Annotated in this window: 63 protein-coding genes (1 of these 63 running past the window's edge); 36 read left to right on the top strand and 27 right to left on the bottom strand. The window is 62.9% G+C overall.

Translation table 11 applies throughout. The annotated features are described in order from the left end of the window. From ACGYLA_RS12325 to ACGYLA_RS12310, 4 genes are all read right to left on the bottom strand, one after another. Positions 1-712, bottom strand: partial view of a glycosyltransferase family 2 protein gene (locus tag ACGYLA_RS12325; protein WP_394432774.1) — the 5' portion only. Its footprint begins 221 nt before the window's first position; 712 of the gene's 933 nt are visible here — the first part of the coding sequence; it begins with the start codon at positions 710-712; its stop codon lies off the left edge, out of view. Further along, positions 709-1,764: a glycosyltransferase family 2 protein gene (locus ACGYLA_RS12320; RefSeq protein ID WP_394432772.1), complete on the bottom strand. Its 1,056-nt coding sequence runs from the start codon at positions 1,762-1,764 to the stop codon at positions 709-711. Before ACGYLA_RS12320 ends, ACGYLA_RS12325 begins: the two co-directional genes overlap by 4 nt. 80 nt (positions 1,765-1,844) lie before the next feature. Continuing rightward, the gene (locus tag ACGYLA_RS12315) at positions 1,845-2,870 is read right to left on the bottom strand and encodes a diguanylate cyclase domain-containing protein (RefSeq protein WP_394432770.1); all 1,026 of its coding nucleotides are present in this window, start codon (positions 2,868-2,870) and stop codon (positions 1,845-1,847) included. Beyond that, positions 2,867-3,451, bottom strand: coding sequence for a heme NO-binding domain-containing protein (locus ACGYLA_RS12310; RefSeq protein WP_394432767.1), 585 nt, complete (start codon positions 3,449-3,451; stop codon positions 2,867-2,869). Before ACGYLA_RS12310 ends, ACGYLA_RS12315 begins: the two co-directional genes overlap by 4 nt. Before the next feature lie 192 nt (positions 3,452-3,643). Here ACGYLA_RS12310 and ACGYLA_RS12305 point away from each other — a divergent pair, with 192 nt between their 5' ends. From ACGYLA_RS12305 to ACGYLA_RS12295, 3 genes are all read left to right on the top strand, one after another. Further along, positions 3,644-3,790, top strand: coding sequence for a hypothetical protein (locus ACGYLA_RS12305; RefSeq protein ID WP_156505607.1), 147 nt, complete (start codon positions 3,644-3,646; stop codon positions 3,788-3,790). A gap of 66 nt (positions 3,791-3,856) precedes the next feature. Continuing rightward, entirely contained in the window at positions 3,857-4,513 is a 657-nt protein-coding gene (locus ACGYLA_RS12300; protein WP_394432765.1) for a DUF998 domain-containing protein, read from the top strand. Next, entirely contained in the window at positions 4,503-5,024 is a 522-nt protein-coding gene (locus ACGYLA_RS12295; RefSeq protein WP_271687850.1) for a DUF421 domain-containing protein, read from the top strand. Before ACGYLA_RS12300 ends, ACGYLA_RS12295 begins: the two co-directional genes overlap by 11 nt. 7 nt (positions 5,025-5,031) lie before the next feature. Here ACGYLA_RS12295 and ACGYLA_RS12290 read toward each other — a convergent pair whose 3' ends face one another. After that, positions 5,032-5,727: an HAD family hydrolase gene (locus ACGYLA_RS12290; RefSeq protein ID WP_394432763.1), complete on the bottom strand. Its 696-nt coding sequence runs from the start codon at positions 5,725-5,727 to the stop codon at positions 5,032-5,034. Further along, positions 5,718-6,002: a DUF3572 domain-containing protein gene (locus tag ACGYLA_RS12285; protein WP_271687853.1), complete on the bottom strand. Its 285-nt coding sequence runs from the start codon at positions 6,000-6,002 to the stop codon at positions 5,718-5,720. The genes ACGYLA_RS12290 and ACGYLA_RS12285 overlap by 10 nt, the downstream gene beginning before the upstream one ends. A 98-nt stretch (positions 6,003-6,100) precedes the next feature. On the opposite strand from ACGYLA_RS12285, the gene ACGYLA_RS12280 reads away from it, so the two are divergent. Together ACGYLA_RS12280 and ACGYLA_RS12275 are read left to right on the top strand one after the other, a co-directional pair. After that, the gene (locus tag ACGYLA_RS12280; RefSeq protein ID WP_394432761.1) at positions 6,101-7,495 is read left to right on the top strand and encodes a diguanylate cyclase; all 1,395 of its coding nucleotides are present in this window, start codon (positions 6,101-6,103) and stop codon (positions 7,493-7,495) included. 223 nt (positions 7,496-7,718) lie between these two features. After that, a complete protein-coding gene (locus ACGYLA_RS12275) occupies positions 7,719-8,645 on the top strand; it encodes a DMT family transporter (protein ID WP_394432759.1) in 927 nt (308 codons plus the stop codon). Here the strand turns inward: ACGYLA_RS12275 and ACGYLA_RS12270 are convergent. Continuing rightward, a complete protein-coding gene (locus ACGYLA_RS12270) occupies positions 8,581-9,276 on the bottom strand; it encodes a thiamine diphosphokinase (protein WP_394432757.1) in 696 nt (231 codons plus the stop codon). The two genes, ACGYLA_RS12275 and ACGYLA_RS12270, sit on opposite strands and share 65 nt — an antisense overlap. A gap of 53 nt (positions 9,277-9,329) precedes the next feature. Here ACGYLA_RS12270 and ACGYLA_RS12265 point away from each other — a divergent pair, with 53 nt between their 5' ends. Beyond that, positions 9,330-11,459, top strand: a complete 2,130-nt coding sequence (locus ACGYLA_RS12265; protein WP_394432755.1) for a hypothetical protein — start codon at positions 9,330-9,332, stop codon at positions 11,457-11,459. A gap of 58 nt (positions 11,460-11,517) precedes the next feature. Here the strand turns inward: ACGYLA_RS12265 and ACGYLA_RS12260 are convergent, their stop codons facing one another. From ACGYLA_RS12260 to nthA, 5 genes are all read right to left on the bottom strand, one after another. Beyond that, entirely contained in the window at positions 11,518-11,745 is a 228-nt protein-coding gene (locus ACGYLA_RS12260; protein ID WP_067262328.1) for a DUF2842 domain-containing protein, read from the bottom strand. A gap of 4 nt (positions 11,746-11,749) precedes the next feature. Next, complete coding sequence (locus ACGYLA_RS12255; protein ID WP_394432753.1) at positions 11,750-13,045, bottom strand: adenylosuccinate synthase; 1,296 nt, start codon at positions 13,043-13,045, stop codon at positions 11,750-11,752. A gap of 80 nt (positions 13,046-13,125) precedes the next feature. Then, entirely contained in the window at positions 13,126-13,452 is a 327-nt protein-coding gene (locus ACGYLA_RS12250) for a nitrile hydratase accessory protein (RefSeq protein WP_271687861.1), read from the bottom strand. After that, complete coding sequence (gene nthB, locus ACGYLA_RS12245) at positions 13,449-14,123, bottom strand: nitrile hydratase subunit beta (RefSeq protein WP_394432751.1); 675 nt, start codon at positions 14,121-14,123, stop codon at positions 13,449-13,451. The genes ACGYLA_RS12250 and nthB overlap by 4 nt, the downstream gene beginning before the upstream one ends. Further along, positions 14,120-14,737: a nitrile hydratase subunit alpha gene (nthA, locus tag ACGYLA_RS12240; protein WP_394432749.1), complete on the bottom strand. Its 618-nt coding sequence runs from the start codon at positions 14,735-14,737 to the stop codon at positions 14,120-14,122. The genes nthB and nthA overlap by 4 nt, the downstream gene beginning before the upstream one ends. A 341-nt stretch (positions 14,738-15,078) precedes the next feature. Between nthA and secG the strand changes: the two genes are divergently transcribed. The 15 genes from secG to ACGYLA_RS12165 all read left to right on the top strand — a co-directional run bounded on the left by secG (position 15,079) and on the right by ACGYLA_RS12165 (position 29,289). Continuing rightward, positions 15,079-15,444, top strand: coding sequence for a preprotein translocase subunit SecG (secG, locus tag ACGYLA_RS12235; RefSeq protein WP_067262351.1), 366 nt, complete (start codon positions 15,079-15,081; stop codon positions 15,442-15,444). A 179-nt stretch (positions 15,445-15,623) separates the two neighbouring features. Continuing rightward, positions 15,624-17,267 (top strand): CTP synthase, encoded by a 1,644-nt coding sequence (locus ACGYLA_RS12230; RefSeq protein WP_394432747.1) that lies wholly within the window; start codon positions 15,624-15,626, stop codon positions 17,265-17,267. 318 nt (positions 17,268-17,585) lie between these two features. Then, a complete protein-coding gene (locus tag ACGYLA_RS12225; protein ID WP_394432745.1) occupies positions 17,586-18,377 on the top strand; it encodes a 23S rRNA (adenine(2030)-N(6))-methyltransferase RlmJ in 792 nt (263 codons plus the stop codon). Between the two features lie 3 nt (positions 18,378-18,380). Next, positions 18,381-18,674 carry a DUF1330 domain-containing protein gene (locus ACGYLA_RS12220; protein WP_067261008.1) on the top strand — a complete coding sequence of 98 codons (294 nt, stop codon included), beginning with the start codon at positions 18,381-18,383 and terminating at the stop codon, positions 18,672-18,674. Between the two features lie 85 nt (positions 18,675-18,759). Further along, positions 18,760-19,197 (top strand): TerB family tellurite resistance protein, encoded by a 438-nt coding sequence (locus ACGYLA_RS12215; protein ID WP_209219000.1) that lies wholly within the window; start codon positions 18,760-18,762, stop codon positions 19,195-19,197. Between the two features lie 36 nt (positions 19,198-19,233). Further along, positions 19,234-19,674: a TerB family tellurite resistance protein gene (locus ACGYLA_RS12210; RefSeq protein ID WP_394432743.1), complete on the top strand. Its 441-nt coding sequence runs from the start codon at positions 19,234-19,236 to the stop codon at positions 19,672-19,674. Between the two features lie 111 nt (positions 19,675-19,785). Beyond that, positions 19,786-20,562: an ABC transporter ATP-binding protein gene (locus ACGYLA_RS12205; RefSeq protein WP_209219002.1), complete on the top strand. Its 777-nt coding sequence runs from the start codon at positions 19,786-19,788 to the stop codon at positions 20,560-20,562. Between the two features lie 24 nt (positions 20,563-20,586). Continuing rightward, positions 20,587-21,324, top strand: a complete 738-nt coding sequence (locus tag ACGYLA_RS12200) for a transporter substrate-binding domain-containing protein (RefSeq protein WP_209219003.1) — start codon at positions 20,587-20,589, stop codon at positions 21,322-21,324. 79 nt (positions 21,325-21,403) lie between these two features. Next, a complete protein-coding gene (locus ACGYLA_RS12195; protein ID WP_394432740.1) occupies positions 21,404-22,288 on the top strand; it encodes an ABC transporter permease in 885 nt (294 codons plus the stop codon). Next, positions 22,285-23,091, top strand: a complete 807-nt coding sequence (locus tag ACGYLA_RS12190) for an ABC transporter permease (protein WP_394432738.1) — start codon at positions 22,285-22,287, stop codon at positions 23,089-23,091. Before ACGYLA_RS12195 ends, ACGYLA_RS12190 begins: the two co-directional genes overlap by 4 nt. 100 nt (positions 23,092-23,191) lie before the next feature. Next, positions 23,192-24,526: a glutamine synthetase family protein gene (locus tag ACGYLA_RS12185; RefSeq protein ID WP_067260995.1), complete on the top strand. Its 1,335-nt coding sequence runs from the start codon at positions 23,192-23,194 to the stop codon at positions 24,524-24,526. A gap of 10 nt (positions 24,527-24,536) precedes the next feature. Further along, positions 24,537-25,226, top strand: a complete 690-nt coding sequence (locus tag ACGYLA_RS12180) for a type 1 glutamine amidotransferase (protein ID WP_394432736.1) — start codon at positions 24,537-24,539, stop codon at positions 25,224-25,226. Beyond that, positions 25,226-26,587, top strand: a complete 1,362-nt coding sequence (locus ACGYLA_RS12175) for a glutamine synthetase family protein (RefSeq protein WP_394432734.1) — start codon at positions 25,226-25,228, stop codon at positions 26,585-26,587. Before ACGYLA_RS12180 ends, ACGYLA_RS12175 begins: the two co-directional genes overlap by 1 nt. Positions 26,588-26,601: 14 nt before the next feature. Next, a complete protein-coding gene (locus tag ACGYLA_RS12170) occupies positions 26,602-27,906 on the top strand; it encodes an NAD(P)/FAD-dependent oxidoreductase (RefSeq protein WP_394432732.1) in 1,305 nt (434 codons plus the stop codon). Between the two features lie 204 nt (positions 27,907-28,110). Then, entirely contained in the window at positions 28,111-29,289 is a 1,179-nt protein-coding gene (locus tag ACGYLA_RS12165; RefSeq protein ID WP_394432730.1) for a DegT/DnrJ/EryC1/StrS family aminotransferase, read from the top strand. 31 nt (positions 29,290-29,320) lie between these two features. Here the strand turns inward: ACGYLA_RS12165 and phaR are convergent, their stop codons facing one another. The 3 genes from phaR to ACGYLA_RS12150 form a co-directional block, all read right to left on the bottom strand. Next, positions 29,321-29,869, bottom strand: coding sequence for a polyhydroxyalkanoate synthesis repressor PhaR (phaR, locus tag ACGYLA_RS12160; protein WP_271687875.1), 549 nt, complete (start codon positions 29,867-29,869; stop codon positions 29,321-29,323). A 143-nt stretch (positions 29,870-30,012) separates the two neighbouring features. Continuing rightward, on the bottom strand, positions 30,013-30,456 hold the full coding sequence (locus tag ACGYLA_RS12155) for a phasin family protein (protein ID WP_067260985.1): 444 nt from the start codon (positions 30,454-30,456) through the stop codon (positions 30,013-30,015). Between the two features lie 151 nt (positions 30,457-30,607). Beyond that, a complete protein-coding gene (locus tag ACGYLA_RS12150; RefSeq protein ID WP_394432728.1) occupies positions 30,608-32,413 on the bottom strand; it encodes a PHA/PHB synthase family protein in 1,806 nt (601 codons plus the stop codon). A gap of 50 nt (positions 32,414-32,463) precedes the next feature. Here ACGYLA_RS12150 and phaZ point away from each other — a divergent pair, with 50 nt between their 5' ends. After that, positions 32,464-33,795 (top strand): polyhydroxyalkanoate depolymerase, encoded by a 1,332-nt coding sequence (phaZ, locus tag ACGYLA_RS12145; RefSeq protein WP_394432726.1) that lies wholly within the window; start codon positions 32,464-32,466, stop codon positions 33,793-33,795. 9 nt (positions 33,796-33,804) lie between these two features. Here the strand turns inward: phaZ and ACGYLA_RS12140 are convergent, their stop codons facing one another. From ACGYLA_RS12140 to ACGYLA_RS12130, 3 genes are all read right to left on the bottom strand, one after another. Continuing rightward, positions 33,805-34,515 (bottom strand): alpha/beta fold hydrolase, encoded by a 711-nt coding sequence (locus ACGYLA_RS12140; RefSeq protein WP_394432724.1) that lies wholly within the window; start codon positions 34,513-34,515, stop codon positions 33,805-33,807. Positions 34,516-34,656: 141 nt separating this feature from the next. Continuing rightward, entirely contained in the window at positions 34,657-35,409 is a 753-nt protein-coding gene (locus ACGYLA_RS12135) for an alpha/beta fold hydrolase (RefSeq protein ID WP_394432722.1), read from the bottom strand. Between the two features lie 51 nt (positions 35,410-35,460). Next, entirely contained in the window at positions 35,461-36,747 is a 1,287-nt protein-coding gene (locus ACGYLA_RS12130; RefSeq protein ID WP_394432720.1) for an MFS transporter, read from the bottom strand. A 172-nt stretch (positions 36,748-36,919) separates the two neighbouring features. Here ACGYLA_RS12130 and thrS point away from each other — a divergent pair, with 172 nt between their 5' ends. The 5 genes from thrS to ACGYLA_RS12105 all read left to right on the top strand — a co-directional run bounded on the left by thrS (position 36,920) and on the right by ACGYLA_RS12105 (position 41,584). After that, positions 36,920-38,866 carry a threonine--tRNA ligase gene (gene thrS / locus ACGYLA_RS12125; protein WP_394432718.1) on the top strand — a complete coding sequence of 649 codons (1,947 nt, stop codon included), beginning with the start codon at positions 36,920-36,922 and terminating at the stop codon, positions 38,864-38,866. Between the two features lie 225 nt (positions 38,867-39,091). Next, a complete protein-coding gene (locus ACGYLA_RS12120; protein WP_067260973.1) occupies positions 39,092-39,394 on the top strand; it encodes a DUF2282 domain-containing protein in 303 nt (100 codons plus the stop codon). Positions 39,395-39,453: 59 nt separating this feature from the next. Then, positions 39,454-40,299 (top strand): DUF692 family multinuclear iron-containing protein, encoded by an 846-nt coding sequence (locus tag ACGYLA_RS12115; protein ID WP_394432716.1) that lies wholly within the window; start codon positions 39,454-39,456, stop codon positions 40,297-40,299. Further along, positions 40,296-41,054, top strand: a complete 759-nt coding sequence (locus tag ACGYLA_RS12110) for a putative DNA-binding domain-containing protein (protein ID WP_394432714.1) — start codon at positions 40,296-40,298, stop codon at positions 41,052-41,054. Before ACGYLA_RS12115 ends, ACGYLA_RS12110 begins: the two co-directional genes overlap by 4 nt. After that, a complete protein-coding gene (locus tag ACGYLA_RS12105) occupies positions 41,051-41,584 on the top strand; it encodes a DoxX family protein (RefSeq protein ID WP_394432712.1) in 534 nt (177 codons plus the stop codon). Before ACGYLA_RS12110 ends, ACGYLA_RS12105 begins: the two co-directional genes overlap by 4 nt. Here ACGYLA_RS12105 and ACGYLA_RS12100 read toward each other — a convergent pair. Continuing rightward, positions 41,581-41,901 (bottom strand): arsenate reductase family protein, encoded by a 321-nt coding sequence (locus tag ACGYLA_RS12100; protein ID WP_394432710.1) that lies wholly within the window; start codon positions 41,899-41,901, stop codon positions 41,581-41,583. The two genes, ACGYLA_RS12105 and ACGYLA_RS12100, sit on opposite strands and share 4 nt — an antisense overlap. Before the next feature lie 168 nt (positions 41,902-42,069). Here ACGYLA_RS12100 and ACGYLA_RS12095 point away from each other — a divergent pair, with 168 nt between their 5' ends. Beyond that, complete coding sequence (locus tag ACGYLA_RS12095; protein WP_067262111.1) at positions 42,070-42,276, top strand: cold-shock protein; 207 nt, start codon at positions 42,070-42,072, stop codon at positions 42,274-42,276. 54 nt (positions 42,277-42,330) lie between these two features. Here ACGYLA_RS12095 and ACGYLA_RS12090 read toward each other — a convergent pair whose 3' ends face one another. The 4 genes from ACGYLA_RS12090 to ACGYLA_RS12075 all read right to left on the bottom strand — a co-directional run bounded on the left by ACGYLA_RS12090 (position 42,331) and on the right by ACGYLA_RS12075 (position 45,248). Next, entirely contained in the window at positions 42,331-42,615 is a 285-nt protein-coding gene (locus tag ACGYLA_RS12090) for a hypothetical protein (protein ID WP_394432708.1), read from the bottom strand. Between the two features lie 92 nt (positions 42,616-42,707). Continuing rightward, positions 42,708-43,892 (bottom strand): cytochrome P450, encoded by a 1,185-nt coding sequence (locus ACGYLA_RS12085; RefSeq protein ID WP_394432706.1) that lies wholly within the window; start codon positions 43,890-43,892, stop codon positions 42,708-42,710. 43 nt (positions 43,893-43,935) lie between these two features. After that, positions 43,936-44,415, bottom strand: a complete 480-nt coding sequence (locus ACGYLA_RS12080) for a dihydrofolate reductase (RefSeq protein ID WP_394432704.1) — start codon at positions 44,413-44,415, stop codon at positions 43,936-43,938. After that, positions 44,415-45,248, bottom strand: a complete 834-nt coding sequence (locus ACGYLA_RS12075; protein ID WP_394432702.1) for a thymidylate synthase — start codon at positions 45,246-45,248, stop codon at positions 44,415-44,417. The genes ACGYLA_RS12080 and ACGYLA_RS12075 overlap by 1 nt, the downstream gene beginning before the upstream one ends. 234 nt (positions 45,249-45,482) lie before the next feature. On the opposite strand from ACGYLA_RS12075, the gene ACGYLA_RS12070 reads away from it, so the two are divergent. Both ACGYLA_RS12070 and ACGYLA_RS12065 read left to right on the top strand, forming a co-directional pair. Beyond that, positions 45,483-45,917: a VOC family protein gene (locus ACGYLA_RS12070; RefSeq protein ID WP_067262125.1), complete on the top strand. Its 435-nt coding sequence runs from the start codon at positions 45,483-45,485 to the stop codon at positions 45,915-45,917. A gap of 106 nt (positions 45,918-46,023) precedes the next feature. Then, positions 46,024-46,767 carry a DUF1194 domain-containing protein gene (locus tag ACGYLA_RS12065; RefSeq protein WP_394432700.1) on the top strand — a complete coding sequence of 248 codons (744 nt, stop codon included), beginning with the start codon at positions 46,024-46,026 and terminating at the stop codon, positions 46,765-46,767. Here ACGYLA_RS12065 and ACGYLA_RS12060 read toward each other — a convergent pair. The 3 genes from ACGYLA_RS12060 to ACGYLA_RS12050 form a co-directional block, all read right to left on the bottom strand. After that, on the bottom strand, positions 46,761-47,261 hold the full coding sequence (locus ACGYLA_RS12060; RefSeq protein ID WP_394432698.1) for a MarR family winged helix-turn-helix transcriptional regulator: 501 nt from the start codon (positions 47,259-47,261) through the stop codon (positions 46,761-46,763). The genes ACGYLA_RS12065 and ACGYLA_RS12060 overlap by 7 nt on opposite strands. 84 nt (positions 47,262-47,345) lie before the next feature. After that, a complete protein-coding gene (locus ACGYLA_RS12055) occupies positions 47,346-47,612 on the bottom strand; it encodes a succinate dehydrogenase assembly factor 2 (protein WP_394432696.1) in 267 nt (88 codons plus the stop codon). Beyond that, complete coding sequence (locus ACGYLA_RS12050) at positions 47,605-48,006, bottom strand: multiprotein-bridging factor 1 family protein (protein ID WP_394416569.1); 402 nt, start codon at positions 48,004-48,006, stop codon at positions 47,605-47,607. Before ACGYLA_RS12050 ends, ACGYLA_RS12055 begins: the two co-directional genes overlap by 8 nt. An 85-nt stretch (positions 48,007-48,091) precedes the next feature. Here ACGYLA_RS12050 and ACGYLA_RS12045 point away from each other — a divergent pair, with 85 nt between their 5' ends. After that, positions 48,092-49,294, top strand: a complete 1,203-nt coding sequence (locus ACGYLA_RS12045; protein ID WP_394432694.1) for a pyridoxal phosphate-dependent aminotransferase — start codon at positions 48,092-48,094, stop codon at positions 49,292-49,294. A gap of 11 nt (positions 49,295-49,305) precedes the next feature. Continuing rightward, positions 49,306-49,707, top strand: a complete 402-nt coding sequence (locus ACGYLA_RS12040) for a hypothetical protein (protein ID WP_394432692.1) — start codon at positions 49,306-49,308, stop codon at positions 49,705-49,707. A gap of 3 nt (positions 49,708-49,710) precedes the next feature. Here ACGYLA_RS12040 and ACGYLA_RS12035 read toward each other — a convergent pair whose 3' ends face one another. Further along, complete coding sequence (locus ACGYLA_RS12035; RefSeq protein WP_394432690.1) at positions 49,711-51,066, bottom strand: MATE family efflux transporter; 1,356 nt, start codon at positions 51,064-51,066, stop codon at positions 49,711-49,713. A gap of 149 nt (positions 51,067-51,215) precedes the next feature. Here ACGYLA_RS12035 and ACGYLA_RS12030 point away from each other — a divergent pair, with 149 nt between their 5' ends. The 4 genes from ACGYLA_RS12030 to ACGYLA_RS12015 all read left to right on the top strand — a co-directional run. Beyond that, the gene (locus tag ACGYLA_RS12030) at positions 51,216-52,103 is read left to right on the top strand and encodes an alpha/beta fold hydrolase (RefSeq protein WP_394432688.1); all 888 of its coding nucleotides are present in this window, start codon (positions 51,216-51,218) and stop codon (positions 52,101-52,103) included. A 47-nt stretch (positions 52,104-52,150) separates the two neighbouring features. Then, positions 52,151-52,399 (top strand): hypothetical protein, encoded by a 249-nt coding sequence (locus tag ACGYLA_RS12025; RefSeq protein ID WP_093926785.1) that lies wholly within the window; start codon positions 52,151-52,153, stop codon positions 52,397-52,399. Then, positions 52,396-52,773, top strand: coding sequence for a type II toxin-antitoxin system death-on-curing family toxin (locus tag ACGYLA_RS12020; RefSeq protein ID WP_209219033.1), 378 nt, complete (start codon positions 52,396-52,398; stop codon positions 52,771-52,773). Before ACGYLA_RS12025 ends, ACGYLA_RS12020 begins: the two co-directional genes overlap by 4 nt. Positions 52,774-52,869: 96 nt before the next feature. Continuing rightward, a partial coding sequence (locus ACGYLA_RS12015) for an ATP-binding protein (RefSeq protein WP_394432685.1) occupies positions 52,870-53,741 on the top strand: 872 nt, incomplete at its 3' end.

Raw genomic sequence — 53,741 nt, 5'->3', positions numbered from 1 at the left:
GCAGCGCGCGGCGCGTTTCGGCCACCCAATGCCGATCCGGCCCGCGGCCATGTAGCGCGTCTCCTTCGGCAAAGGCATGGCCCGCCCGCAGGCTGCGCCGCCACCACTGACCGACCTTAGTGATCTGCGCGTCATGCCATGTCATCTCGGCGTCGAGCCGCCATATCTGCCAGCCCGCGCGGCGCAGCCTTTGGCAAAGCTCCGGCTCTTCCCCGGCGATCATCTCGGCCCGGTAGCCGCCCACGGCGCGCAGCGCGTCCAACCGCATCAGCGCGTCACCGCCACAGGCAAGCGCCTCGCCTACGGGCGTATCCCACTCGCGGTCGATCAGCCTGTTGTAGACAGAGGCCTCGGGGCTTTCCTCACGCCGCCTGCCGCAGACCACGGCGACCTGCGGATGAGCGCTCAGATGGGCCTCCGCCACCGCCAGCCAACCGTCTCGCAGGATGCAATCCCCGTCGAGGAACTGCACCAGCGTGATCCCTTCATCCAATGCCGCCATGCCTGCATTGCGCGCCCGCGCGGCGGTGAAGGGCTGCTGCATGTCCAGCTCGACCACCTCGGCCCCCAGTCCCCGCGCCATGGCGACCGAGCCATCGGTCGAGCCGCTGTCGACATAGACGATCTGCGCCACCTGCCCTGCCAGTCCTTGCAAGGACCGCTCCAACCGCGCGCCCTCATTCCGGCCGATGACGACGGCACCGATACTCATGCGGCATGCTCTTCACGCCAAGCGGCGACATGGGCGCTATAGGCCTCCGACGGCACCAGAAAGCCCGCGCGATAGAGAAGTTCGACCCGGTTCCAGCGCCGCGCGTCCAGCGAGAAGAGCGAGACATCAGGGTTCTGCCCGATCACCGCCATCCGCCGCGCGTCTTCGCCATGAGACAGGTTGCCCGCGCCCAGCGTTTCGGCATCCCGCGCGGCGGCGTCATTGGCGAATTTATAGTGTTTGATCACCGCCGTCATATCCGCCACCCGCACCCCCGAAGAGAGATGCGGATGCGGCGCGGGCGTGACCTCTGGCCCGTTGAAAATCAGCGGATGTTTCGTCAGACAGCAGTCTTCGCCAAAGACCTTGCCACGCACGCCGCCGAAGGCGAATTTCACCGCCTTGTTGGATAGCGCATTGTCGGCCAGCAGGGCGGAGAACGGAATCTCCGGGCTGTGGTAATCGATTTTGCGCACCGCGCTGATGTCGTAATAGAGGAAGGATTGCAGCGCCTGTTTGTAGGGCATCCCCGCCGCCGCCGCGAGGCTGGTTTTTGGAAACATCTCAAGCATCTGCGCGGCCAAGGCGGTATAGCCTTGCCGGTCGAGATAGGTGGTCAGCCCCTTGATGCCGATCTGGCTGCGCCCTTCGAAATCGAAAATCTCGTCCATATCGACATAGAGACACCAGCGGTCCTTGCCATAGGTCTGCGCGGGGTATTGGCGGATCAGGTCTTCGTATTCGGCCAACGGCAGGGTGCAACGGTCGATCACCGTGCCCTTTTGGGCTTTGATCCGGGCGATGGTGTCATCACGTGAGCCGTTGTCGATAAAGACGAAATGCTGCACCCCCATCGCGCGGTAATGGCGAAAGAAAGCGTCGAGGTAATAGCTGCCGTCGCGCACCAAGGCGATCAGTACCACCTCGCCCGGGGCGGTGTCGAGTTTGCTCGGCCCATGCAAATGCTGCAAGGAGGCGGCAAAGCGCGCGCGGCGGCGGGCGTTGTGCAGGCGTTGGCGCAGGCGGCGGAACAGATGCAGGGGCGATTTCATGCCCTTGTGATACGCCAGCCGACCTGCGCGGTCCACTGTCCCCGTGCCCTTCCGCCCCGGCCCGCAGCGCCCCCGAGCGATTAGCCGCCGCCCTTTTCGGCAGGCGCGGCGACCATCCCGCCCCCCGCGCGCAAGGCCGGGTCAAAGAAGGTATGCCGCGCCCGGCCTGCGTGTTTCGAGGCATAGAGCGCAGCATCGGCATTGGCCAAGACCACGTCGCGCGATCGCCGGTCCCCCCGCTGAATCCAGACCGTGCCGATGCTGGCCGAGACTTTGCAGACCTCGCCCTTGAAATGAATGGGCTCTTCGAGCCGGTCGATGATCCGCTGGCCGATCCCGCGCAGGATGCCCTCGCTGCGCACATCGGGCAGCACCACGGTGAACTCATCCCCGCCCAAACGCACCACCATATCAGAGCTGCGCGTCTCTTGCTGCATGATGTGGGCGACGACTTGCAGCACATGATCGCCCGCCGCATGGCCCAAACGGTCGTTCACCGCTTTGAAATAGTCGAGATCGACATGCATCACGGCAAACCCCTCACCGGCGGTGATCAACCTCTCCAGCACCGCGTTGAGCGCGCGCCGGTTTTTCAGCCCCGTCAGCGTATCGGTAAAGGCCTGTTCCTCCGCCGCGATCCGCGCCTCTTGCAGGCGCAGGTTCAAACGGCGCGAGGCTTCCATCGCGGCGGATTTCGCCTCCATCAGGTACAACATCTCGATCGCCAGATCGGTAGCGGCGAAATCGGCATTGGTCAGCGCATAGTCCTGCACCCCGTCGAAAATCGAAATCCCGAAAGAGAGGTTCACGATCAAACGCCGATCCCCCAGCGGCACCAGCAGGCCCTTCAACTCGGTCCGCGGCGCATCGCGAAAAGCGAGGTGCAGCTTGACCCCTGCCGCCCGGCACAGGTCCTCCATCCCCGCTATGCCACGGGGCCGTTTGACGGTGACCGTATCCAGAAACCGCCGCCCCGCCAGCGGCGCCTGCGGGCGCAACTTCTGGATCGTGGGCCCAGCGTGGCGGATTCTGCCGCTGGCCGAGAGCAGCAGATGCATCGGGCAAAGCTTGTCCAGAACCGCCGGATCGTGGCCTGCGCCATTCATGCCCGCGCCCCAAGCTCAAACCGGCGCCCTTCCGAGAATTCGGCCTCGACCAGAATGATCTTCAACGCTTCGACGCCTTCGGACCGCCCGCAATGCTCCAGCAGCACGAGCGCGCCATAGTCATCGGCCATGGCCCGCAGTACCCCCATCATCAGATAGCCGTAGCCCACAAGCGGTGCCTCACAAATCAGGGAATACTGGCCATCAGGGTCTTCGCGCAGTTCGACCGGGGGCAGATGCAGTTCCGACAGGGCAAGGCGGGTTCGGTCCGGCAGATCGTCGAGCGATTGCAGAAAATCGCTGAAGCTGACCCCGCCGAAGCGCAGCAAGCGCCGCACGGCCTCATAGCCCGGCTGCGCCACGAGGAAGGTGCCGACATCCTCCATCACCTCGGCCAGGGGCCGGTCCAGCACGGCACAGACCGCTTCGAGCACCGCCGGGGTGACGTGATCCGGATAGGTCAGCATCGCCTCGAATTCGGTGAAATCCAACCCGGCCCGCGCGGCCACATCGGCCCAGAGCCTCTGCCCGTAGTTCGCGCAAAAGTAGTTTTGAATGCTGCGGTTGATAAGCCCGTGCATGATTGCCTCATTCCCATTTTCCCAACCCCAGATTGCGGGGGCAGTGGTTAAGATTGACCTGATGAATACAGTTGTCGGGAAATTGCCTTGGTCCCGGCCCGCGCCGCGCGCGGAACCGCCGCTATATGCTGCGCGTTCGGTAAAGGAAGAAGAGGCGATGCCCCGTCTCTCCCCAGCCTGAGGAGACTTTTCATGAGCGATGATCCCAAACACCCCAAGGACGAGAACAAGACACCGCCCAAGAAACCTCAAGAAGACCTGCACCGCCCCGAGGCCACATTGGACGAAGCCCCCGCCGGCAGCCCCAACGCCGAAGAACGCTCGCGGCTTTCGGATTGATGCATTGGGTCCGACCACGGGATCGGACCTTTGACCGACCAAGGCGGCCAAGAAGGGTTACGCAACATGAACAATGACGTCACAGCGCCCCGGCAGCACAGCGCGCCGGGGTTTATGGTCTGTCTGGGCTGGGTGGCCATCCTTGGCTGTGTGATATTCGCCGTATCGATCCTGATCGCGGATTTCGTGGTGCCGGATCACGATTGGATCGCCGACACGATCAGCGATCTGGGCGCGGGACGGTATGAGTTCATCGTCGACATCGGCATCTATGCCTTCTCCGCCGCGCTCATCGCCTGCGCCCTGCTTTGCGCCCATGTGCATTTCGGCGACCGCTGGTGGAGCATCGCCACCATCGGGCTCGCCCTGCTGGGGCTCATCGTCTTTCTGGTGGGCGCGCGCAACGAATACGGAGACCGCGATTCCGACGGTGTGGTGATCCATATCTATCTGGTCTACGCGCTCGGCCTGATCATGCTCGCCGTGCCTTGGCTGCTGTCGCGGGGATTCGCCGATATCTCAAGCTTCCTTGCCAAATCGCTCAAGGTGATCTCGCTCCTCTGGCTGGTCTCGGCCCCGCCGTTCTTTTTTCTGCCCACCGGCATTGATGGCGTCTATGAGCGCTATCTGGGCCTGATTGCCATGGCGATGGTGGTGCTTCTGGGGCGGTTCTTTATCCAACGTGGCCGGGCATTGAACGGGGGCATGGCTGATGTTCTTTGATCACGTCCCGCTGGATATCCTCGCCCGCGCGCTGCTGCTTTCGGCCATTGCGCTGACTTGGGTGATCATCGTTGTCCGGGTCATCGGGCTGCGCACCTTTTCAAAAATGACCGCTTTTGACTTTGTCGCCACGGTCGCCACCGGCTCGCTGCTTGCCGGCGCCTGTCAGGCCACCACTTGGCCGGAGTTCGCCCAGCCGACCTTGGCCATCTCAGCCCTGCTCGGCGCACAATTCGTCATCGCGAAGATACGGCAGGCTTCCGACAGCTTCGAGCAGGCCGTGCAGAACGAACCCGTGATCCTGATGCGGGAAGGTGAGATTTTCGATGCCGCCCTCAGCGAGACCCGCGTCGCGCGCGCCGATCTGATCGCCAAGTTGCGAGAGGCCAATGCACTGCGCTTCTCTGATGTGCGCGCCGTGGTCTTGGAGACCACGGGCGATATTTCGGTCCTGCATGGCGATACCCTCGAAGAGGGGCTGCTCGAAGGCGCGCGCATGGTCGAAAAATAAAGCGCCCTCAGGCCAAGCGCTGCGCCAGATGGCCGATATCCGGCAAGACCAGATCGGCGTATGGGGCGAGGTCTTCCGCCGTGGCGGGGCCGGTCAGCACCGCGACCCGCAGCATCCCCGCCACCCGCGCGGCCTCCAGATCATGAACGCTGTCCCCGATCATCGCGATTGAGGCAGCAGGCAGGTCTACATGCGCAGCAAAGGCGTGCAACTGCCCCGGCGAAGGCTTGCCCCCATGCCCGCTGTCGAACCCCGCAATGAAGTCGAACATATCGACCACCCCCGCCGCCAGCAGATGGGCCCGCGCGGGGTGTTCGGCATCGTTCGTCGCCACGCCAAGGGGCAGGCCCCGGTCGCGGAGCCCTTGCAGAAACGGTCGCAGCGGCACCGCCTCGCGCTGTGGCGCGGCGCTGGCTTCGGCATTGATGATGCCCAACAGATCCACTGGCAGCCGGTCTGGAAAATGCGGGGCCAAGGCATCGACCACCTCCTGCGGCGTGCCGGCGATGGCGATGCTGTCCGGGGCGAAACGGCGTGTGGCGAGGTCAAAGCCGATGCCCGCGCCCACCCGTGCGGCCAGCTCGCGATCCCCCTCACAGACCCGCAGCAAGAAGGCCTCGGCCCAAGGCTCCCACGTCGCGGCAAAGTCGAAAAGCGTGCCGTCCTTGTCGAACAGCAGCGCTTTAACATTTCTTAAGTCCAATGCACCTGCTCCCCCCCGGGCAGCGCCGCGCGGGCTTGCATGATCCGCTCATAGGGGATCGCGAGATGATCGCAAAACCCGATCACCCAAGCATCGTCCATCATCAGGAAATCCAGCACGGCGCCCAGAAAAATAGGGTCGCTGGCCTGTGTTTTGAGGTCCGCCTCAGAGGCGCCGGTGCTGCCCAGAAACACCGGCAACAGATCATCATTCGCCGCCAGCCAGCCCAGCGCCTGAAGCGCCAAAGTCTCAGCGGTGTCTTGGGTATAGGACATTGGAAAACCGTCTTTTGCTGAAGGTTGGAAACCCTTTGTTAACCATTAGGGGGCAAAGACTCTCGCATCAAACTGATTTGTACGGTGAAGGAGTTGTCGTGCAAGGGACCATCCTTATTGCAGATGCGATCGCGACCAATCGCATCGCCCTCAAGGTCAAGCTTTGTGCGGCATACTATCACGTCGTTCAGGCCGAAGACATGGAAGAGGCTTTGGCCTGCCTGCGGGAAAACCCGCCGGATCTGGTGATCTGCGCGCTGACATTGCCGGGTGGCGGGGCGGCTGATCTCTGTCGCGTGCTCAAAGCCACTCCCGATACCGCGCAGCTACCGGTTTTGGCCATCGGGAATAGCGATCAGGCCGTGGATCGCTTTACCGCGCTCGAAGCGGGGGTGAGCGATGTGCTGCTGAAACCGCTCGATTGCACGTTGCTGTTGGGCCGGACCCGCAGCCTCATCCGCGCCCGCAATGCGGCGGACGAATGGGAAATGCGCGAGGATACGACCCGCGCGCTAGGGCTGGCGGAGCCTGCGGCGGAATTCACCGTCCGCAGCCACTGTGTGATCATCCATTCCGACAGCGCGGTAAGCGTGAACTGGGCGAAACAACTCCGCCCTCAATTGCGCGCGCGCCTCACCCTCGCCAATCCGGAGGAGGCCATTCGCGCCGCCGCCGCCAACGGACCGCCCGACGCATTCGTTTTGGTTCTGCCAAAAGACCCCGTGCCCGCCACGGCAGCCTTGCGTCTGATCTCGACGCTCCGGGCCAACGCCCAGACCCGCCACACCGGGCTGCTGGTGGTGCAGCTGGCCCCGGATGCGGCGCTTGCCGCCACCGCCCTTGATCTAGGGGCGGATGATTTGATGACCGAAGGTTTCAACCCGGCGGAAATGGCGCTGCGCCTGCATGCGATCTTGCGCCGCAAGCGAATGACGGACCAACTGCGCGACACGGTGCGCACGGGGCTGAAGGCCGCCGTTTTCGACCCGCTGACAGGGCTGCACAACCGCCGCTATGCCCTGCCCCATCTGGACCATATCGCGGAACATGCCGTTGCGACCGCCCGCCCCTTTTCGGTGATGGTCGCCGATCTGGACCACTTCAAAGGCATCAATGACCGTTACGGCCATGCCGCGGGGGATTCCGTTCTGATGCAAACGGCGGAAAGGCTGCGCAACAACCTGCGTGGCATGGACCTTGTGGCCCGGATCGGGGGGGAGGAATTTCTGATCGTCATGCCCGGCACCGGCCTTGCGGATGCAGAGAAGACGGCGGCGGCCATCTGTGCCGATATCGGCAATCGCGGCTTTGTCGTTCCCGGCACGCCCCAGCCGATCCATGTGACCATCAGCATCGGTCTTTCCGTCGGCCCAGTGGAAGAGGAAGGCCACCCGCTGTCAGCCGAAGCCTTGATGGCGCGGGCGGATCGGGCGCTTTACACGGCAAAAACCCATGGCCGGAACCGGGTGAACCTGAGCCGCCCCGCGGCCTGAGGTTCGGACAGGCGGGGCGCGTTGCCGCTGGAAGGTGGGTCACTTTGACTGTCTTCATGAGCGGGGGGGGGCTGATCGGACCTCTGCCTCTGCCTCTGCCTCTGCCTCTGCCTCTGCCTCTGCCTCTGCCTCTGCCTCTGCCTCTGCCAAGAAGCACGAGACAACAGCAACGAAACTTCAACCAAAGATTGCACTTGCAACAAAGCTTCCTTAACGTAACGCAATGCAACAGGATCGGCCCCTCATCGGAATAGCCCTCATGATGGGCTTCTGCATCGTCGCCCCCGTGGGCGATGCGGTGGCCAAATTGCTGGGCGCTTCGGTTCCCCTGGGGCAGGTGGTGCTGCTCCGCTTTGCCATTCAGGCGCTGATCCTGATCCCCATCGTCTGGTACTCTGGGCGCATCTGGCGGATGCGGGGCCGGGTGTTACGGCTCACCTTTCTACGCACCCTTTTGCATATGGCGGGCATCGCGGCGATGTTCACCGCGCTGAAATACCTGCCCCTCGCCGATGCGGTCGCCATCGCATTCGTCATGCCCTTTTTCATGCTGCTGCTCGGCAAGTTCATCCTGAACGAAGAGGTCGGCCCCAGACGTTTGGGCGCGAGCATCGTAGGCTTTCTCGGCACGCTTTTGATCGTACAGCCGAGCTTTGCCAATGTCGGCTGGCCCGCGCTGCTGCCCGTCGTCGTGGCGGTCGTCTTTTCTTTCTTCATGCTGGTGACGCGCCAGATCGCGAAAGAAACCGATCCGATCAGCCTGCAGGCCGTCAGTGGGGTCATGGCGGTGGTGATGATCCTGCCGCTCCTTGCGCTTGGCACCAAGACACAGATTGCGCCGCTTCGGCTCATCCAACCCGATGCGCTCGACTGGACCCTCCTGCTCGGGATCGGGGTGCTGGGCACGGTAGCGCATCTTCTGATGACCTGGTCCCTGCGTTTTGCCCCCTCGGCCACCTTGGCGCCGATGCAATATCTGGAAATTCCCTTTGCCACGCTGCTTGGGCTGCTGATCTTTTCCGACCTGCCCAACCCACTGGCGGGCCTTGGCATTCTGATCACCGTCGGCGCGGGGCTCTACATCGTCATGCGCGAGCGGGCCACGGCGCGTGCTCTGGCCGCAGCAGTTGCGCCACCAGTGGCGCCATAAGACGGCGCGGCAGAATCAGCAGTATATCCGGGCCATCGATCTCAAGCGTGACCGGCCCCAAGGCGCGGTTCGACGTGCCGATCCGGCCACCCGGCGCGAAATCCAGCCCGTCGATCGGCCATTCCAACCCTTGGCTGCGCCCCGTCACCGGGGCCAGAGGCATGAGTGAGACGACATCGCCCACCGCCGTCGGCAGCGTGATCCGCGGTGGGGCCAGTAGCACGATCTCATGCGCGCCCAACAGGATGCAGGAGCGATACGGATGGGTGGCGAGCGTGTTGAAAGCCGCAAGCTGATGATCCAACCGCGCCCCGGTAAAGCCGACCCCGAGCACCAGCGGCGCGTCGATCCGGGTCAGCGCCTTGTCGAAATCGGTGCTCTCTTGCTCGGCGATGCGGTGGCGCCGCGCGGCCGGGATTTGGGCCAAGACCTCTGCCGGGGCGGAATCCAGATCGCCGATGACCGCGGCCAGTTCCACCCCCGCCGCCACGCCCACCGCAGCCCCGCTATCCGCCGCCACGCAGGTCGGGGCCAGCGCCAGCGCCGCTTCAATGTCCCCTGCAAAGACCTCTCCGCCGCCGAGCAGCGTGACTGGCCCCTCCTCCCTTACGATATGCTCTGAAGCGGTCAATTAATGCCCCTTTTGGAAATCTGCCTTAATCTTGCCTTGAAATCATACGTTGAATGGCACAGATTCGAGCCGCTTTGGTCTTGGACATCGTGGTAAACGATACCTGCAACACCGCAGAGGACGAGCATCCGATGATGAACAGCAACAAAATCTTGACGGTCTCCTATGGCACTTTTTCGTGCACGCTGGAAGGCTTCGACGATTCCTTCGGCACGATGAAGGCCATTGCCGAGTATTTCCGCGATTTGGCCTCGGATGACCGCTACTTCGGTGCCGAACCACCGCAACCCGATGCCGAGATGCTCGCCCGGATCGCGCAGCGCGAAGTATCCCGCCGGGTGCAAGCCCGCGAGCAAGAAGGCAAGATCGTACTGAGTGCGCTGGAGAACCAGAGCGCCGAAGCTCCGGCCCAAGCGCCCCCCGCGGCGGCTCAGGCCGAGGCCGCAGCGCCGCAAGCCCCCGTCGCAGCACAGCCTGCGCCGGTAGAGGAAGAGGCCCCCGCCCCCCTCAAGGCCGAGATCGCCGACACCGCCGCAGTGGAAGCGCCCGCCACGCCGGAACCCCAGATCGCAGAGACCGCTGAAGAGCCCGCGCCTGCCGAAGAGCCTGCACCGGCTGCCGAGGCCGAGGACACCAGCGAAGCCGAAGCCTTCTTTGCCGCCAGCCCGCAGCCGCAGACTCAGTTCGAGGACGAAGCGCAGGAAGCCAGCGTCGAAGAGCTGCCCGCCGCGAGTGCCGCTCCTGCCGACAGCATCGCCGCGAAATTGCAGCGCATCCGCGCCGTCGTCGCCCAGCAGGACGAAGACGAAGCGGCTGGCTATGACGAAGAAGAAGCCGCGCCCGTGGCCCGCGCCACCGCCGAAACGCAAGCAGCGCCGGAAGAGAGCCAAGCCGCCATCGCCGCCGCCCGCCGTGACATCGAAGACGCGCTGGAGGCCGATGAAGCGACCGAAATGGCGCAGGAGGCTGCGGAGGATGAGGACGACGATCTCGCCGATATCCTCAACCGGCTTGAGGCCGAAGAGGAAGATGAGGCCGAAAGCGCCGAGACCGACGAGAGCCTGTTCGACGCCGAGGCCGATGAGCAGCCTGAGGCCGAAGCCCAAGCCGAAGCCGCACCGGAAATCGACGCCGCCGACCTGCCGCGCAAAGGGCGCGTGATCAAGGTCAAGCGCGCGCATCTCGAAGCCGCCGTGGCGCGGGGCGATCTCGAAGAGGTCTCGGACCCGGCACCGCAAGAGGCGCCTGCCGCGAAGACAGATGAAAAGCGCAGCTCTTCCCTGTCGCCCGAGGATGAAGACGAGCTGGCCCGCGAATTGGCCGCTTTGGAAGCCGAACTCGGTGCCGCCGCCCCGGAAGAGGCTGAAGAGACGCCTGCGCCTGCGGTTGAAATGGCCGAGCCGGAAGCGGCGCCTGCTCAGGAAGAGTCCGAAGAGGTCGAAGCCGCAGCGGAGCCAGTCGAAGAGCAGCCCGAGCCTGCGCAAGCGGCCCGTCACAGCCTGCCCACCATCGACGATGAGACCGGCCCCGACATGTCGCGCCTGATGGCGGAAACCGACAGCAAGATGGACGAGGCCGAAAGCACCACGCGCCGCGATGCCTTTGCCCACCTGCGCGCCGCCGTGGCCGCCAAGAAAGCCGACGAAGCAATGGGGGGCCGCGCCACCACCGCGACCTCGGATGACGCCTACCGCGAAGACTTGGCCGATGTGGTCCGCCCGCGCCGCCCCGTCACCCGCCCGGCCCGGACCGAGCGGCCCAAGGCCGATGCCCGCTCCGCGCCGCTGAAACTGGTGGCCGAACAGCGCATCGATGTCGACAAGCTGCGCAGCGCGGGCCCCGTGCGTCCGCGCCGAGTGGCCGCCGTGGTCGAGCCGGTCAAAACCAACCCCGATGCCGAAAGCTTTGCCGATTTCGCCGCCGACATGGGTGCCACCAAACTGCCCGAACTGCTTGAGGCGGCGGCATCATACATGTCTTTCGTCGAGGGGCGTGACCAATTCTCTCGCCCGCAGTTGATGGGCAAGGTCCGCTCGATCGGCCTGCCGGATTTCACCCGCGAAGACGGGTTGCGCTCCTTCGGTCAACTGCTGCGCGCAGGTAAGATCGAAAAGATCAAAGGCGGGCGTTTCACCGTCTCGGATGAGATCGGCTACCGCCCCGATCACCGCGCTGTGGGTTAAACCACGGCCCTCCGCCAGATACGAAAAAGCGCCCCGCGGGGCGCTTTTTTATTGGGTTTTAACGATCGTCTTCCGCATCGGGGTCGGCCTGTCCGATGCCCCGAAAGACAAATTTGAACGGCAGCGCCCAGACGATGCCAAGGGCGACATAGATGCCAAGCTCAAGCAGCACCGGCGGGCGGTCGAACTGGGCCACCGTCCAGACCGCCACAGCGATATAACTCGGCAGCCCGATCAGCAGGATCACCAGCGCCCAACGGCGGCGCGCCTTGTAGCTCAGCGCCATCAGATCAGTCCGCGAAAGGGTCGGTCACCAGAATGGTGTCCTCCCGCTCCGGCGAGGTCGAGACGAGGGCCACGGGGCATTGGATCAACTCTTCGACCCGGCGCACATATTTGATCGCATTGGCCGGAAGATCGGCCCAGCTGCGCGCGCCTTCGGTCGATTCGGACCAGCCTGGCAGCTCTTCGTAGATCGGCGTGCACCGGGCTTGCTGCTCGGCGGCGGTGGGCAGGTAGTCCAGCCGTTCGCCGTCCAACTCATAGCCCACGCAGACCTTCAGCGTCTCGAAGCCGTCAAGCACGTCAAGCTTGGTCAGACAGATGCCAGTGATGCCGGAGGTGGCGCAGGTCTGGCGCAGCAGCGCCGCGTCGAACCAACCACAGCGACGCTTGCGCCCGGTGGTGGTGCCGAACTCATGGCCGCGCTCGCCCAGACGTTGACCATCCGCATCTTCAAGCTCGGTCGGGAAGGGGCCTTCGCCGACGCGGGTGGTGTAAGCCTTCACGATGCCCAACACATAGTCGATGGCGGTGGGGCCAAGGCCCACACCGGTCGCCGCTTGCCCCGCGATCACGTTTGAGGAGGTGACGAAGGGATAGGTGCCAAAGTCGATATCCAAAAGCGCGCCCTGTGCCCCTTCGAAAAGGATGCGCTTGCCCGCCTTGCGCTTCTCGGCCAGCACCTTCCAGACGGGGGCGGCGAAACGCAGGATTTTCGGTGCGATTTCTTGCAGTTGCGCGATCAGCGCGTCGCGGTCGATGGCCTCGACGCCCAGCCCCTTGCGCAGCGGGTCGTGGTGCTGCAGCGCGCGGTCGACGCGGGCCTCCAATGTCGCGGCGTCGGCCAGATCGGCCACGCGGATGGCGCGGCGGCCAACCTTGTCCTCATAGCACGGCCCGATGCCGCGCCCGGTGGTGCCGATCTTGGTGCCCTTGCTCGCCGCCTCTTCGCGGGCGCGGTCAAGCTCGCCGTGGAACGGCAGGATCAGCGGCGTGTTTTCCGCGATCATCAGGTTCTCGGGGTTGATCTTAACCCCCTGCCCTTCGATCGTCTCGATCTCTTTCAGCAGGTGCCACGGGTCCAGCACCACGCCATTGCCGATGACAGACAGCTTGCCGCCGCGCACCACGCCCGAAGGCAGCGCATGCAGCTTGTAGACCTTGCCGTCGATGACCAGAGTGTGGCCCGCGTTATGCCCGCCTTGGAAGCGTGCGATCACATCGGCGCGTTCGCTGAGCCAGTCAACGATCTTGCCTTTTCCCTCGTCACCCCATTGGGCGCCGACAACGACGACATTGGCCATGATATATTCCTTTGCGATGTCCCGCGCCCGTATAGCGACAGTGGCAGGCGTGTGAAACTCGAAAAAACGCGGGAGCGGATTTAGACGCTTTGCCCCGCCTTCAGATGCACCGGCTCGCCATGCGGGGTGCTGAGATAGGCGGCCTCCCACCCGTCACGCAGGGCGCGCAGGTCACCGGGGCGGGCATGGCCCGCGTCGATCAGCAGGGTTTCGAGGGTTTCGAGCCAAGCGTTGAAATAGTCCTCCCCGCCGTTCAACGCCCGCGTCAGTCCGTGGCGCGCCAAGGTTGCGCCAAAGCGGTCGGCCCAGAAGGGCCAGTCGAAAAGACCGCTTTCGTTCAAATGCACCGTCAGCGCGAAAAGCTGCGCGTGCCATGGCGCCTCGAACACGGGTTCCGGGGCGCTCATGGGGCCGCCAGATAGCTTTGCCAGAGGTCGAGCACGACCTCATCGCGGGGATGTTCGGGATGCGCCCAAAGTTCAGAGGCCGGGAAGGCCACCGCGTAAAGCGGCTCCGGCGCCTCGCCCAGATCATGGGCGTTGCTATCAGGCAGAACATGGGTGCCATGCAACCGCAGCACCCGCCCTGAAGCGCCCGCGGCATAGGCGGGCAGCCGGGTGTGCCCGCCCGGAACGATGCTGTTTTCCGGCTGCTTGCGGGTGACGACCCTGTCGCCCGGCGCAAAGAGCGGCGTGACGCCCGAGGGGCGATCCGCCGGACCACCACGGGCCAGCACCCCGGCCACCTGCGGCGCTTTCAGCGCCTTTTCCGCCAGCGGGCTGAGCGTGGGCGCGGCTTCGCCCGAGAGTTCCTCGCGGCTGACCACCCCGCGGGCGACCAGCATATCGGCCACCCCGGCGATCCATTTCTCGTAATAGCTGAACCGCATGTAATCGGTCGGGGCAAGACATTCGCGGGCATGGCGCGACACGTCGATGTTCCATTTGCCCAACGTCCCCGTGGCCAAGGTCAGCGCCAGCGCGCGGCGGTGCCAATCGGCATGAAAGACCACATCTTCGCCCTCGGGCACTACAGCGCCATCGCCGAAACGCCCGCCCATGTCATGCACGCGGGTCATGGCGCTTTGGCCAATCCGGTGCCGATCATACTGTCGCGGGTGACAAGATCAGCCAGCGCGGCGACATCCATGCCGTCGCTCCCCGCCGGGCGTTGCGGGATCACCAGATAGCGCACCTCAGCCGTCGAATCCCAAACGCGCACGGCGGTCTCTTCGGGCAGGTCGATGCCAAATTCAGCCAGCACTTTGCGCGGCTCGCGGACCACGCGGGCACGGTAGGCATCGGATTTATACCAGCCCGGCGGGATGCCTAAAAGCGGCCAAGGGTAGCAAGAGCACAGGGTGCAAACGACGATATTATGCACCTCATCCGTATTCTCGACCGCGACCATATGCTCGCCCTGCCGCCCGAAGAACCCCATCTCGGCCACCACTGCGGTCGCATCCTCAAGCAGGGCCGCGCGGAAATCAGGATCGCTCCAAGCGCGGGCAACGACCTCGGCCCCGTTGCGCGGGCCGATGCGGTTTTCATAGGTGTCGATGATCTCATCCAAGGCGGCGGGGTCGATAAGCCCCTTGGCCGTCAGCAGTGTCTCCAACGCCTTGACCCTGAGCGCAGGCTCGGGCGGCAGCAGGGCATGGGGGTGGTCGTGGTCCGAATGATCATGTGGCATGGCGGCAGACTGCCCCAGCGGCACTCGGCTGTCCATCGCCGATCACAGGCAATCCCTTCATTTCTCTGCAAAGAATATGGGCGAATTTGCCCGCATTTCATGCTATAGTGAATGTACGAAGCGAGTCTGCACCACCTTAATTCCAGGATAGCCCTCTTACATATTGTGGTTGAGTACTGCTTCAAAAGACCGTCGCCCCCATGCGGCGGTCTTTGCGCGTGCCTTTGATCCCTTAGGCCTCCCCCTCCTGATCCGATCATCACCCGGCGGCAATCCACCCTTGCCCCCATGGGCAAAGACGAATAGATACCCGCCAACCAAAACCGAAAGCTGTCGCACCCATGGAAAATGTCGTTCTGATCATTCACCTGATTCTGGCTCTTGGCCTGATCGCCGTGGTACTTCTGCAACGGTCCGAGGGCGGCGGCCTTGGCATGGGCGGTGGTGGCGGCGGTGCCGTTTCGGGCCGTGCGGCGGCCACGGCACTGGGCAAGGTGACATGGGCGCTCGCCGCCGGTTTTATCGCCACATCGATCACGCTGACCATCATCGCGGCGGAAAAATCCGCAGGCTCGTCTGTCATCGACCGGCTGAGCGCGACACCGCCCGCCCAGAGCCAAGATGGCAGCCCGGCTCTGCCCGCGGGCGACGATCTGCTGCCGCCTTCCGCGGATGGCAACACACCGCTGGTCCCTGCGGCCGATTAAGCTAACGAACACAAAACCTTGAGGCACGGCCCGGTTCCGCAACTGTATGTTGCGGCGGACCTTGCCTCAAACGCACGAATCCTGTAAGGCTTAAATCCCGTGGTGTTGCGGTTTTCCGCAGCGCGTTTGGCTGGTTTTTGCCTGCAACAAACTTTGAATTCACGGGGGTCTCCGATCACATGGCACGCTATATCTTCATCACAGGCGGTGTGGTCTCGTCGCTGGGCAAGGGTCTGGCCTCGGCGGCTTTGGGTGCCTTGCTTCAGGCACGCGGTTTTTCGGTGCGTCTGCGCAAGCTGGACCCCTATCTGAACGTCGATCCCGGCACGATGTCGCCTTTCGAGCATGGCGAAGTCTTCGTCACCGATGATGGCGCAGAGACCGACCTCGACCTTGGGCATTACGAGCGTTTCACCGGTGTTGCTGCGCGCAAGACCGACAGCATCAGCTCGGGCCGGGTTTACTCCACCGTGCTAGAGAAAGAGCGCCGCGGCGATTATCTGGGCAAGACCATTCAGGTGATCCCTCACGTTACCAACGAAATCAAAGACTTCATCGACATTGGCGATGATGAGGTCGACTTCATGCTTTGCGAAATCGGCGGCACCGTGGGCGATATCGAAGGGCTGCCCTTCTTCGAGGCGATCCGCCAGTTCAGCCAAGACAAGCCGCGCGGCCAGTGTATATTCATGCACCTCACGCTGCTGCCCTACGTCAAGGCCAGCGGCGAATTGAAGACCAAGCCGACGCAGCACTCGGTCAAAGAACTCCGCTCCATCGGCATCGCGCCCGACATTCTGGTTTGCCGCTCCGAAGGGCCGATCCCCGCCAAGGAGCGTGAGAAGCTGGCGCTCTTCTGCAACGTGCGCCCGGATTCGGTGATCGCCGCGCAGGATTTGAAATCGATCTACGAAGCCCCGCTCGCCTATCACCGCGAGGGGCTGGATCAGGCGGTTCTGGATGCCTTCCAGATCACCCCCGCGCCCAAGCCGAACCTGTCGCGTTGGGAAGATGTGGCCGACCGCATTTACAACCCCGAGGGCGAAGTCAAAGTCGCCATCGTCGGCAAATACACCCAGCTTGAAGACGCCTATAAATCCATCGCCGAAGCGCTGACCCATGGCGGCATGGCGAACCGGGTGAAGGTCAAGGTCGAATGGGTCGATGCCGAGATTTTTGACAGCGAAGACCCCGGTCCGCATCTCGAAGGGTTCCACGCGATCCTCGTCCCCGGCGGCTTTGGTGAGCGCGGGACCGAGGGCAAGATCAAGGCCGCGCAATATGCCCGCGAGCACAAGGTGCCCTATCTGGGCATCTGCCTCGGCATGCAGATGGCCGTGATCGAAGCGGCGCGCAACGTGGCGGGTCTGAAGACGGCAGGGTCGGAGGAGTTCGACCATGAAGCCGGGAAAAAGCGTTTTGAGCCGGTGGTTTATCACCTGAAGGAATGGGTTCAGGGCAACCACAAAGTGGCGCGCAAGGTCGATGACGACAAGGGCGGCACCATGCGTTTGGGCGCCTATGACGCGAAGCTGGTCGAAGGGTCGCGCGTGGCCGAAGCCTATGGCACCACCACCATCGACGAGCGTCACCGCCACCGCTACGAGGTCGACATCGCCTATAAGGACCAGCTTGAGAAGGCCGGGCTGAAGTTCTCGGGCATGTCGCCCGACGGCAAGCTGCCTGAGATTGTCGAATGGTCGGATCACCCGTGGTTCATCGGCGTTCAGTTCCACCCTGAGCTGAAGTCCAAGCCCTTCGACCCGCACCCCCTGTTCAAGGATTTCGTGCGCGCCGCCAAGGATGTGTCGCGGTTGGTATAAGCTTTTGAGGCCCGTGCGTTTTGCGCCGGGCCTTTTTTCTGCCGGGCAACCACTAAAAGGCCCGGAACCAAGCCGCAGGCGCCGGGCCATCGCCTGCCCGCCCGCCACGCCGTAGGCGTGCCATCATTCATTCGGCGCACCTGCGGTGCGTCGGGTAGGCGATTTCGCGACGGGCGCGTACTTCTGCGAGAACACATCACGGTAGCACCATAAAGTGGCATGGATCGCGGTTTGGTTCGCCCACCCGCGGACAGGCGCTGGCCCTTAGCTCCCGCTCTTTCGCGTTGCACCCGCCAACCACTCCGCTACAGCTAGGCCATGCTGAGCTATCAACACATCTACCACGCCGGAAACCTTGCAGATGTGCAGAAACACGCGCTTTTGGCGTGGATGCTGTCCTATCTTACCCGCAAGGACAAACCGCTCACCTATCTGGAAACCCATGCAGGGCGGGCGCTTTATGACCTGTCGGATGCGGCGGCGGAAAAGACGGGCGAGGCGCGGCAGGGCATCGACAAGGTGCGCGATTGGTTCACCCCCGATCACCCCTACAGACAGGTTCTGGAAGCGCTGCGCGAGGCCCACGGCCCCCGCGCCTACCCCGGCTCTCCCGTGCTGGCCGCGAAACTGCTGCGCCCCGATGATCGCATCCATCTGGCCGAGTTGCACCCGCAAGAGCACAGCGCCCTTGATCTGGCAATGTCGCCCTATCCGGCGAAATGCCACCTCAGCGACGGGTTCGAGATGGCCTTTGCCCTCGCACCGCCAACACCGCGCCGGGGGATGCTGCTGATCGACCCCTCTTACGAGATCAAAACCGATTACGAGACCATTCCGCGCCAGATCGCCAAACTCAACCGCGCCTGGAACGTGGGCATCATCGCCCTGTGGTATCCAATCCTGACAAACCGCGCGCATCTTCCGATGCTCGACAAGCTCACCGCCAACCACCCCGATGCGTTGCGCCACGAAGTGCGCTTTCCGCCCGCGCGGCCCGGGCATGGCATGGTCGGCTCGGGCATGTTCGTGATCAATCCCCCTTACGGGCTCGACAATGAGGCACAGAACCTCACCGCCCGTTTCGCCACTTTGACCCAACAGGAGAGATAACAAATGCCAAAGGGCTATTGGATCGCCACCATGGATATCCACGACACTGCGATTTACGACAAATACCGTGCTGCCAATGCCAAACCTTTTGCGGACTACGGCGCGCGCTTCCTTGTCCGCGGCGGCACCCAGCAGATCCGCGAAGGGCAGATGCGCGCCCGCACCGTTGTTTTGGAATTCGACAGCTATGCCGACGCGGTCGCCTGCTACGAAAGCCCCGGCTACCAGCGGGCAAAAGACATTCGCCTGAACGTGGCGGACGGGTCTTTGGTGATCGTCGAGGGCTATGACGGCTAAGCCCGTGTGGCCCCTTGCAGGAACCTGCGCCCCCGATGCGCAGTTTCCTCTATGGCGACCCTGTTTCCTGCGATAAGTGAGCCCCATGCTGAACCGACTGTTCCCCCGCCGCAAGGCGCAGCCGAAACCTTTGCCGCAGCCCAATGCCCAACTGGCACTTGGCGCGCTTTTGGTGCGTGTGGCCTTTGCCGATCGCAACTACCGCGCCTCCGAGATCGGCCAGATCGACCGCATTCTGGCGCAGACCTTCGGCCTCAAACCCATCGAGGCGGCGAAACTGCGTGCCACTTGCGAAGCGCTAGAGCGCGACGCCCCCGGCACGCCGGAGTTCACCCGCATCCTGCGCGAAGAGGTCGACTATGCCGACCGCAAGGCATTGGGCGAGGCGATGTGGCAGGTGGCCCTTTCGGACGGGGCGCGCAATGATGACGAGGAAATTCAGCTTGTCGCCATCGAAACCGCCCTTGGCCTGTCGGATGAGGATATGGCCGCAGCCCGGGCTAACGCTTTAAACACGCTATGACATTCCCTTTTCCCGCAGCAGGATGATGACGCATATATGTTTGGTGACTTTCTCAAACGGCTGACCCAGCCCGAACCCGATCCATTGGCCGATAATGACGCCCGCCTCGCGCTCACGGCGCTTTTGGTGCGCATCGCCCGGTCCGACAATGACTACGCAATGAGCGAGCGGCGCCTGATCGACCGGATCGCCGCCGAGCGCTACGGCCTGAACGAGGCCGACGCCACCGCCCTGCGTAGAGAGGCCGAGGCGCTGGAGGCCCAAGCCCCCGACACCGTGCGCTTTACCCGCGCGATCAAAGATGCGGTGCCCTATGAGCACCGGCTGGAGGTCATCGAGGCGCTTTGGCAGGTGGTTCTGGCCGACGGCAGCCGCTCCGACGAAGAAGACGCGCTGCTGCGGCTGGTGTCGAACCTATTGGGCGTCACCGATACCGACAGCGCCATGGCGCGCCAGCGTGTTGCCAAAGAAAACTGACCTAGCGTCAGCACCGGGACTGTGATGCAACGCGGGGCAAACTCTGCGTTGCAATTTCCGTCGATTCGTCGCTTTATAGCGCACTGAAATGACAGATTGGCGACAGTTTCCGTGACCACAGACACCCCGGTTATCCAGATCAAGAACCTCCACAAGGCCTATGGCGCGCTGGAGGTTCTCAAAGGGGTCGATCTGACCGCCCCGCGTGGCCATGTGATCTCGCTCATCGGGTCGTCCGGCTCGGGCAAATCGACGCTGCTGCGCTGCTGCAACCTGCTCGAAGACAGCCAACAGGGCGAGGTGATCTTTAAGGGCGAACCGGTGCGGTGGAAGGGCGACGGCCACCAGCGCTGCCCGGCGGACGCCAAACAGGTGCTGCGCATCCGCACCAACCTGTCCATGGTCTTCCAGCAGTTCAATCTCTGGGCGCATATGTCGATCCTGCAAAACGTGATGGAAGCGCCGCTGACCGTGCTGGGCCGCGACCGGGCGGAGGTAGAGCGCGCCGCGCGTGGCTATCTGGAAAAGGTCGGCATCGGCGACAAATGCGATGTCTATCCCGCCCAGCTCTCCGGCGGCCAGCAACAGCGCGCCGCCATCGCCCGCGCGCTCTGCATGGAGCCCGAGGCGCTGCTCTTTGATGAGCCCACCAGCGCGCTCGACCCTGAATTGGAGCAGGAAGTCGTCAAGGTTATCAAGGATCTGGCCGCAGAGGGGCGCACGATGGTGATCGTGACCCATGACATGAAACTGGCCGCCGATGTCAGCGATCATGTCGTCTTTTTGCACCAAGGTCTGATCGAAGAACAAGGGACGCCCGAAGAGGTCTTCGGCGCGCCCAAATCGGAACGTCTGCGTGGGTTCCTTTCGGCAACCCAGCCTGCGTAAACAAGAACCAAAGGGAGTTACCAAATGAAAAAGATCCTACTGGCAAGCGTCGCGCTCAGCATGACCGCTGGCTTCGCGATGGCCGAAGCCCATGGCAAAACCATCCGCATGGGCACCGAGGGCGCCTACCCCCCCTACAACTTCATCAACGACGCCGGCGAAGTCGACGGGTTCGAGCGTGAGCTGGGCGACGAGCTGTGCGAGCGCGCTGAGCTGACCTGCGAATGGGTCAAGAACGATTGGGACAGCATCATCCCCAACCTCGTGTCGGGCAACTACGACACCATCATGGCGGGCATGAGCATCACCGACGAGCGTAAGGAAGTCATCGCCTTTACGCAGAACTACTATCCGCCCACCGCCTCGGCCTATGTGGCGGCCTCTGAGGACGCGGACCTCGAAGGCGGCGTTGTCGCCGGTCAGACCGCGACCATTCAGGCGGGCTATGTTGCCGAAAGCGGCGCCACGCTGATCGAATTCGCAACCCCGGAAGAGACCGTCGCCGCCGTGCGCAACGGTGAGGCCGACGCGGTCTTCGCCGACAAGGATTACCTCGTGCCGATCGTCGAGGAATCCGGCGGTGAACTGATGTTCGTGGGTGACGATGTGCCGCTCGGCGGTGGCATCGGCATGGGCCTGCGCCAGTCCGACACCGAGCTGCGCGACACCTTCGACGCCGTCATCACTGAGATGAAGGAAGACGGCTCGCTCAACGAGATGCTCAAGAAGTGGTTCGGCGAAGACACCACCACCTACGAGTGATTCCATCTCAGGCGCGCCCCCGCGGCGCGCCTGACCATGCCTGCGCGGGCCCCGCGCGCAGATCAGCCCACGGGGGCCCATGTTCTCTTTCTGCACCGATCCGTCGACCCTGAATGACTGGCTCTGGACCGCCTGTTACCTGACCACCGGCGTCCATATGTCCTTCTACCTGTCCTTCCTGAAGGTCCTGCTGCTTTTGGCGGTCACCGCCCCCGTGGCACTGGCCTTCGGCTTTGGCGGGGCCATGATGGCACGCGCGCGTTTCGCGCCGCTGAGCTGGGTCGGCAAGGGCTATATCGCGCTGGTGCGCGGTGTGCCGGATATCGCCTTCTTCCTATTTTTCGTGATCGCCTTGGATCAGGGCATCGAGTACCTGCGCCACAAGGTGCTTTGCCCCGATTGGGAAATGCCGATCCGCCAAGGCAGCGACTTCGTCGTCTGCCAAGAAGCCAAGATGCCCCTGGGCAATGCCGCCCAATGGGTGCATGAGACCTATGGCTTCGGCCTCGCCGTCTTTACCTTTGCCATCGTTTTCGGGGCCTTCGCGGCCAATGTGCTTTTCGGGGCCATGCGCGCCGTGCCGCGCCCGCAACTCGAAACCGCCGAAGCCTATGGCATGACCCACCGCCAGACCTTCTGGCGGGTGCTGGTGCCGCAGATGTGGGTCTATGCCCTGCCCGGCCTCAGCAACCTGTGGATGGTGCTGATCAAGGCCACGCCGCTGCTGTTTTTGCTGGGTGTCGAAGACATCGTCTATTGGGCGCGTGAACTGGGCGGCACCAAAACGCCGCGCTTTACCGACTACCCGCACCCGGACTGGCGCATGTGGTACTTCCTCGCGCTGCTGGTGTTCTACCTGCTCTTCACCCGCATTTCCGAGATCACGTTGGACCGTCTGATGAAACGACTGACACGCGGCCAAGCCACCACCGGCGGCGAAGCCCAGCGGAGGGCCGGCGCATGAGCTGTCTGCAAACGATTCAGGACTACGGTCTGCGGTCCTTGGGCTATGGCGAGCGGCTGCTGCCGCGCGACGGTTTCACGCTTTGCGAGCAGTTCACGCTGATCGGTTCGGGCATGATCTGGAACGTCTATTTCGGCGTCGTCGCTTTGTTGACCGGCTTTTTCTTTGCCACGGCGCTTGGCGTCGGCAAGGCCAGCGCGAACCCGTGGTTCCGCAAACCGGCGGAGTGGTTCATCTTCATCTTCCGTGGCTCGCCGCTCTTCATCCAGTTCTTTTTCGGCTACTTCCTGTTTCTGTCACTGAAATCGCAATACGCCTTCTTCGCCCCCTTCACGGCGGCATGGCTGGGCGCGTTGATCGTGCTCTTTCTTAACACTGCCGCATATTCGGGCGAAATTTTTTACGGCGCGCTGCAATCCATCCCTAAGGGGGACGTAGAGGCCGCGGATGCCTATGGTCTGTCGGGTTGGTCACGCTTTCGCCGGGTGATCTGGCCCACCTCGCTGCGGCTCGCTTGGCCCGCCTATACGAATGAGGCGATTTTCCTGTTTCACGCCACGACGCTGGTGTTTTTCAGCGGTTTCCCGGCATGGCAGCAGCGTGGCGACGCGCTCTACTACGCCAGCTATTTCGCGGATAAGACCTTCAACCCCTTCGTCCCCTATCCCATTCTTGCCGGGTATTTCATCCTTCTGACGCTCTGCATCATCGGCGTCTTTGGTTTGATCAATTCCCGCCTCAACCGCCACCTGCCCCAAGCGCAACGCCGTAAAATTCGCTTGCGTCCTAATTTGATCCGGTAGTATCCATTATTTGATCAAATTACGCGGCGCGTGGGCGCCAACCGCTTTTGCCCCCGGGCGAACCGCTTTGTGACATGCCCACCGCCCTTTCAGGTGATGTATGAACAACTGGCTTCGCAAAAATCCTCAGGTCCGCACCATTCGTGTGGCCGCCGCAGACCTCAATGGCCAAGCCCGGGGCAAGCGCATCCCCTCGCGCTTTGCCGATAAGGTCACGACCGAGGGCACCCGCTTTCCCGTCTCGGTGTTGAACCTCGACATCTGGGGCGAGGATATCGACGACAGCCCGCTGGTGTTTGAAACGGGCGATGCGGATGGCGTACTGAAACCGACCGAACGGGGCTTCATGCCGATGCCATGGCTCGACGCGCCCTCGGCCCTGCTGCCCATCTGGATGTTCCGCGAAGATGGCCGCCCCTACCCCGGCGATCCGCGCCATGCGCTGCGCGCGGTCCTGGACCGCTACAAGGCGCGCGGGCTGACGCCGGTCTGCGCCGTTGAGCTGGAATTCTTCCTGATCGACGATTCGGGCCGCAACCTTCAGGTGCCTGTGTCGCCCCGGTCGGGCAAGCGGCGCAAGGCGGCCGAGACCATGTCGATCCGCGCGCTTGACCAGTTCGATCTGTTCTTCACCGATCTTTATGACGCCTGCGAAGAGATGGACATCCCCGCCGACACCGCCATTTCCGAGGCGGGTCTGGGTCAGTTCGAGATCAACCTCATGCATTGCGACGACGCCCTGCGCGCCGCCGATGACGCATGGCTGTTCAAGATGCTGGTCAAGGGACTGGCCCGGCGGCACGGCTTTGCCGCAAGCTTTATGGCGAAACCTTACGAGGATTACTCCGGCTCCGGCCTGCACACCCATTTCTCGGTATTGGATGAGAAGGGCGACAACATCTTTGACGATGGCGGGCCGAAGGGGACCGACACGCTGCGCCACGCTGTGGCGGGCTGCATGAACGCGATGCAGGGCTCGGCGCTGGTCTTTTGCCCGCATGCCAATAGCTTTGACCGGATGGTGCCGGAATCCCATGCGCCCACCGGGGTTTGCTGGGCCTATGAGAACCGCACCGCCGCGATCCGCATCCCCTCGGGCAGCCACAAGGCGCGGCGCATCGAACACCGCGTCTCGGGCGGGGATGTGAACCCCTATCTGATGCTCGCCGCCGTGTTGGGTGCCGCGCTCAACGGGATCGAAGACGCGCTTGAGCCGCCCGCCCCGATCACCGGCAACGCCTATGCCGCCGAATTGCCGCGCATGCCGAGCGATTGGAAAACCGCCATCGACCTGTTTGAAAGCTGCCCCCATGTCGCGCGGATTTTCGCGCCCGAGATGATCCGCAACTTCGTGCTGACGAAGCGTCAGGAATTGCATTACATGCAGGAATTGACCCCAGAGGAACAGGTCGAGATCTATCTCGACACTGTGTAACAGGTGACACATGAAAATCGGCATTCTGCAAACCGGCCATTCCCCCGACGACTTTCGCGAACAGCTGGGCGACTACGGCGAGATGTTCACCAAACTGCTGGACGGCCACGGGTTTGACTTTCAAATCTGGTCGGTCGTCGATGGTGTCTTGCCCGACAGCGTGACAGAGGCCGACGGCTGGCTTATTACCGGATCGAAACACGGCGCCTATGAAGATCACGATTGGATCCCGCCGCTTGAGGAGTTCATCCGCCAGACCTATGCCGATGGCCGCCCCATGATCGGCGTTTGTTTCGGGCATCAGATCATCGCCCAAGCGCTTGGCGGCAAGGTCGAGAAGTTTACCAACGGCTGGTCCATTGGCCGCACCGAATACGACATGGATGGTGAGAAACTGGCGCTGAACGCATGGCATCAGGATCAGATCGTGGACCTACCCGAAGGGGCGCGCGTCGTCGCCTCATCTGACTTTTGCGCCTATGCGGCGCTGGCCTATGACGACCGCATCTGGACGGTGCAGCCGCACCCTGAGTTCGGCCATGACTTCATCGACGGCTTGATCAAAACCCGCGGCAAGGGCGTGGTGCCCGAGCATCTGCTGGAACAGGCGACTGCCGCCTTGGGCGGCCCCATCGACAACCAAAAAATCGCGGACCAAATGGCCGCATTCTTTAAAGACAACAGGAAAGAGAGGGCCTGATGGCCGAGGATTGGACAGAAGCACTACCCGAAGCGGCGCGCGCCTATCTTGAGGGCCGGCGTCTGGACGAAGTGGAATGTATCATCCCCGACCTGCCCGGCATCGCCCGGGGCAAGGCCGTCCCGGCGTCGAAATTCGCGCGGCAAGAGTATTTCCACCTGCCCGACAGCATCTTCTACCAGACCATCACCGGCGAATGGGGCGAAGCGGCGGGCGATGACGGTTTCATCGAAAAAGACATGATCCTGCGCCCGGATATGGACACGGCCACCGCCGCACCTTGGACCGGGGACTGGACGCTTCAGGTCATCCACGACGCCTATGACCGCGACGACAAGCCGGTGGCCTATTCGCCGCGCAATGTGCTCAAACGCGTGGTGCAGCTTTACCGCGACAAGGGGTGGGAGCCGGTTGTCGCCCCCGAGATGGAATTTTTCCTCGTGGCCCGCAACATCGACCCGGCCAAGGAAATCCTGCCGATGATGGGCCGCTCGGGCCGCCCGGCAGCGGCGCGGCAGGCCTATTCGATGACCGCGGTGGATGAATTCGGCCCCGTGATCGACGACATCTACGACTTTGCCGAGGCGCAGGGGTTCGAGATCGACGGCATCACCCAAGAGGGCGGCGCGGGCCAGCTTGAGATCAACCTGCAACATGGGGATCCGGTGCGGCTGGCCGATGAGGTGTTCTATTTCAAACGGCTGATCCGCGAAGCCGCGATGCGGCATGAATGCTACGCCACCTTCATGGCCAAACCCATCGCCGATGAGCCGGGCAGCGCCATGCATATCCACCATTCGGTGCTGGACGTGAAAACCGGCGAAAACATCTTTGTCGATGCCGAAGGCGAAGAGACCGCCCCCTTCCGCCATTTCATTGCCGGTTTGCAAAACCACATGCCAAGCGCACTGGCCGTGATCGCGCCCTATGTCAATTCCTACCGCCGCTACGTCAAGGATCACGCCGCGCCGATCAACCTTGAATGGGGCCGCGACAACCGCACCACGGGCATTCGCGTGCCGCTCTCGGGGCCGAAATCACGCCGGGTGGAAAACCGTCTCGCCGGGATGGACTGCAACCCCTACCTCGGCATCGCCGCCAGCCTCGCCTGCGGCTATCTGGGGCTGATCCAGCAGAAAGACCCGCTGCCCGAATTCAAGGGCGATGCCTATGTCGGCGAAGGGGATATTCCGCAGGTTCTGGGCCAAGCGCTTGATCTCTTTGAAGAAGCGACGGAATTGCACGAGGCGTTGGGCCCCGATTTCGCCCGCGTCTACTCCATCGTGAAACGCGCGGAATATGAGGAGTTCCTACAGGTCATCTCGCCTTGGGAACGTGAACATCTGCTGATGAACGTCTAACGCCCGGAGGCCCGATGAACCTGCTTTACGCCAATGACACGCCCGGCCAGTACCCCACCAGCTGGTACGCCGCCACTGCCACGAAACACGCGGCCTACCCGCCGCTTCAGGGCGATACAAAGGCCGATGTCTGTGTCGTTGGCGGCGGCTACACCGGACTTTCCGCCGCACTGCATCTGGCCGAGGCAGGTTACGACGTGGTGCTTTTGGACGCGCAGCGCGTGGGTTTCGGCGCTTCGGGGCGCAATGGCGGACAGTTAGGCTCGGGCCAACGGGTCGAGCAAGATGGGCTCGAAAAGATGCTGGGCGAAGACCATGCCGCCAAGCTGTGGCAGATGGGCGAAGACGCCAAGGAACTGGTCAAATCCCTTATCGCGAAACATGAGATCGACTGTCACCTGAAGCCCGGCGTGGCCTGGACCGGCTCCACCACATCTGACGTGCGGCATCTGCACGATTATGCAGAGCATCTGCAAAAGCGCTATGGCTATGATGAGATCGAAGTGTTGGATCACGCTGCGCTGCAATCGGTCTGCCCCTCGCCCGACTACAAGGGCGGCGTGCTCGACATGGGGGCCGCGCATTTGCACCCCTTGAACTACGCCCTCGGCCTTGCCCGCGCCGCTGCCGCCGCAGGCGTGCGCATTCATGAGACAAGTCCCGCCGAGAACATCGTCGAGGGCAGCAAGGCGCTGGTGCAAACCGCCACGGGCAGCGTGAGCGCCGATCATGTGGTGCTGGCCTGCAACGGCTATCTGGGCAAGCTCAACGGCGACGTGGCCGCCAAGGTCATGCCGATCAACAATTTCATCGCCGCGACCGAACCCTTGGGCGCGCGCGTGAAAGACGTGCTGCCCCGCGACGTGGCCGTGGCCGACAGCCGCTTTGTGGTAAACTATTTCCGACTGTCGCACGACGGACGGCTGCTGTTTGGCGGCGGCGAGAGCTATGGCTATCGCTTCCCGCAGGACATCGCCGCCAAGGTGCGCAAACCGATGTCGCAGGTCTTTCCGCATTTGAAGGACGTTAAGATCGACTACGCTTGGGGCGGCACTCTTGGCATCACGATGAAGCGCCTGCCCTATGTGGCCCGGCTCGCGCCGAACATCCTCTCGGCCTCGGGCTATTCCGGTCACGGGGTTGGGACCGCGACCCATGCGGGCTATCTGATGGCCAAGGCGATCGAAGGCGATGCCGCGGGTTTCGACACGATGGCCGCGATCCCGACGCAGGCTTTCCCCGGCGGGGCCTCTCTGCGGAGCCCGCTTTTGGTGCTTGCGATGCTTTGGTATGCGACGCGGGATCGGTTGGAGCTTTGACTTCGCTCTGAGCGGTCGCGCGGGGTTGGCTGGTGGTGGAGTGCGGGGGCTCTGCCCCCATCGCGCCTTTGGCGCGATTCCCCCGAGGGTATTTGAGAAAGGATGAAGGGGAAGAGGGGGTGGCCTGTTGTGGGGGCATCCCCCCTTGGTTTGCGTAGGCGTTTGTTTTACTATTCTGGAAATCGTTATTCAGGATTTTGAAATATGGCTTTGCCTGACATGCACCGTGCCGAACCGATCCCTGCCGAAGCGGAGGCCGCCATTGCGGAGCTTTTGCAAAGTGGCGATCTTTTTCGCTATACTGCGGCCAAGGACGCGCCTGTTTCCCTGTTGGAGGTCGAATTTGCGCAGATGATGGGCAGTGAATATGCGCTGGCCGTGTCCTCCTGCTCGGCCGCGCTGTTTCTGTCCTTGCTTGCTTTGGACTTGCCGGTTGGGGCGCCGGTGTTGATCCCGGGTTTCACCTTTGCTGCCGTGCCTTCTGCAGTGATCCACGCAGGCTGCAAGCCGGTGCTTTGTGAGGTGGGCGAGAATTACCGTGTGGATTTGGAGGATTTCGCCGCCAAACTGCCGGGCGTTCGGGCGGTGATCATCAGCCATATGCGGGGGCATACTTCGGATATGGATGCGATCATGGGGCTTTGCGAGGCTGCTGGCGTGCCGGTGATCGAAGACGCGGCCCATTCGCTGGGCACGCTTTGGCGGGGGCGGAAACTCGGGACGATTGGCAAGATCGGCTGTTTTTCCTTCCAGTCCTACAAGATGATAAACGCAGGCGAAGGCGGCATCCTGATCACCGATGACGCCGATCTGGTGGCGCGGGCGATCATCATGTCGGGCGCTTATGAGCATAATTGGAAGAAACACGCGGCCCTGCAAGACAGCTTTGCCAAATGGCAGAACCGGCTGCCGCTGTACAATCTGCGCATGTCCAACCTTTCGGCTGCGATCATCCGGCCGCAATTGCCGCATTTGCCGCGCCGGGTGGCCGATGGACTGCGCAATCACGATCACATGGCGGCGCGGCTGGCGGCCTCCCCCTTGATCGAGGTGCCAAGCCCCCTGCCCGGTGAGACCCGCGCGCCGGATTCGATCCAGTTCAATCTGGTGGGCCTCTCTGACGCCAGCATCCGCGCTTTCGCGGCAGCGGCGGAGGCGGTGGGGGTGAAGGTGCAGGTCTTTGGCCAAAGCACCGACAACGCCCGCGCTTTTTGGAACTGGCAATTCATCGAAGACCTGCCCGAACTGCCGCGCACCCGCGCCATGCTGATGCGGGCCTGCGACGTGCGGCTGCCGGTGCAATTGACGCTGGAGGAGATCGACGCCGTGGCGGATGTGATTTTGGGCGCGCTGAGGGATGTGGCCGAGGCGCAGGCGGCCTGAGGCGGGCGCGCGACGCCCGCGTCTTCTGGGGTTAGTTCAACTTTGACAGTTTGTCCTGCAACTCTGCCAACTGCTTTTTGATCGCGTCCAAATCGTCGCCCTGTTCGGCCTGTTGTTTGGGCGGCTCTGGCGTGGTTGATTTGGCCCAGCCACCGGTCATCGCCTTCATAAAGGCTTCTTGCTGCGCCTGCATCGCTTCCATGCCGGGCATCTTGGCCATCGGGTTCATCGCACTCATGTTCTCGATCGCCTTGGACTGGCCATCGCGCAGCATGTCGAAGGAGGCCTGCAGGAACTGCGGCACCACCGAGACATTGCCCGACATATAGCTGCGCACCAGATCGGTCAGCACATCGACCGGCAAGACGGCCTCGCCCCGGCTTTCGTGTTCGGCGATGATTTGCAAGAGGTATTGCCGGGTCAGGTCGTCGCCGGATTTCAGATCGACGATCTGAACCTCGCGGCCATCGCGAATAAAACCGGCGATATCTTCCAGCGTGACGTAATCGCTTGTTTCGGTGTTGTAGAGCCTGCGGCTGGCATAGCGTTTTATCAGCAAAGGCTTCGGTTTGTCCGCCATGATATTACTCCCGACCAATGGTGCTGCATCGCAGCTTAGGACAGCGATCGGCAAATAGAAAGAGCGCATGACAAAAGGGCAGGCCCGTCTGGACCTGCCCTTTCTTTAAGCATTCCTTGGCGCTGGAGAGCCCAGCGTCAAATTTACTTCACAGTCGCTTTTTTGGCGGCAGCCTGTGCGGTGGCCACGCCTTCGGTGGTGGCGGCTTTGGCGTCGCTTTGCAGGTCTTTGCCAGCCGACATCATCAGCTCGACGGTGTCCATCTGAACCTTTTTCGCGATCTCGGCGAAGGCAGCCATATGCTCGGCCGCGGATTCGGCGGAGGCGGAGGCGAAATCGGTCATCGCTTTGGCATAGTCTGTGGGCTCGGCTTTGACCTTGGTCATCTCGGTCAGGCGGGCCAGTGTCTCTTTCGTCCAGGCGGTGGAGATGTCGGCGGATTTTTCAGCCGCGTCGAAGGCAACGCCGGAGAGTTTCTCGTTCAGGGTGGCGGTGTTTTTGAATGCGTCTTGCATGGCGGCGTTATCCACCGGGAAAGCGCCCAGAACGTCTTTGAACATCGCGGTCATGTCAGGTGTCTTGGTCATGTCTCAATCCTTTTAATGCTACTGTGGCAAGGGAGCGGGGAGACCCGTCCGTTTCGCGTCTGACCACAACATAGATGCCGCAGCGCAGCATTTCAAGGTTTTTTCTGCATTGCAGCATGAGCCCGAAGGGTGTTTGGATTACCTAAGGTAATCAGTCGTTTGCCTTGCGGGTCACATAGCTGCCCGGGGCATCGGCGAGAATTTCGCGCCCATCGTCGCCGGGAAACCGTGCGGGAATCATTGCCCCTGCCCGTTTGGTGAGCCACTTGCCCCACCGCGGCCACCAAGACCCTTCGTGAAAGGCGGCGGCCTCGCGCCATGCGGCGTAGTCCTGCGTGAGATCGCCGTTCACATAGTGGCCGTATTTCTTCCGATTGGGTGGATTGACGATGCCCGCGATATGGCCCGATTGCGCCATGATGAAGGTCTTGTCCTTCGACCCCATCTGCTGCACCCCGCGGTAGCAGTCTTTCCACGGCGCGATGTGATCCGTCTCGCAGGCCACGGCGCAGAGCGGCACCTCGATATCATCCAGTGTCAGCCGCTCTCCGAGCAGTTTGAAACCGCCCTCGGCCAATTCGTTTCGCTGGCAGAGACCGCGCAGGTATTGCATCGCCATCTGCCCCGGCAGATTGGCTCCGTCGCCGTTCCAATAGAGCAGGTCAAAGGCCGGGGGCGTCTCGCCCATCATGTAGCTGCGCACGGCTGGTCCATAGACCAGATCGTTGGACCGCAGGAATGAAAAGGTGCGCGCCATGACGACCGAGGGCAAAATGCCCTTATCCGCCGTCTCGGCCTCGATCCCGTCGATGAAATCATTGGTGAGGAAGGGCTGAAACTCCCCCTGATCCGAGAAATCGGTGAGCGCGGTGAAGAAGGTGGCGGATTTGATCGAGCTATCGCCACGTTTTTTCAACAGCGACAGGGTCAGCGCCAGCGTGGTGCCGGCGATGCAATAGCCCACCACGTTGAGGCGCTTTTCCTGAGTGATCGCCTTCACCTCTTCAATCGCGGCGAGGTAGCCCTCTTCGACGTAATCCTCCATGCCGATTTGGGCATAGCTGGCATCGGGGTTCACCCATGAGACGATGAACAGCGTGTGCCCCTGATCGACCAGCCATTTGACGAGGCTGTTCTGCGCCTTGAGGTCGAGAATGTAGAACTTGTTGATCCACGGCGGGAAGATCAGCAGCGGGGTTTTATGGACCTCTTCGGTGCTGGGGGTGTATTGGATCAACTCGAACATGCGGTTGCGAAACACTACCTTGCCCGGCGTGGTGGCGATGTTGCGGCCCAGCTCAAAGGCGCTGTCATCCGCCAGTTTCACGACCAGCTCGCCGTTATTGGCCTCCAGATCCGCGATCAGGTTCTCCAGACCTTTCACGAGGCTCTCGCCCTCAGTCTCAACCGCGCGTTCCAGCACGTCGGGATTGGTGGCGAGGAAGTTGGTCGGGGACATCATCGCGATGATCTGCTGGCTGAAATAGACCAGCCGCTTTTTCTCGGCCGGGTCCATGTCTTGGGCATCTTCGACCGCTTGGCGCAGCGCCTCGGCGTTGATCAGATACTGCTGTTTGATGAAGTTGAAATAGGGATGGGTCTGCCACAGCGGGTTGGCGAAACGTTTGTCGGTCGGCGCGTCCTCTTCAACCGGGGCCAAACCGCCCTTGGCCAGCGCCTGCTGCGCCTCGACGAAATGGGCGACCGATTTGGTCCAATAGCCCATCTGATGCTCCATCAAACGGGCCGGATTGGTCATCGCTTCGGCCCAGTAAGACTGTGCCGCCTTGGCGAAAAGCTGTTGGTTCGGACCATCGAGCGCGGGCTGATGGCCCTCGCGCTGCGCCATCACACGGGTCAGGCGCTGGCTTAATTCTTCAACCTTTTTCAAGTTTTGCGCCATACGAGACAGGGCTGGAGGCTCGGCAATCTCGGGATTTTCGGATTCTGTTGTCATCTTAACCCTTACCTCCTATCTTCGCAGGTGCAGCATAAAGGAGCCCCCACATGCGCTATATGGCCACCTACGACATGATGGAGTCCATCCGGAACACCAATCAATGGCTCGGCGCTTCTGCGCTTGCTATGGCATCCTACCCGGCTTTCTCTCTGTTTCCAAACCCTGCGATGGAATGGCTCGCCGCTTGGGGTGAGGTGACGGAGCGGACCTTTGCCCGCATGGTCGTCAAACCCGATTGGGACATTCCCCCGGTGGTCGGCCCCAAGGGGCAGGACTGTCTGGTCAGCATCGAGCCGGTGATGGAACGGCCCTTTGGCGATTTGCTGAAATTCTCGGTCCAAGGCCGCGAAGAGACGGGCCGCAAGGTTCTTTTGGTCGCGCCGATGTCGGGTCATTACGCCACGCTGCTCCGTTCCACTGTGATCTCCCTGCTGCCTGATTGCGACGTCTATGTGACGGACTGGCACAATGCGCGTGATATTCCAGTTAGCGCGGGCAAGTTCGACATCGAGGATTATACGCTCTACCTCGTTGATTTCATGCATCACCTCGGGCCGGACACCCATGTGATCGCGGTCTGCCAGCCTGCGCCGCTGACGCTGGCCGCCACCGCCTATCTGGCCGAGGAAGCGCCCGAAGCGCAGCCGCGCACGCTGACGCTGATCGGCGGGCCGATCGATCCCGATGCCGCACCTACAGACGTGACCGATTTCGGCCATAGCGTGACCATGGGCCAGCTTGAGCAGATGATGATCCAGCAGGTCGGCTTCAAATACGCGGGCGTGGGGCGCAAGGTCTATCCGGGGCTGTTGCAGCTTACTTCTTTCATTTCGATGAATAATGACACACACCGCGATGCCTTTGCCAATCAGATCACCCGCGTGGCGCAAAAAACGGCGCATGAGCATGACAAGCACAACAAGTTCTACGACGAATACCTCGCCGTGATGGACATGCCGGCGGAGTTCTACCTGTCGACCGTGCAGCGGATTTTCAAAGAGCGCGAGATCGCGCGCAACGTCTTCACCGTGGCGGGCCGTCAGGTCGACATCGGCAAGATCACCACCGTGGCGGTCAAAACGGTCGAAGGCAGCAAGGACGACATTTCGGCCCCCGGCCAGTGCATCGCGGCGCTTGATCTGCTGACTGGACTGCCGGATGCCAAAAAGGCCAGCCATCTAGAGCAGGGCGCGGGCCATTACGGGATCTTCGCGGGCAAAAGCTGGCGCAACAACATCCGGCCCTTGGTGCTTGACTTTATCGACGCGAACAACGGCACGCCCGAGCCGCAAAACCCTGCGCCCCAAACGCCCGGGCCGCAAAAGCCCGCGTCTCAGAAACCTGAGGCCAAGAAGAGCGATAAACCGGCAGCGGCCTGACCCGCTGACCTATTGCAGCACCAGAGGTTGATGCAGCCAGTCGCGCAGCGCGGCGGTGGTCGCCTCTGGCTGCTCTAAGCTGGGCAGATGGCCCGCGTCTTCGAGCACCGTCAGCTTGGCATAGGGGATCATCTCGGCCATGAAGGCATGGCGTTTGACCGGGCAGAGCGCGTCATGCTCCCCGCAAAGCACCAGCGCGGGCACCTTGCACTTGCGCAGCACCGCCTGTTGATCGCGCCGCCGTTGCAGTGCGCGGGATTGGCGGACGAAGACATCGCCGCCCAGCGTCTCGGCCATCTCCATCGCGCGGGTCAGCACCTCGCCCCGCCCCTTGCCGGGGGCAAGGAAACCATTGGCCATCCGCGCCTGCATCGCCTCCCCCAGCTTGCCCGATTGTGCCATGATGATCTGCGGTTCACGGTCCGCGGCAATGGCGGGCAATTCGGCCAGCACTTGGGTGGCAAAAAGGGCAATGCGGCTGATCCGGTCGGGCGCGCGGCGCAGCAATTCCAGCGCCACCACACCGCCCATGCCCTGCCCCACCAGCGCGAAACGCGGCGGCAGTTGATCCAACAGGCCCGAGGCGATCTCTTCGATCCGTTCGCCTTGGGTGATCGGGGCCAGCACCACGGTCCCGCGCGGGGACAGCGCTTGGATCTGCGGCGTGAAGACACGCGCGTCGCACATCATGCCGGGCAGCAGAACGATCGGCTCAGCCATTGAGCCGGCTCCGGTGCGGTATGCAGTTGAAATAACGTGGTTTCATGCCGTCCCCCTTGGGTTTGGCGGTCTCTTAGCATGGTCGGTTTCGGGGGACAGCGGGGCGCAGGCGCGTCGGCGGTTCCATGCCCGCGCCCTTGGTCACTCCGCGTTGCCGGAGACCGCGTTGATCGCCTCGACGATCATTGCCAGACAGCCCGCGTCCGAGAACCGGTGATCGGCGTCCTTGACCAGTGTCAGTTGCATATCGGGGCTCTGCGCATGCTCCAGCAGCCGCACCGCCGTGGCCGTGCTGACGGCGGTGTCCGCCGTGCCCTGCACCAGGCGCACCGGGAACGGCAGGTTCAGCGGATCGCGCAGCACCAACCGCTTGCGCCCGTCCTCGATCATCCGGCGGGTGATGATATAGGGCTCCATATAGTCCGACGGCAATTCGACCCGCCCGACCTCTTCCAAGGTCTGTTTCTGCGCCTCGGTGAAATTCGCCCAATAGCCATCTTCGGTGAAATCGGGGGCCGCGGCGATGCCGACCAGCCCGGCGACCCGCTCAGGCAGATGCCGCGCCAAGAGCAGCGCCTGCCAGCCGCCCATCGAGGAGCCGACGACGATCAGCGGCCCCTCGGTCAGCGCCTCGACTGCGGCCAGCGTGTCTTCGTGCCAATCGCCGATGCACCCTTCGGTAAATAGGCCCGACGATTCCCCATGGCCCGAATAGTCGAAGCGCAGAAAGGCGCGCCCCTCGGCCCGGGCCCAGTCTTCGAGATAGACCGCCTTGGTCCCCATCATGTCGGACTTCAGCCCGCCCAGAAAGACCACGCAGGGCCCCGCCCCTTCGGTCTTGTGATAGGCGATACGCCGCCCCTGCGGCGTGTCGATGAATTTGCTGTCTGCCATGCTGCCTCCGTCTTTGGTCCAATCATGGGCATCGGCGCGGATGAGGGCAAGTCAGTCCTCGGCCAGATGCTCAACCTCCGGCAGCCAATGGGCCAACACGGCGGCGGCCAGCGCCATGACGGTAAATAGGATCAGCGTCGCCTGCGCCCCGATTAGCGCGGCCCCGCCGCCCAGCACGCCCGCCAGCAGCAAGAGCAGACCGATCACCGTATTGCTGACGGCAGCATAGGCGGCGCGTTGGTCTTTCGGGGCCATATCGACCAGATAGGTCGACCGCCCCTGCCGCACGCCGTGATAGGCGATCATCAGGATGAAGAGCACGGCAGGCATCGCCCAGACCGCCTGCGCCAGACCAAGGAACCACAGCCCCACCGCTAGCGCCATCGCCACTGCGCCAACGACGCCGGTCAGCATCAGCACACGGCGGCTCGACATATCCGACAGCCGCCCCCAGACGTAGGAGCTGACCAAAGACGCAAGCGCGGAGGCCAGTACCAAGGCCCCCAATTGGCCCAACTGCCCGCTCTCTGACGAACCGGCAAGCACCACCAAATAGGGCGGCGCCAACGCGGTAGAAACCAAGAGCCCGCGCACCAGAATGAAAAGCCACAGATCGCGGTTGCCGCGCAGGAGTTTGAAATCCACGCCATCGGCCTCTTCGGTCTCGCTCGGCGTTTCCATGATCGTCGAAAACAACAGCGCCGCGCCGATCCATAGCGCCGCCGCCAGCGCGATGGCTGCCACGACGACACCCCGGCTTTGAAACAGGCCCGACATCAGCAGCCCGGCAAAGATCACCACCCCAACGGAGGAGACCGACCCCGCCAAACCGGTCACCGATCCGCGCCGGGTCTTGCCCACGGTCTTGCCCAGAATTTCCTTGAACGACACCGAACAGGCTGCGCGGCAAACGGCGAGCAGCGCCAGCGCGGCGCAGACCGCATAGCCCGCCATGGCCCCCTCAAGGCTGAGCGCAGCAAGGGCGATCAGCCCCGCCGCCACGCCCTGCCCGACCGAGCCCCAGACCCAAGCCCATTTGCGCCGTGCCATGCGCTGCACCACGCCCGCCAGCGCGATCTGCGGCAAAAGCGACCCGGCCTCACGGATCGGCACCAAGGCCCCTGCAAAAACCGCAGGCGCGCCGAGGGCGCTCAACAGCCAAGCCAAGACCAGTTTCGGGTCGATCAGACCATCGGCCACTTTGGTCATCGACAGCGACACTATATGGCGCAGCCCGTTGCGGGCCTCGGCCTGCTGCGCCTTGTCGTCCAACCCCGGTGCCGGGTCGTCCGCCCCCGAAATCGTCTCGAATGCGCGCTGCGCCGTGTCGTCTTGCATCTGACCGATCCTCGTTGTTGCCCGCCTGACATAGCGCGCCATCGCCCTGCCGCAACTTTCCCGAAGCGGTCTCACTTGCATTGACAAGCCGCGTCCGCGCCGCCACATAGGCCCGACACATAACCCGCAACCGGGCGTCTCGTAGGCGCCAAACCGACGAGGAGCGCCCAAGATGGCCCAAATCTCCCTCACCCTTCCCGATGGCAACAGCCGGCAATACGACGCCGGGATCACCGCTGGTGAAGTGGCTGCCGATATCTCTAAATCGCTCGGCAAAAAGGCCATCAGCGCCACCGTGAACGGCGCGCATTACGATCTGGCCTGGCCGATCGAAGCCGACGCCAGCATCGCCATCCACACCATGGCCGACGAGGAACAGGCCAACGAGCTGGTGCGCCACGACCTTGCGCACATCATGGCCCGCGCCGTGCAGGAAATCTGGCCCGACACCAAGGTCACCATCGGCCCGGTGATCAAGGACGGCTGGTATTACGACTTTGACCGCAATGAGCCTTTCACCCCCGAAGACCTTGGCGCGATCGAAAAGAAGATGAAGGAGATCATCAACAAGCGCGACCCAGTCCGCACCGAGGTCTGGGACCGCGCCCGCGCGATCAAACATTACGAAGACCTGAACGAGCCCTATAAGGTCGAGCTGATCGAGGCGATCCCCGGCGACGAGCCGCTGCGCATGTATTGGCACGGCGACTGGCAAGACCTCTGCCGTGGTCCGCACCTGCAACACACCGGCCAAGTGCCGGGCGACGCCTTCAAGCTGATGTCCATCGCCGGTGCTTATTGGCGCGGCGACAGCAGTCGCGCCATGTTGCAGCGCATCTACGGCGTGGCCTTCACCGGCAAGGAGAAACTGCGCGCCCATCTCAACATGCTGGAAGAGGCTGCCAAGCGCGACCACCGTAAGCTGGGCAAGGAAATGGGTCTGTTCCACATGCAGGAAGAGGCGCCGGGTCAGGTCTTCTGGCACCCCAACGGCTGGCGCATCTACACCACCTTGCAGGACTACATGCGCCGCATGCAGGACCGCGACGGCTATGTCGAGGTCAACACCCCGCAGGTGGTGGACCGCAAGCTTTGGGAAAAATCCGGCCACTGGGACAAGTATCAAGAGAACATGTTCATCGTCGAAGTCGATGAAGAGCACGCCCGCGAGAAGGCGGTGAATGCGCTCAAACCGATGAACTGCCCCTGCCACGTTCAGGTCTTCAACCAAGGTCTCAAATCCTACCGCGACCTGCCGCTGCGCATGGCCGAGTTCGGCTCCTGCGCGCGCTACGAGCCGTCGGGCGCGTTGCACGGCATCATGCGGGTGCGCGGCTTTACCCAAGACGACGGCCATATCTTCTGCGCCGAGGATCAGATCACCTCGGAAACCGCTAAATTCATTGCCTTCCTGTCCAAAGTCTATGCCGACCTCGGCTTCCATAACTGGACCATCAAACTCTCCACCCGCCCCGAAAAGCGGATCGGCTCGGACGAGACCTGGGACCACATGGAACAGGCGCTTGGCGATGCCTGCAAGGCCGCGGGCTATGACTTCGAGGTGCTGGAAGGCGAAGGCGCCTTCTACGGCCCGAAGCTGGAGTTCACCCTGACCGACGCCATCGGGCGCAACTGGCAATGCGGCACCCTGCAGGTCGACGCGAACCTGCCGGAGCGATTGGAGGCGAGCTTCATCGGGCAGGACGGCAACAAGCACCGCCCTGTGATGCTGCACCGCGCCACCCTGGGCAGCTTCGAGCGCTTCATCGGCATCCTGATCGAGGAACACGCCGGCAAGCTGCCCTTCTGGATCGCGCCGCGGCAGGTCGTTGTGGCCTCCATCACCTCCGAGGCTGATGACTATGTGGCAGAGGTCGTGGAGACATTGCGCGCCGCCGGGGTCCGGGCCGAGGCCGACATGCGCAACGAGAAGATCAACTACAAGGTCCGCGAGCATTCGCTGGGCAAGGTGCCGGTAATCCTCGCCGTGGGCGCGCGCGAAGTCGAAGAGCGCACGGTCTCAGTCCGGCGGTTGGGGCAGAAGCAGACATCCGTACAGCCGCTCGACGCACTCACCGCCGAACTGGCACAGGACGCGACCCCGCCTGACCTGCGCTAACGCGCTGTAACAAACATGCGTTCCGGCGGGTTTGCGGGCAATATGCCCCCTAGCTGCCGGAGCGTTTTTGTAACAATCCCTCCCTTCCTGCGCGGGACCGTTACAACTTTCGCCGTTTTTCCGCGTGAATTCTGACGGGACTGTGACACACTCGCTCGTGACTGGCTTGTGAGCGAACGGGCTGCTCTAGTAAGCCTGTCAACACCATCAGGAAGGAAAATGACAATGTCCAACACACTCAAGACCGCCGCCATCGCAGGGGCCGTTGCCGCCGCTCTCGGCAGCCACGCCACCACCGCCTCCGCCGCCTCGCAAGAGAAATGCTATGGCGTATCGCTGGCCGGTGAGAACGACTGCGCCGCTGGCCCCGGCACGACCTGCGCCGGCACCTCCGTGACCGACTACCAAGGCAACGCATGGACCCTCGTCGACGAAGGCACCTGCGCCGAGATCGACCTGCCCGCCATGGCCGACGGGACCGAGCGGACCGGCTCTCTTGAGCCGCTCGACCGCGACCTGCCCGCTTAATCAAAGCGGTCCGGGCGGCACCCGCCCGGACCCTGCCCCGCCCCATGCCGGAGGCCGATATGCGCGACAATACCCCCCCTCTCACCACGCTGCCCAATGCCCCCGGGGTCGGATATAAATCCCGGCATTTCGATGGCTTGATGGCCGATCCAGGTCCGGTCCGCTGGATCGAGGTGCATGCCGAGAACTACATGGGCGACGGTGGCCGCCCCCATGCGCAGCTGCGCGCCTTGCAGGAACGTTTCGCCCTGTCGGTTCATGGCGTCGGCCTGTCGATCGGCGGCGAAGGCCCCCTCGACGCAGACCACCTCGCGCGGCTCAAGACCCTCTGTGACCGAACCCAGCCTGCGTCCTTCTCCGAACATTTGGCGTGGTCGACCCATGGGATGGAATATCTCAACGACCTCCTCCCCCTGCCCTATACCGAAGAAACGCTGACCCGCGTCGCCGCGCATATCAATCAGGTGCAAGAGGTGTTGGGGCGGCAAATGCTGCTTGAAAACCCCTCAAGCTACCTCGCATTCGAAGAATCTGACTTGTCCGAAACTGACTTTTTAGCCGAGATCATCGCGCGAACCTCCTGCGGGCTCTTGCTGGATGTCAACAATGTCTTCATTTCGGCCACCAACCTCGGGCTATCGCCGCAGGGCTACATCGACGCCTTCCCGACAGACCATGTGGGGGAGATCCATGTGGGCGGCCATGACGACGACACCGACGATCACGGCGCGCCGCTGTTGATCGACAGCCATGGCAAAGAGGTCGTCGATCCGGTCTGGGACTTGCTCAGCTACACGCTGGCCCAAACCGGTCCAAAGCCGGTACTGGTCGAGTGGGACAATGACGTGCCCGACTGGCCCGTCCTGCGGGCCGAAGCCAATCGCGCCGCCGAGGTGCTGGCGTGACCGACCAGCACAGTTTTCGCGCGGGGCTGCTTGACCCCGCGCGCCCCGCCCCCGCCGGGCTGCGCGATGGCAAGGGGCAACCAGCGGGCGGGCGCTATGGCGTCTATCGCAACAATGTCACCCATTCCCTGATCGCGGCCCTCGAAGTGGCCTTTCCGCTGGTGCGCAAGCTGATCGGTGCCCGCAATTTTGCCGAACTCGCGCCGCTCTATGTCCGGGCGCATCCGCCGAAATCGCCGGTGATGATGCATTATGGCGCGGATTTTCCGGGGTTCATCGCAGGTTTCGCGCCACTGGCGAAAATCGGCTATCTCGCCGATGCCGCAAGGCTCGACCTCGCGCTGCGGTCCTCGTACCACGCCGCCGACGCGGCACCGCTGGATCCGCAGACCTTCGAGGCGCTCCCTCCCGATGCGCTGATGGGAGCCAAGCTCACCCTCGCCCCCGCGACCCGCGTTTTGCGGTCAGATTGGCCGCTTTTCGACATCTGGCGCTATAATTTCACCGATAACGCGCCCAAACCGCGCAACGTGGCGCAGGACGTGGTCATCACCCGCCCCGCCTATGATCCCGCCCCGCATCTGGCGCCGCCCGGCGCGGCGCAATGGTTCGGTCTCCTTGCCGAGGGGCGGACCTTCGGGGCGGCCCATGAAGCCGCAGTCGACGCCGTACCTGAGTTCGACCTCGCCGTCGCCCTAGGCTTTGCCCTGAGCCACGGCGTCTTCAGCGCGATTTCCGTGGAGGAAAGCCAATGACCCGATTTCTGCCCCTTTACCGCACCACCGCCGACCGACTGGAGCGGGCCGACTGGCTGCTTCCGACCCTTGCCCGGTTCCTCTTTGCCGCGGTGTTGCTGGTCTACTTCCTGAACGCCGGTCTAACCAAACTTGGCCCCGGCCCTTTGGGCATCTTCACCCCTTCCACCGGCGCCTACGCCCAGATCTTCCCCCGCGTTTTCGAGGCGGTCGGCTATGACACCGACGCGCTTGGGCTGTTTCATTGGCTCGTCGTCGTCGCCGGAACTGTGGCGGAGTTCATCCTGCCCCTGCTCATCGTCATCGGCCTGCTGACCCGATTGGCCGCGCTGGCGATGGTGGGCTTTGTCGTGGTGCAATCGCTGACCGATCTCTACGGCCACGGCAGCGCCCTCGGCGCGTGGTTCGACCGTTTCCCCGACGCCAATATCCTCGACCAGCGGGCGCTCTGGATCTTCTTGCTTTTGGTGCTCGTCATCAAAGGGGCCGGCCCCCTGTCACTGGACCGGCTTTTGGCGAGCCGCGGTTAAAGCATCGCTTGAACGTCGGCTTGTATCTCTTTGTTCCACCCCATAAACAGCCGATCACCCACCGCAATCAGGGGCCGCTTCATCAGGGCCGGATGGGCTTTAATCAGGGCCAGCGGCTCTTCCTTGCGGGCCGCGTCATCCAGCCCGCGCCAGGTTGTCGAACGGGTGTTAACCAAGGCCGCACCAAACTGCGCGTGGGCCTTTTCCAAGACCGCGGTGGGCACGCCCTCCTCCCGCACGTCGACCAATTGCGCCTCTGGCAGCGCCTTTTTCGCCTTACGACAGCTGTCACAATTTTTCAGCCCATAAATTAGCACATCCGTCTCCCTCAGCCTCGCGATCCCACGCCCAGTTGCGGATCTCGCAGCTGATCGCTTGATTTTTTTCCAGTCCGCGCGATCTTTCTATTATGGCGGGTCGCAATTCAATCGCTTTCGCCATTCTGCTGGACGCAGAGACGCAAAGACAAAGGAGGCGCGGAGATTATGCCAACTGGCACCGTGAAATGGTTTAACACCACCAAAGGCTACGGGTTCATCGCCCCCGAAAGCGGCGGTAACGATGTATTTGTTCATATTTCGGCGGTCGAACGGTCTGGCCTGACCGGCTTGGCGGACGATCAAAAGGTCAGCTATGAATTGACCGAAGGCCGCGACGGACGGCAGATGGCCACCGACCTCGCGCTGCTCTAGCCACGATATTGCAAGAAAACACCCGGCGTCCCGCGCCGGGCGTTGCTTGAAAAATCAGTTATACGAACAGCCCTTGGCCCCAACCGGGCAAGGCACGCGGGCTGAACGGCGCGGTGTGACCACGCGGTGACGGCGCTGCACGGGGTGCGCCTTGACCTCAGCATAGGTCATGGTCTGGTTCGGCGTGCCACAACAGATCGCCCCGCCAAGGGTCACCGGCTGCAGCCCCGCCGGGCAGTAATTTGCGGAACTGGGATAGGCGTAGACCTTGGGCTCTGCCGAGACCTGACTGGCCAGCCCGGCTGAAAGAAGCCCTGCCGCCACTGCAATAGCTGTCATTAGACGCATGATAACCCTCGTAATTATGTATAATATTAACGAAGATTGCCGGGGCGATTTCCTTTAGTCCAGTCTTTTATGGCAGGTCCGTTTTAGTTCAGCCGCGCCGGAAGTGTTGCGTAGCCGTGAAAGCGGATGCGCCCGCCCCCTTGGCGCGCCGCGCTGATTTCATAATCCGGGTAGCGGTTCAGGAAGCGTTGAAGCGCGATCTTCCCTTCCATCCGCGCCAAAGTCAGCCCCACGCAGACATGCGGGCCACCGGCAAAGGCCAGATGCCGATTGGGCTTGCGCCCGATATCGAATTTTGTCGGCTCCTCAAAGACTTCCGGGTCTCGGTTCGCAGCCCCGATACAAAGGTGCAGGTTGCTGCCCGCGGCGATCTCGACCCCGCCGATGGTGACCGGGGCCGTGGTTTCCCGGTTGCCGAATTGATTGGGCGAGCGGAAGCGCAGCACCTCTTCGATACAAGGCCCGATCAGGGCAGGCTCGGCCAGCAGCCGGGCCTTTTGGTCGGGATGGTCATGCAGCAGCGCAAGGGCGCTGCCGATCAGATTGGTCGTCGTCTCATGGCCCGCGTTCAGGATGAAAATACAGTTTTGGATCAACTCGATCTCGGTCAGCTGCCCCCCGTCATCCCCGGCGATCAGTCGGGTCAACACATCGGTTTCGGGATCCCCCGGCGCGGCCCGGCGTCGCGCGATAAGGTCTTGCAGATAGGCTTTGAACTCCCGCACCGCCGCATGGCCCGTCTCAAGCTCTGCATCGCTCAAGGTCGGCTCCAGCGCGCCGAGGATCGCCAGCGACCAATCGCGAAGCGGGCCGCGCTGTTCCATCGGCACGTCCAGCAGGTTGCCGATGATCTGCACCGGGATGCAACTGGCATAGTCCTCGATCAGGTCCGGCGTGGGGCCCAGCCCCTCAAGCAGCCGGTCCACCGTATCGATCAACCCCGGCTCCATCCGCGCCAGCGCCTTGGGCGTAAGGGCCGAGGTCATGATCCGCCGCACGCGGGTATGCAAAGGCGGGTCATTGAAAACGAGGCTGGTGGTGTGATGTTCGAACAGGGGGCTGCCGGGGCCGAATTTCGGCGCGAAGGCCAGTTTCTTATCCGAGATATAAAGCGTGGTGTCGCGGTAGATCGCGTTCAGATCCGCATGGCGGCAAATCAGGACCGAGCCGTCAGGCTGGCGCAGCACCGGGGCTTCGCGCAGCAGGCGGTCGTAATGGGGGAACGGGTTCTCGACAAACCCTTCGGGCGGTGCGGATAGATCAAACATGGCCCGTAGTGATGCCCGCCGCGCGGCCTATGTCAATGGCCGGTCAGCAGCGGCGCAGCCACTCCCGCGCGATGGCACGCGGACCGGATGTGCGCAGGCAAAGGTTGCCCAATTCGATCCATTCGTCTGGGTCGAACGCGGGAAAGAACGCATCGGCGCCGTCGATTTCCACATCCACTTCGGTCACCAAAAGCCGGTCCGCGAGGGGCAAAAGCGCGCGGTAGATGCCTTCGCCGCCGATGCCGTAGACCCGGCGATAGCCCTCTGCCGCGCAATAGCCCAAAGCGGCTTGCGGGTCGCGCGCCACATGGACGCCCTCGACCTCGCTGCTGGAGACGACGCAATTCAAACGGTTTTTCAACGGCTTGAAGGGCAAGCTCTCCCACGTTCGGCGCCCCATGATGATGGCCCCACCGGTGGTTTCACGCTGAAAGAATTTCAAGTCTTCGGGCAGCGACCAAGGGATATCCCCGCCTTTGCCAATGGCGCCGTTGCGGGCGCGGGCGACAATCAGGCTCAGCATCAGACGGCCACCGGTGCTTTGATCGCGGGGTCCGGATCATAGCCCTCAAAGGTGAAATCCTCATAGCGGAAATCAAAGATCGAGCTGACCTCGCGGTTGATCCGCAGTTTCGGCAGCGGCTTGGGCGTCCGCGCGAGTTGAGTTTTCACCTGCTCTAGATGGTTGGAATAGATATGCGCGTCACCCATGGAATGCACGAAATCGCCAGGGGCGTAGCCGGTCACATGGGCCAGCATTTCCAAGAGCAGCGCGTAGGAGGCGATGTTGAACGGCACGCCGAGGAACATATCCGCCGAGCGCTGGTAAAGCTGCAAATGCAGCTTGCCGCCCGCGATGCGCACCTGCCAGAGCGTATGGCAGGGCGGCAGCGCCATCTGGTCCACCTCGCCCGGATTCCACGCCGAAACGATCAGGCGGCGGCTGTCGGGGGTCTTGCGGATTGCCTCGACCAGTTTGGCGATCTGATCGACCTGCCCGGCTTGATGGAGCAGCGTGCCATCGGGCTGGGGCATCGGTTCACCCACCATCGGGAAACGCCGCCACTGGTGGCCGTAAACCGGGCCGAGATCGCCGTTTTCATCGGCCCATTCGTCCCAGATGCGAACACCGTTTTCCTTGAGATAGGCGATGTTCGTATCCCCGGCGAGGAACCACAAAAGCTCATGCACGATGGATTTTAGATGCAGCTTTTTCGTGGTGACCAGCGGGAAGCCATCGGCCAACCGGTAACGCTGCTGCATCCCGAAATGAGAGATCGTCCCCGTTCCCGTGCGGTCGGTCGAGGTCACCCCCTGCTCCAGCACTTCGCGCAGCGCATCATGGTACTGTTTCATGCGGCGACCCTCGTCAATCTTGGCATTTGCCTTTGCGTTGCCTTCCGGGCCTTTAGCCTACAGCCAATCATTGCGCAATCAACTGACATCGTCCGCCCACTTTGACACCGGCGGTTTCGCCCCTAAACTCCACCGCGAAGCGCGAAGGGTTAATTTGCCCCCGCCCGCTTTGAACGACATTCAAGCTTGGAAGGGGCGCCGCCCCGTTCAGGCCAGCCAACCAAAGGAAAACCGATGCCCATCAAATACCTGCACACCATGGTGCGCGTGAAAGATCTCGACGCCTCCATCGCATTTTACAAACTTCTGGGCCTGGTCGAGCGGCGCCGGATCGACAACGAAGGGGGCCGTTTCACGCTGGTTTTCCTCTGCCCCCCGGGCATGGACGACGGTCATGCCGATGTTGAGCTGACCTACAATTGGGACGGCGACGACGCGCTGCCCAGCGACAGCCGCCATTTCGGCCACCTCGCCTATACGGTCGAGAATATTTATGAGACCTGCCAGCACCTGCAAGACAACGGCGTGACCATCAACCGCCCGCCGCGCGACGGGCGCATGGCCTTTGTCCGCTCGCCCGACAATATCTCCGTCGAATTGCTGCAAGAGGGTGACGCCCTGCCCGCGCAGGAGCCATGGGCCAGCATGGAAAACACCGGCCATTGGTAAGGGGTAGCCCCCGCGCCGCCCCGGCGCTGATGATTGTAGCGCGGGGGGCTTTTCCGCCTCCCCCGCTTGAGCCGCGTTTTTCTGATGCCCTGCCGAAGGCAGAGAGATGATCCGCGCCGCCCTCGCCCTTTTCCTCACCCTATCAGGCCCGCAATGGGCCGAGGCCGCCTGTCGGCAGGCGCTGGCCTTGGGGCTGGACGTTTCCGGTTCTGTCGATGCGCGGGAGTATCGGTTGCAGTTGGGCGGTTTGGCCGAGGCGTTGGACGATCCGCGCCTGCGGGATGCCCTGCTGGCGCGGCCCGGAGATCACGTCGATCTGATGGTCTATGAGTGGAGCGGGTCCGGCGATCAGCGGGTGGTCCTACCTTGGACGCCTTCGCGCGATACCGCCACGCTTGACGATGCCATCACCCTTTTGCGCAGCACCGAGCGGCGCGCGGCGTCGCCCGGTACGGCCTTGGGCGATGCGATGCAATTCGGCGCGCGGCAGTTGGCGGCGCGTTCGGACTGCCGGAAACACACGTTGGATATCTCGGGCGATGGTATCTCGAACTTCGGGCCGCGGCCCCGGGATATACGCGACAGCTTGCAAAACACGCCCCTTGGGCCGCAGGAGCTGACCATCAACGGCTTGGTGATCGGCGCGGAATACGCGGGCCTTGACGATGGCGGACAGGCCGAGGTCGGCGCGCTGGCGTCATACTACCGGGCCGAAGTTATCCTCGGCCCCGGGGCATTCGTTGAGACGGCAGAGGGGTTCGAAGACTACGCCCGCGCCATGACGCGAAAACTGCTGCGCGAATTGGACGGGCGGGCCTATGCCCAGCTCCCCCCTGCCCGGGATCAATAGATATAGCGGATCTGATCCGTCCAATACCGCTCCATCCGTTTGAGCGAGCGGGTGATATCCTCGATCCCCGCATCCCCTAAGGCACCCTTGCTTTCCATCCCATCCGCATGGCGCGAGAATAGATCGGCTACCACATCGCGAATATAGCGCCCCTTTTCGGTCAGGCGCACGCGCACGGAACGGCGGTCAATCTCGCAGCGCTGGTGGTGCATATAGCCCATTTCGACCAGTTTCTTGAGGTTGTAGCTGACGTTGCTGCCCTGATAGTAGCCGCGGCTTTTAAGCTCCCCCGCGGTGACCTCATTATCGCCGATGTTGAACAAAAGCAGCGCTTGCACGGCGTTGATCTCCAACACGCCGACGCGTTCGAATTCGTCCTTGATCACGTCCAGCAGCAAGCGGTGCAGCCGCTCGACCAGCGACAGAGACTCAAGATAGCCTGCCATGAAACCCTTTATGGCCATCGGCTGCGTGGCGGGGTCTTGAATGCTCATGCGAAATCTCCAGTTCACTTTGTTTGAACCGGAAACTCGCTAAAAAATCAGAATAATTCGTTAAACCCTTTCGGGTTTTCTGAATTAACTCCGCGCCTCGGCCAATTGCCCGCGGATATCCGCGATCAGAGCCGCATATTCCGCCGGAGCCTCGGCCTGTCCGCTGACCCAAAGATAGAGGTCGTGGTCATTCTCGTTCAGCATTTGGTCGTAAAGTGTGAGGCCCGCGTCATCCATCTGCGGCAACCGCGCCTCGGCATAGGCCGAGAGGATCAGGTCCATCTCTTTGATGCCCCGGCGCATAGAGCGCATTTGCAGGCGTTTGATCCGGTGTTCGGGGGCTTCAGCCATCTGCGGGCTCCATCATGAGGCGCCGAATGCGCTTTTCCAATTTGCCGACAGTCTCGGCCTTTTTCAGCAGGTCGCTGCGCAGGGCGCGCATGTCGGCCAGCACTTCTTCGAGGTCCACACGGCGCGCGGTCTCGCCCGCTTCGGGGGCATCGACCCCCTCGCCTTCGCCATTGATCAGCCACATCATCGAAACGTTGAGCAGCCCCGCCAGCATCGAAAGCCGATTGGCGCGTGGCTCGGACAAGTCCTCTTCCCAGCCGCGCAGCGTGGACAGTCGCACGCCCAGCCGTTTGGCCAACATCGCCTGTGTCATGCCGGTCTGTTCACGGGCCGCCGCGACCCGGTCGCCAAAGGTGGCGGCCTCGGGGCCGTACCAGTCAATCTCGTCGGTCATGCTTTATCTCCTGCCAGACACCCTTGCCGGGTGCGGGGACGCCCCCTATGAACGTGGAGATATTCATAAGCAACCCGAGGCTGAAATGGAACTGCTGTCCGCGACCCTTGATCGGGTCAAACCGTCGCCCACCATCGCCGTCACCACCAAAGCGGCAGAACTCAAGGCCGCGGGGCGCGACATCATCGCGCTTGGCGCGGGCGAGCCGGATTTCGACACGCCGCAGAACATCAAGGACGCAGCCGTGGCCGCGATCAACGCGGGCAAGACGAAATACACCCCCGTCGACGGCATCCCCGAGCTGAAACAGGCGATCTGCGCCAAGTTCAAACGCGACAACGGGCTCGATTACACGCCCGCGCAGGTCAGCGTCGGCACCGGGGGCAAGCAGATCCTCTACAATGCGCTGATGGCCACGATGAACCCCGGCGAAGAGGTCGTGATCCCCGCGCCCTATTGGGTCAGCTACCCCGACATGGTGCTTTTGGCGGGCGGCACGCCGGTCATCGCCCCCGCGACGCTGGAGAACGATTTCAAGCTCACCCCCGAGGCGCTGGAAGAGGCGATCACGCCCAAGACCAAATGGTTCATCTTCAACTCCCCCTCGAACCCCACCGGGGCGGGCTACAGCCGCGACGAGCTGAAGGCGCTGACCGACGTGCTGATGCGCCACCCGCATGTCTGGGTGATGACCGACGACATGTATGAGCACCTCGCCTATGACGGTTTCGAGTTCTGCACGCCGGCAGAGGTGGAACCCGCGCTCTACGACCGCACGCTGACGGTCAATGGCGTGTCGAAAGCCTATGCCATGACCGGCTGGCGCATCGGCTATGCCGCAGGGCCGGAAAAGCTGATTGGTGCGATGCGTAAGATCCAGTCGCAGAGCACCTCGAACCCCTGTTCGGTCAGCCAATGGGCCGCGGTGGAGGCGCTCAACGGCACACAGGATTACATCGCCGAAAACAACGAGACTTTCGTGCGCCGCCGCAATCTGGTGGTTGAGATGCTCTCGGCCATCGAGGGCATCACCTGCCCCACGCCCGAGGGGGCGTTTTACGTCTATCCCTCCATCGCCGGGCTGATCGGCAAGACTTCGGCGGCGGGCACCAAGATCACGGATGACGAGGCTTTCGCCACCGCTTTGCTTGAGGAAACCGGCGTTGCGGTCGTCTTTGGCGCGGCCTTCGGGCTTTCGCCGAATTTCCGGGTCAGCTACGCTACCTCGGATGAGGCGCTGAAAGAGGCGTGCAGCCGTATCCAGAGCTTCTGCGCCGGGCTGACGTAAGGGACAACACCATGGCGGGCGATCTTCCCGACTATTACTTCAGGGTCCGCGAGAATGGCGCGGCGGTGTTTCGGCTGGATGCCGCGAACCGCCAGCGCCGGATCGAGATGGAGCAGATCGCCGTGGTCAACATCCGCAACGGAGAGGTAAAGCCCCATGGGCAGCACCGTTTGACCGAGGCCGATCAGGCCGAGATTGCCCGCTGGACCAAGGCCCGCCGCGCGACCCTTGCGGCGCGAGAGATCGACGACATCCGCCGCGCGGTTGAGCATCTGAACCTCACCACCCAATGGGCGCAGTCCCGCGCCACGGATGCCGAGCTTGAGACGGTGACGGATGAGTTGCTGCTGGCGATGCACGACCTGCGCAGCACGCTGGTGCGCAAAAAGGCGGATCGGATTGACCGGGGCTGAGGTCTAAACCGCCAGCTGCTTGACGATCACGCCCCAGAAACGCGCATTCAGCAGCAGCCCGGCCACCGCCAGCCCAGCCACCAGCCCGGCCCAGATGCCCATGGCCCCGAAGCCCAGCACGAAGCCCAGCAGGTAGGAGCAGGGCATGCCGACGATCCAATAGCTGACCGCGGCCATGACCATCGGCACTTTGGTATCCTGCACCCCGCGCAACAGCCCAAGGGCCACCACCTGCGCCCCATCGACCAGTTGGAACAGCGCCGCCATCACCAAAAGGCCGGTGCCGATGGCAAGGATCTCGGCCCGCGCAGGCTCATTCTCTTGCATGAAGACCGAGATCAGCGGCTCGGGGTAGCCGACGAAACCAACCATAGTGATCAGCGCAAAGACCAGCGACAGCACCAACACGATCACCGCGCCGCGCTTCATATGCGGCACATCGCGGCGGCCATAGGCGTTGCCTGCGCGGATGGTGGCGACGTTGCTCAGCCCCAGATGCACCATGAAGGTCAGCGAGGCGAGTTGAATGGCAATCCCATGCGCCGCCAGCGGGATCGTTCCCAGCCAGCCCATCATCAGCGAGGAGGCGGCGAAAAGGCCAACCTCGCTCAGCGTGGTCAGGCCAATCGGCAGCCCCAGCGTGAACACCCGCAGCAGCATCTGCCCGTCCACCCGCCAGAGGCGCACGAACAGGCTGTGCTGCGGCAGGGCGATCAGCACATAGATCACCACCCCGATCAACGAGACGCATTGCGTCGTGACAGACGCCACAGCCGCCCCCATCACGCCAAGCTCCGGCGCGCCCCAGTTGCCGAAGATCAACGCGTAATTTGCCAGCGCATTGACCCCGGCGGCCAGCAGGGTGATCCACAGCACCACCTGCGTGCGCTCCAACGCGGCGAGGTAGGATTTCAACACCATCACCAAAAGCGCAGGGAGAATGCCCCAGCCCGCCACTTTGAGGTAATCGCCCGCCCGGTCGGCAAGGTTCGGCCCCTGCCCCAAAAGGTCCAGCACCGCGGGCGACCAGATCATCGCGGGCAGCGCGATCATAGCGAACCCCACCGAGAGCCACAGCCCCATGCGCGTGGCGCGGCGCAGGCCGATCTCGTCATCCTCGGCGTCATAGGCGGCCACCAAGGGCATCACCGCCATGGCAAAGCCCGACCCAAAGATGAAGAGCACGAAGAAATAGGTGCTGCCCAAGACCACCGCCGCCAGCGCCTCAACCGAATACCAGCCGAGCATGACGGTATCGGTCACGCCGATTGCCATCTGTGCCAGATGCCCGCCGATCAGCGGCAGGCCGAGTGTCAGGATCGCCCGGACGTGATTGCGGTTGGTCATTGTCTTGGTCATGGCACGAGCCTTACGCCGGGTCGCTGCAAAGGGGAAGTGCGGTTTTTACGCTCTGCCATGGGTTTGCGCGGGGTCGATGCCACTGTTTTGCCATGAAATCCTTGCGTCCGCGGCCCTTAACAGCAAAGCTGGTGGCAGGAGGGCTCGCGATGGAACCGACACGGACCGAAACCCGCCGATTGAACGGTCAGGAGATTTTCATTCGCCACTGGGGCGATGAGAGCCTGCCGCCGTTGTTGATGCTCCACGGTTTTCCCGAATACGGCGGCGCGTGGCGTGATCTGGCACCGCTGCTGTGCCAAGACTTCCATTGCATTGCGCCCGACCAGCGCGGCTATGGCCAAAGCAGCGCGCCCGAGGGGATCGAACCCTATGCGATGGCGCATCTCATGGCCGATATGGCCGCTTTGATCGGCGACAGGCCGGTGACCGTCTTGGCACATGACTGGGGGGCCTCCGTGGGCTACGCTTTGGCGATGTTCCGGCCTGAGCTGGTGGCCCGGCTGGTCGTCCTCAACGGCGTGCATCCCGTGCCGTTTCAGCGCGCCATGGCCGCAGGCGGTGCGCAGTCGCGCGCCTCGCAATATATTAACGCCCTGCGCGCCGAAGGCAGCGCGGTGCGGCTGGCGCGGGACGATTTCGCGGGCCTGCTCGACCTTTTTTCCGCCAATATGGACCTCAGTTGGCTGACGCCCGCGCGGCTTGAGGACTACCGCGCGGAATGGGGGCGGCCTGGGCGGCTCAGGGCGATGATCAACTGGTATCGCGCCTCCCCCCTGCAAGTCGCCGCGCCCGGCAAGCCTCTGCGCGACCTGCCAGAATTCCCGGTCGACCGTTTGCGCGTCCCCTGCCCGCATCTGCTGATCTGGGGAACGGAAGACACCGCCCTTCTGCCCGAAGCCACCGCCGGGTTGGAGGCTTTCGCGCCGGACCTCACCCGGGTCGAGATCGAAGGGGCGGATCATTGGCTGCACCACCAAAAACCGTCGGAGGTGGCGGCGGCGGTGCTCGACTGGTGTGGGCAGCGGCCCTTGTAAAATGGGCGAAAGAATGTATATTCAGATATGCATTCAGGAGCCGCGCCATGACCCGCATTCACACCAACCACATCGCCACCATGACCGAGATGCGCGAACCGCATAAGGTATTGGAACGTTCGGGCGGCAAGCCCGTGGCGGTGATGAAGAACTCGCGCTGCGTGGGCTATTTCGTACCCGCCGAGGCGACGTTGCAAGAAGAGCCGCGCGTGGCCACGCTGGATGAGGTGATGGAGAGCATCGCCCGCAGGAAGCACATCAATCAGCCCGTTCTGGACTACCTCAAAGATAAATGACCTATGTGCTGCTTTCACCTGACCTCGTCGTCAGGATTCACGATTCCGCACTAAACCCAGGCGAGTTGGCCGGCATGGCCTTGGACAAATCGCTAGAAGGGGCATTGGCGCGGGTCGATAACCGGCTGGTCTACGGCATGATCGAAGATGTTTTCGACCTTGCCGCGGCCTATTGCGTGGCAGTTGCCACCGGGCATGTCTTCAACGATGCCAACAAGCGAACCGCGCATCTCGTTCTCGATATCTGCCTTGATCTCAATGGGGTGCAGCTTGACCACGAAACCATCGAGGCAGGCGATCTGATCCGCGAAGTGGCTCAAGGCCGCATCGATGAAGAGACCCTTGCCGACTGGCTGCGCGCCAAAGCTGGCTGACCCGGGCAAAACAGCAGCCCAAGACAAACCCGCGATTGCCCCCGGCGCGCGGGGCTGTCAAAATGGCCCCCACCCACAAACAAAGAGCAGGCCCGCATGACCGACCTTCTTTCCGGCCAGGAACCCACCGAATACGATGCCTCCTCCATCGAAGTGCTGGAGGGGCTGGAGCCCGTCCGCAAGCGCCCCGGTATGTATATCGGCGGCACGGATGAGCGCGCGCTGCACCACATGGTGGCCGAGGTGCTCGACAACTCGATGGATGAGGCGGTCGCGGGCCATGCCAACCGGATCGAGGTGGAACTGAACGCCGATTACTCGGTCACCATCCGCGACAACGGTCGCGGTATTCCGATTGATCCGCACCCGAAGTTTCCCGACAAATCCGCGCTTGAGGTGATCCTCTGCACGCTGCACGCAGGCGGCAAGTTCTCGGGCAAGGCCTACCAGACCTCGGGCGGTCTGCACGGTGTGGGCGCTTCGGTGGTCAACGCGCTGTCGGATTCCATGGTTGTGGAAGTGGCGCGCAACCGTGAACTCTTTGAGCAGCGCTTCTCCCGCGGCATCCCCCAAGGCCCGGTGGAGAAGATCGGCGCGGCCCCCAACCGCCGCGGCACCACCGTGACCTTCCACGCCGACGAACAGATTTTTGGCGCGCACCGCTTCAAACCCTCGCGTCTGCTCAAGATGGTCCGCTCCAAGGCCTATCTCTTCTCCGGCGTCGAAATCCGCTGGAAATCCGAGATCGAGGACGGCGACACCCCGATGGAGGCGACCTTCCACTTCCCCGGCGGTCTGGCCGACTACCTGCGCGAGACGCTGGGCAAGGCCACGACCTATGCCGAGAACCCCTTTGCCGGCACCGTCGAGTTCCGAGAGCGTTTCGGCGTGCCGGGCAAGGTCGAATGGGCGATCAACTGGACGCCCGCGCGCGACGGTTTCATCCAGTCCTACTGTAACACCGTCCC

Source organism: Sulfitobacter sp. 1A13679 (assembly GCF_043557115.1).
Lineage (GTDB): Bacteria > Pseudomonadota > Alphaproteobacteria > Rhodobacterales > Rhodobacteraceae > Sulfitobacter > Sulfitobacter faviae.
The sequence above is the reverse complement of the archived record's forward strand: the minus strand, read 5'-3'. Positions and strand labels throughout refer to the sequence as shown.

Bases quoted from the DNA above. Each gene is read 5' to 3' on its own strand.
- ACGYLA_RS12320 (WP_394432772.1), bottom strand. From the start codon at position 1,764: ATGAAATCGCCCCTGCATCTGTTCCGCCGCCTGCGCCAACGCCTGCAC.
- ACGYLA_RS12315 (WP_394432770.1), bottom strand. From the start codon at position 2,870: ATGAATGGCGCAGGCCACGATCCGGCGGTTCTGGACAAGCTTTGCCCG.
- ACGYLA_RS12310 (WP_394432767.1), bottom strand. From the start codon at position 3,451: ATGCACGGGCTTATCAACCGCAGCATTCAAAACTACTTTTGCGCGAAC.
- ACGYLA_RS12305 (WP_156505607.1), top strand. From the start codon at position 3,644: ATGAGCGATGATCCCAAACACCCCAAGGACGAGAACAAGACACCGCCC.
- ACGYLA_RS12300 (WP_394432765.1), top strand. From the start codon at position 3,857: ATGAACAATGACGTCACAGCGCCCCGGCAGCACAGCGCGCCGGGGTTT.
- ACGYLA_RS12295 (WP_271687850.1), top strand. From the start codon at position 4,503: ATGTTCTTTGATCACGTCCCGCTGGATATCCTCGCCCGCGCGCTGCTG.
- ACGYLA_RS12285 (WP_271687853.1), bottom strand. From the start codon at position 6,002: ATGTCCTATACCCAAGACACCGCTGAGACTTTGGCGCTTCAGGCGCTG.
- ACGYLA_RS12275 (WP_394432759.1), top strand. From the start codon at position 7,719: ATGCAACAGGATCGGCCCCTCATCGGAATAGCCCTCATGATGGGCTTC.
- ACGYLA_RS12265 (WP_394432755.1), top strand. From the start codon at position 9,330: ATGGCACAGATTCGAGCCGCTTTGGTCTTGGACATCGTGGTAAACGAT.
- ACGYLA_RS12260 (WP_067262328.1), bottom strand. From the start codon at position 11,745: ATGGCGCTGAGCTACAAGGCGCGCCGCCGTTGGGCGCTGGTGATCCTG.
- ACGYLA_RS12255 (WP_394432753.1), bottom strand. From the start codon at position 13,045: ATGGCCAATGTCGTCGTTGTCGGCGCCCAATGGGGTGACGAGGGAAAA.
- ACGYLA_RS12250 (WP_271687861.1), bottom strand. From the start codon at position 13,452: ATGAGCGCCCCGGAACCCGTGTTCGAGGCGCCATGGCACGCGCAGCTT.
- nthB (WP_394432751.1), bottom strand. From the start codon at position 14,123: ATGACCCGCGTGCATGACATGGGCGGGCGTTTCGGCGATGGCGCTGTA.
- nthA (WP_394432749.1), bottom strand. From the start codon at position 14,737: ATGCCACATGATCATTCGGACCACGACCACCCCCATGCCCTGCTGCCG.
- secG (WP_067262351.1), top strand. From the start codon at position 15,079: ATGGAAAATGTCGTTCTGATCATTCACCTGATTCTGGCTCTTGGCCTG.
- ACGYLA_RS12230 (WP_394432747.1), top strand. From the start codon at position 15,624: ATGGCACGCTATATCTTCATCACAGGCGGTGTGGTCTCGTCGCTGGGC.
- ACGYLA_RS12225 (WP_394432745.1), top strand. From the start codon at position 17,586: ATGCTGAGCTATCAACACATCTACCACGCCGGAAACCTTGCAGATGTG.
- ACGYLA_RS12220 (WP_067261008.1), top strand. From the start codon at position 18,381: ATGCCAAAGGGCTATTGGATCGCCACCATGGATATCCACGACACTGCG.
- ACGYLA_RS12215 (WP_209219000.1), top strand. From the start codon at position 18,760: ATGCTGAACCGACTGTTCCCCCGCCGCAAGGCGCAGCCGAAACCTTTG.
- ACGYLA_RS12210 (WP_394432743.1), top strand. From the start codon at position 19,234: ATGTTTGGTGACTTTCTCAAACGGCTGACCCAGCCCGAACCCGATCCA.
- ACGYLA_RS12200 (WP_209219003.1), top strand. From the start codon at position 20,587: ATGAAAAAGATCCTACTGGCAAGCGTCGCGCTCAGCATGACCGCTGGC.
- ACGYLA_RS12195 (WP_394432740.1), top strand. From the start codon at position 21,404: ATGTTCTCTTTCTGCACCGATCCGTCGACCCTGAATGACTGGCTCTGG.
- ACGYLA_RS12190 (WP_394432738.1), top strand. From the start codon at position 22,285: ATGAGCTGTCTGCAAACGATTCAGGACTACGGTCTGCGGTCCTTGGGC.
- ACGYLA_RS12185 (WP_067260995.1), top strand. From the start codon at position 23,192: ATGAACAACTGGCTTCGCAAAAATCCTCAGGTCCGCACCATTCGTGTG.
- ACGYLA_RS12180 (WP_394432736.1), top strand. From the start codon at position 24,537: ATGAAAATCGGCATTCTGCAAACCGGCCATTCCCCCGACGACTTTCGC.
- ACGYLA_RS12175 (WP_394432734.1), top strand. From the start codon at position 25,226: ATGGCCGAGGATTGGACAGAAGCACTACCCGAAGCGGCGCGCGCCTAT.
- ACGYLA_RS12170 (WP_394432732.1), top strand. From the start codon at position 26,602: ATGAACCTGCTTTACGCCAATGACACGCCCGGCCAGTACCCCACCAGC.
- ACGYLA_RS12165 (WP_394432730.1), top strand. From the start codon at position 28,111: ATGGCTTTGCCTGACATGCACCGTGCCGAACCGATCCCTGCCGAAGCG.
- phaR (WP_271687875.1), bottom strand. From the start codon at position 29,869: ATGGCGGACAAACCGAAGCCTTTGCTGATAAAACGCTATGCCAGCCGC.
- ACGYLA_RS12155 (WP_067260985.1), bottom strand. From the start codon at position 30,456: ATGACCAAGACACCTGACATGACCGCGATGTTCAAAGACGTTCTGGGC.
- ACGYLA_RS12150 (WP_394432728.1), bottom strand. From the start codon at position 32,413: ATGACAACAGAATCCGAAAATCCCGAGATTGCCGAGCCTCCAGCCCTG.
- phaZ (WP_394432726.1), top strand. From the start codon at position 32,464: ATGCGCTATATGGCCACCTACGACATGATGGAGTCCATCCGGAACACC.
- ACGYLA_RS12140 (WP_394432724.1), bottom strand. From the start codon at position 34,515: ATGGCTGAGCCGATCGTTCTGCTGCCCGGCATGATGTGCGACGCGCGT.
- ACGYLA_RS12135 (WP_394432722.1), bottom strand. From the start codon at position 35,409: ATGGCAGACAGCAAATTCATCGACACGCCGCAGGGGCGGCGTATCGCC.
- ACGYLA_RS12130 (WP_394432720.1), bottom strand. From the start codon at position 36,747: ATGCAAGACGACACGGCGCAGCGCGCATTCGAGACGATTTCGGGGGCG.
- thrS (WP_394432718.1), top strand. From the start codon at position 36,920: ATGGCCCAAATCTCCCTCACCCTTCCCGATGGCAACAGCCGGCAATAC.
- ACGYLA_RS12120 (WP_067260973.1), top strand. From the start codon at position 39,092: ATGTCCAACACACTCAAGACCGCCGCCATCGCAGGGGCCGTTGCCGCC.
- ACGYLA_RS12115 (WP_394432716.1), top strand. From the start codon at position 39,454: ATGCGCGACAATACCCCCCCTCTCACCACGCTGCCCAATGCCCCCGGG.
- ACGYLA_RS12105 (WP_394432712.1), top strand. From the start codon at position 41,051: ATGACCCGATTTCTGCCCCTTTACCGCACCACCGCCGACCGACTGGAG.
- ACGYLA_RS12095 (WP_067262111.1), top strand. From the start codon at position 42,070: ATGCCAACTGGCACCGTGAAATGGTTTAACACCACCAAAGGCTACGGG.
- ACGYLA_RS12090 (WP_394432708.1), bottom strand. From the start codon at position 42,615: ATGACAGCTATTGCAGTGGCGGCAGGGCTTCTTTCAGCCGGGCTGGCC.
- ACGYLA_RS12085 (WP_394432706.1), bottom strand. From the start codon at position 43,892: ATGTTTGATCTATCCGCACCGCCCGAAGGGTTTGTCGAGAACCCGTTC.
- ACGYLA_RS12080 (WP_394432704.1), bottom strand. From the start codon at position 44,415: ATGCTGAGCCTGATTGTCGCCCGCGCCCGCAACGGCGCCATTGGCAAA.
- ACGYLA_RS12075 (WP_394432702.1), bottom strand. From the start codon at position 45,248: ATGAAACAGTACCATGATGCGCTGCGCGAAGTGCTGGAGCAGGGGGTG.
- ACGYLA_RS12070 (WP_067262125.1), top strand. From the start codon at position 45,483: ATGCCCATCAAATACCTGCACACCATGGTGCGCGTGAAAGATCTCGAC.
- ACGYLA_RS12065 (WP_394432700.1), top strand. From the start codon at position 46,024: ATGATCCGCGCCGCCCTCGCCCTTTTCCTCACCCTATCAGGCCCGCAA.
- ACGYLA_RS12060 (WP_394432698.1), bottom strand. From the start codon at position 47,261: ATGAGCATTCAAGACCCCGCCACGCAGCCGATGGCCATAAAGGGTTTC.
- ACGYLA_RS12055 (WP_394432696.1), bottom strand. From the start codon at position 47,612: ATGGCTGAAGCCCCCGAACACCGGATCAAACGCCTGCAAATGCGCTCT.
- ACGYLA_RS12050 (WP_394416569.1), bottom strand. From the start codon at position 48,006: ATGACCGACGAGATTGACTGGTACGGCCCCGAGGCCGCCACCTTTGGC.
- ACGYLA_RS12045 (WP_394432694.1), top strand. From the start codon at position 48,092: ATGGAACTGCTGTCCGCGACCCTTGATCGGGTCAAACCGTCGCCCACC.
- ACGYLA_RS12040 (WP_394432692.1), top strand. From the start codon at position 49,306: ATGGCGGGCGATCTTCCCGACTATTACTTCAGGGTCCGCGAGAATGGC.
- ACGYLA_RS12035 (WP_394432690.1), bottom strand. From the start codon at position 51,066: ATGACCAAGACAATGACCAACCGCAATCACGTCCGGGCGATCCTGACA.
- ACGYLA_RS12030 (WP_394432688.1), top strand. From the start codon at position 51,216: ATGGAACCGACACGGACCGAAACCCGCCGATTGAACGGTCAGGAGATT.
- ACGYLA_RS12025 (WP_093926785.1), top strand. From the start codon at position 52,151: ATGACCCGCATTCACACCAACCACATCGCCACCATGACCGAGATGCGC.
- ACGYLA_RS12020 (WP_209219033.1), top strand. From the start codon at position 52,396: ATGACCTATGTGCTGCTTTCACCTGACCTCGTCGTCAGGATTCACGAT.